We start from the raw sequence: 57671 nt of genomic DNA, 5'->3' as shown, positions 1-57671 counted from the left end.
GGCTCGAATCCTACCCGTCCGAACTCACTTACTCCGCTGCGAGGTTCCTTGCCGACGCCTACAAGATCGCGCGGATTCAGCACCCCCGTCTCCTCGTGAACTTCGACGCGTTCCGCGACGGGAACGACCTGTGCCTGGTGACCGAGCTGGTGGAGGCACCGACACTGAGCGAAGCGATGAGGGACCACCCGAACGGGTTCTCTGCGGACGACATCGCGCGCACCGGACGAGAACTGCTCTCCGCCCTTGAGGCCCTGCACGAGGAGGGTCTCGTGCACGGTCTGGTACGCGCCGAGAACGTCCTGCTCTCACCCGAGCGGGGGGTGCTGCTCTGCGACCCGGGGCTCCGGGTCCTGGATACGAGAGCCAAGCCCAAGCCCGAGGACGACCTCCTCGCTGTCGGGACCCTGCTGTACGACATGGCCCTGGCGTCCAACCCGGGCGCGGTACGCGCCGGACGACTGCCCACCGCCCTCAACACGGCGATCGCCCAGCTCCTGGACGAGTCCCCCGCTGTACGCCGCCGCGCCGCCGCCGCGCTCCTGGCCACCCCCGCCGGCGCCCGCCGCGTCTACCGTCTCCTCGGCCCGCCCGAGTCCTGGGTCAACGGCGTCCCGTCCCCCGGCGGCGACGGCCCGGAGCTGCGCATGTTGTGCGCGCTGGTGCTGGCGCGCGGGAACCGGGTGAGCGGTACCGAGCTGTGGGAGCCGGAGTGGACGGAGGACGTCCACGCCGTCGCCGCCCGCCTCGTACAGCAGGGCCATCCCGTCCAGGAGGGGCCCGACTCGACGTACCGCCTGCTGCTCCAGGGCATCGACGTGGACCTCTTCAGCGTCGAACAGCTCGTCTCCCAGGCCGAGACGGCCCAGCGCCAGGGCTACAACGCGCTTGCCCTGGAGCGGTACGAGACCGCGCTGGGGCTGTGGGCGGGCGAGCCGCTGGAGGAGATGTCCGGCGAGTGGGCGGCCCTGTGGCACGGGGAACTGACCGAGCTGCTGCGTACGGTCGTCGAGCGGCGGGACGTGCTGCGCAGCGCCGTGCCGCGCCCGATGGTGGTCATCGAGGTGACGTCGAGCGCCGACGGCAACACGGTCCCCGTCCCCGCCGCGCTGATCCGTACCGTCGAGGAGGTGTTCGGCGTCGCGGTCCAGGTCCAGGAGTCGTACGGTGCCAGCCACCTCCTCCTGCATCCCGACTGCACGGCACCGGCCGCGCTGGACCGGCTCGTGCGGTGGCTGCCCGACGCGCTGCTGGGCAACGTGCCGCGCGCCGAGCTCGCCTCGGTGCACCTGCGCGCCCTGGTGCAGCTCGACGCCGAGTTCATCCGGTCGAGGTACCTCATCGGCATCGCGCCTGCCCCCCGGGAGACGGCTCCCCCGGGCACGGTCGACGTCTGCGTACCGGACGCGCTCCACCGCATGCTCGACGAGCGCGACGCGGACGCGTACGAGCGGTTCGAGGGCGGCGGACTCGTCATCTGGTTCCGACGGGTCGAGGCCGCCGCACCCCACTCCACGGCCGTCCGTTTCCCCCTCCCCAGCACCTTCGACAGCCTCGCCTTCATCGCCGAGGCGGACGTCACCTGGCCGTCGAGCGCGGAAGCCGCCTCTCAGGTGGAGCGGGTCGCGCACTGGCTGAGCGACGAACTCGGCCCCGGGCTGCGCGGCTTCGGGCTCGCCCAGCTCGACGTGGCGCAGGCGTGGGTGGACGAGTATCTGGGCGATCCGGCGGCCTCGGGGCGCCGGCTCTCCCTCCGGGTCACCCTCCGACCCTCCCTCGACCCGCTGCGCGCCCTCCTGGACCCCGTACACAAGGTCCTCGTCGACCACGACGGCACGCTCTCGCGCGAGGCGATCCGTGCGCTCGTCGACTCCGGGCGTCAGGTCGTCGTCACCGGGGGTACGGAGGAGTCCGTACGTGATGCCCTCGGAACCGCTGGGATCGTCGCCGGGTCGCTGGTGATCGGGCGTATGCCGCACGCCGCGGCGACGGCCGTCCGGCTCGGGATCCCGTTCGTGGGGCTTGCCGACGATGCCGCCTCGGCGGCGGAGCTGCGGGCCGCTGGGGCCACTCTGGTGACCACGTCGCTGGGTGCGATCACGGACGCGCTCACTGACGCGTGAGTGGGTCAATTCGGGTGCGAACCGTGCGTGGCTGGACGCGCCCACGCGGCGGAGCCGCACAATGACACAGCCCCGCCCCCCTATAGGTGACCCGGGACCGAGTCGCGCGCCAGCCACCTACCCCTTGTCCCTCCCCTGCGCATCCCGCCCCCCATGCAGCCGCGACTTCACGTCGTCCGGCGGCAGGAAGCGGGACCAGCGCTCCGGGTACTCCGAGGGCATCCCGGGGTCGCCGGGGTCGAAGTCCTCCGGGTCGTCCGGGTACGCCGCCCGGGCCTGAGCCGCGCGGGCGACGATCTCCGCGGCCTGGGCCATCTTAACGCGTTCGTTGGCCGCGCGGGCCGCCGCCGTCGCGACCGACGGCCACACGCGGTCGATCGCCGCGTTGACGGCCGCGCCGACCAGGACCGCGAAGGCGGACACGCCGATCCACAGGAGGACGGCCACGGGCGCGGCCAGGGAGCCGTAGATCGTGGGGCCCTCGACCGTGTTGGTGAGGTAGATGCGGAGCAGGAACGAGCCGAGCACCCACATCGCGAGGGCCACCAGCGCGCCCGGCACGTCCTCGATCCACGGGGAGCGCACCGGCACCGAGACGTGGAACAACGTGGTCAGGAACGCCACCGAGAGCAGGATCATCACCGGCCAGTACAGGACGCTGATCAGCTCCGTTCCCCAGGGGACGAGCTCGACCACCCGGTCCGGGCCGACCACCGCCAGCGGCAGCACAAGCGCGCCGATCAGCAGGGCCGCGATGTAGAGCAGCAGCGAGAGCATCCGGGTGCGCACGATGCCCCGACGGCCGTCGAGCCCGTACATCACGGTGATCGTGTCGATGAAGACGTTCACCGCCCGTGAGCCCGACCAGAGCGCGAAGGCGAAGCCGAGGGAGACGATTTCCGGCCGTTTCCCCTTGGTGACGTCTTCGAGCAGCGGCTTGGCGAAATCGTTGACGCCCCGGTCGGAGAGGACCGACTGGGCGGCGGTGAGGATGTTGTCCTCGATGTTGGTGACGGTGTGCGTGTTGGTCCAGCCGTCCACGTATCCGAGCAGCGCGATAAGGCTGAGCAGCAGCGGGGGCAGCGAGAGCAGGGTGAAGAACGCCGCCTCGGCCGCGAGTCCGAGGATGCGGTACTCGATGCACGAATTGACGGTGTCCTTCAGGAGCAGCCAGGCCATCTTCCGCTTCGAGACGTTGCGGTAGAGGACACGGGCCCGGTGGAGTCGGCTCGGGGCCCGGTGGAGTCGGCCCGATGGCCGCTCGGGTGTTTCATTTGCTGGCTGCACCTCCTTACCGTATCGGCATGGCAGCCACCACCCACACAGTGACCAACCAGGCTCCGCCCCTGGTGGGATACGACGTCTTCTCGTCCGACCGCGCACTCGCCGAGGGGGTCGAACGGCATCTCGCGCCCGAACTCCGCGACGGCGCGCGCGACGAACTCAGCGCGCTCGGGCGCACGGCGGGTTCCGCGCAGGCCCAGGAGTGGGGGGTGCTGGCGAACGAGAACCCGCCGAAGCTGCGCACCCACGACCGGTACGGGAACCGGATCGACGAGGTCGACTTCCACCCCAGCTGGCACCGGCTCCTCGGGCACGCCGTCTCGGCGGGGCTCACGGACGCCTGGGGACGGCCCGGTGGGCATGTGCGCCGGGCGGCCGGGTTCCTGGTGTGGACGCAGGCGGAGGCGGGCCACGGGTGCCCCCTGTCGATGACGCACGCGGCCGTGCCGGCGCTGCGGGCCGACCCGGCGCTGGCCACCGAGTGGGAGCCCCGGCTCACCTCCCATGTGTACGAGGAGGGGCTGCGGCCCGCCTCGCAGAAGGGCGGGGTGCTCTTCGGGATGGGCATGACGGAGAAGCAGGGCGGCAGTGACGTCCGGGCCAACACCACCCAGGCCAAGCCGCTGGGCGACGGCGGGGAGTATCTGCTCACCGGGCACAAGTGGTTCTGCTCGGCGCCGATGTGCGACGGGTTCCTGGTGCTCGCGCAGGCGCCCGGCGGGCTCACCTGCTTCCTGGTGCCCCGCGTCCTGGAGGACGGCACCCGGAACACGTTCCGTATCCAGCGGCTCAAGGACAAGCTGGGCAACAGGTCCAACGCGTCCAGCGAGGTCGAGTTCGACGAGACCTGGGCGCGCCGGGTCGGCGACGAGGGGCGCGGGGTGCGCACCATCATCGAGATGGTGGCGGCGACCCGGCTCGACTGCGTGGTGGGCTCGGCGGCGCTGATGCGCCAGGGCGTGGCGCAGGCGATCCACCACGCGGCGTACCGCAGCGCGTTCGGCGGGCTGCTGATCGAGAAGCCGCTGATGAAGAACGTACTGGCCGACCTCGCCCTGGAGTCGGAGGCGGCGACCACGCTCGCGCTGCGGCTCGCGGCCGCCAACGACTCGGGGACGGAGGAGGAACGGGCGCTGCTACGGCTGGCGGTCCCGGCCGCCAAGTACTGGGTGACCAAGCGCTGTACGCCGGTCGTCGCCGAGGCGCTGGAGTGTCTGGGCGGCAACGGCTACGTCGAGGAGTCGGGGCTGCCCCGGCTGCTGCGCGAGTCCCCGCTCAACTCGATCTGGGAGGGCTCGGGCAACGTCCAGGCGCTGGACGTACTGCGGGCGCTCCAGCGCGAGCCGCAGGCGCTCGACGCGTTCCTCCAGGAGGTCGGAAAGGCGCGCGGCGCCGATCACCGCCTGGACGGGGCGATCAAGAACCTGCTGACGGAGCTCGCGGACCTGGACGGCATCGAGGCCCGGGCGCGCCGCCTGGTGGAGCGCATCGCGCTGGTGCTCCAGGGGTCGCTCCTGGTGCGCTGGGCGCCTTCCGAGGTCGCGGACGCGTTCTGCGCGTCCCGGCTCGGCGGCGACTGGGGCAGCGCCTTCGGGACGCTGCCGCACACGCTGAACCTGAGTTCGGTGGTGGAGCGCGCGCGGGCCCGGGTCTGAGCCGGGAGCCCACGAGAAGGACCGGAACGTCCGTCGGGGGTGGTGCTGCGCCGACACGGCACCACCCCCGCGCTCCCATGCGCCCTCGCGGGCCATGACGACCGGACGTCCGGTGTTCCACCACCTTCGTACACACGCACGCCTGTTCGCGAGAGTTGCAAAGGGTTGCAACCATGTGCGGCATATCGCCGCGCGCGAACGCCGGGGCGGGCACGATTAATGGGTGACACCCGCGTTCAACTCCCCCTCGGAACGCCGGTGTCGACAGGAGGACCCAGTGCCGGACACCACCGCCCTCGATCCCGCACGGCTGGCCGCCATGGACGTACGGGAGGCCACCCGGCTACTGAAGGGCATGCGGGCGGCCGCGCTCGCCGGGCGGCCCTCGAAAGTCGCGCCGCGCGCGGAGATAGACGCCTCGTGGCGCCGGGTCCTCGGCCACGGCGTCGACCCGGACGGCGGCCACCACGCCGGGCTGCTGCCCCTGGCGGAGGTGGAGCGGCGCCGCAACGCCTCGCCGCTCAAGGACGTGCTGCCGGTGCTGCGGGACGCGCTGGTGACGGTCGCGGACGCCGCGCAGCACATCATGGTCGTCAGCGACGCCGACGGAATGCTGCTGTGGCGCGAGGGTCACGCCTCCGTCCTCAAGAAGGCGGACGCGCTGGGTTTTGAAGTGGGCGCCGACTGGAGCGAGGGCGTCGTCGGGACGAACGGGGTGGGCACCCCGCTGATCACCCGCCGCCCGATGCAGGTGTACTCCGCCGAGCACTTCGTCTCCAGCCACCACGCCTGGACCTGCGCGGGCGCGCCCATCATCGACCCGCGCGACGGACGCCTCCTCGGCGTCGTGGACGTCAGCGGCCCGCTGTCGACGATGCACCCGGCGACCCTTTCGTTCGTCACCTCCGTCTCGCGCCTCGCCGAGGCCGAGCTGCGCACCCGGCATCTGTGCGCCGTGGAGCGGCTGCGGACGGTCGCGGCGCCGGTGCTCTGCCGGCTCGGCGGCCGCGCGCTCGCCGTGGACACCAACGGCTGGACGGCCGCGGTGACCGGTATGCCGCCGGTGGACCGGCTGCCGCTGCCCAAGTCGTTCCGGGCGGGCCGGATATGGCTGCCCTCGCTCGGCATGTGCGCGGTCGAGCCGCTGCCGGGCGGCTGGCTGGTGCAGGTGATGGGCGACGAGACGCACGCGGACGCGCTGCCCACCAAGGTGGTACTCGATCTGAGCCGCCCGCGCCGCTGGTCGGTGACGGTCACCGGGGACGCGGGCAGCTGGGCCCAGGAGCTGAGCCCGCGCCACGCCGAGCTCCTGTACGTACTGGCCCTGCACCGCACCGGCCGCACCGCCGCCCAGCTGGCCCAGGACATCTTCGAGGACCCGACGCGGACGGTGACGGTACGGGCCGAGATGTCCCGGCTGCGGCGCCATCTGGCCGAGGTGCTCGCCCATCGCCCGTACCGCTTCGCGGAGGACGTCGAGGTGGAGGTGATCCGCCCGCCCCACCCGGCGGCCCTGCTCCCCCACTCGACGGCCCCGGCGGTACGGGGCGCCCGCGACCACCCGCACTGACCTGCGCTTGAAGGTCGGCCTACGGCCATGATTCGGTGACGGCATGAACATCGCCGTCACCACCTGGTCCCTGGAGCAGACGTCCCCGGCCGACCTGCGCCCCGCCGCCGAGCCCACCGGCGACATCCGGATCGCCCGCGCCGAGGTGCCCTCACCGGAGTTCAGCCGCTTCCTCTATACGGCGGTCGGCGGCGACATCCGCTGGATCGACCGCCTGTCGTGGTCGTACGCGACGTGGCAGAAGTTCCTGTCCCGGCCGGGCGTGGAGACGTGGGTCGCGTACGAGAACGGCACGCCGGCGGGTTACGTAGAGCTGGAGGCGCAGGACGAGGGCGCGGTGGAGATCGTCTACTTCGGCCTGATCCCGTCGTTCCGCGGCCGCCGCATAGGCGGCCACCTCCTCTCGTACGGAATCGCCCGGGCCTGGGACCTCGCCGACCGCTGGCCGGACCGCCCGGCGACGAAGCGGGTGTGGGTGCACACGTGCTCGCTGGACGGGGAACACGCGATGGACAACTACCTGCGGCGGGGGTTCCGGCTGTTCGACACGAAGGTGGAGGACGAGGCGGAAGTGGATGCGCCGGGGCCTTGGCCGGGGGCGTACTAGGTCAGGTGCTCCTGTACGAAGCGGCGGAGTGGGGTGTTGGAGGCGTCGGCTCGACGGCTGGGGACGTTGACCCGCTCCCAGTCGGCGATGGGGATCACGTCCTGTTGGCAGAGCACGGCTGCGGCCCGTATGCGCAAGGGGGCCGGAAGCAGGCCGAGCATGCTCAGTTGGAACGGCGGGAGGCCCAGACGCAGCAGGTACGCCTCTGCCAACTGGGCCAGGTGGTCCGGCGAGGTCTGTCCAGGCGGTTCGTCCTCGGCTGCCGACTCCAGGAAGTGCCCTGCCGAGGGCCGCAGGATCTCCGCCTCCGGATCGATCCCCATCGCCGTCGCCAACGCCGGACAGCACGCCGCGATGCTCAGAGCGAAAGATGGCCCGCGGGAATCCACCAGGCTCAGCGCCGCGAGGATCCGCGGGTCCACCCGGACACCAGGAGGTGGGGTCCACTCACGCGCGATCTGCTCAGCGATGGCAGCCACGCAGGTGACCAGGCGGTCCCCGTTCCCCGTGGCGAAGGGCTTCCACACCCAGTGCCACTCCGGCGACATGCCGGAGCCATGGGCCATGGCCCGCAGCTCTTCCTCGATCTCCCGTTCCCGGAGCAGATCGGCAAGGTAGAAGGCGACTTCCACCGAGCGCGCATGCGGACCCGCCGCCAGCAGGAATCCCGCGAGTTCCACGGCCGCGCGCGGGGTGCGCACCCGCCACAGCAAGTGCGACGCCACCACCGGCTCCCCCCGGCGCATCGCCCGCCGCAGCGCCGGAACCGCCAAGTCCCCCATCCCCACCAGCGCCGACCCCGCCGCAGGCGTGGTCCGCAGCAACTCGGTGAGCCGGTCCGCCGCTCTCGCCAAATTGGTCGCACCCAGCGCCGCCACCGCCACGTCCCGGCGTTCAGGACGCCGTCCATCCGCGGCGAACACCGACAGCATCTCGAACACGGCCGCCCCCCGAGGCCGCCGGTCCCCCGCCACCACCCCGAACGCCCCGATCACCGCATCCCGGTCCGCCCCCGGCGCCTCCCGCCCCAGCCGCTCCCGGAACATCCCGACGATCTCATCGGCAAGCGCATCGTCCACGACTTGCGCATCCGCCAGACACTGGAACGCAAGCACCGGGTCACGCGCCAGCACCGCCCGTACGACCTCCGTGCAGTCACGCGGTTCCGCCCCGCACCACAGGCGTACCGTCTCGCGCCACGCCGTCGGGTCCCGGTGGTAGCGGTCGAGGAGGCCGGACGGGTCCGCCGCGAGGCGGGTCGCGGCCAAGTACTCCTGCAAGGTCAGATGCGCGAACTGGTACCGCTCCCCGTTGTCCACCGCCAGCAGCAACCCGCTCCGCTCGACGATCTCCTCCAGCACCTCCTGCGCCCGCTCGACCGGACGGCCCTGTTCCGCCAACGCCTCCCGTACGTGCGCGAGAACATCCCTCTCCGGCAGCGCCAGGCGGTCGTGGACATCCGACGGGATGTCCTGGGCCGCCAACGCCAGACGCTGCAGCACCGCCTTCTTGACCGGGTGCGAGAAGCGGGCGGCGCGCTGGCGGTCGCCGAGGAGGCTGTCCGTGACCTGTTTGTAGAAGTCGGCGCGGGTATGCGGAAGCACCTGGTCCGTGCCCGCGTACACATGGCTGTACAGGTACGCGATCATCGTCAGGAGCAGCGGGTTGCGGGCCAGCGGCATCAGCTGCGGGGTGTCGCGCAGGGCGCCGAGCAGCTGTTCCACGGTGTCGGGCGCCAGGTGTTCCGGCCAGGGCCAGCCGTGCAGGAAGCGGCGGATGAGGCGCTCGTCGAACTCCTGGACCCGCAGGGTGTGGTCGACGTCCTCGGTGAACTCGCCCCGGTACACCGCGATCCGGCAGGTGACCACCGCGCGGCAGCCGGAGTGGACGGTCATGAACTCGCGGATCGCGTCGGCCACTTCCGTGCGCTGGGCGGTGGCGACCTCGTCGAGGCCGTCGAAGTAGACCGCGAGGCGGCCGTCCGCGAGCGCCCGGTCGATCCACTTCCCCGCGCCCGGGAAGTCATGGTCCGCGAAGTGTTTGACCAGGTGGCCGCGCAGGTCCATGGCGGCCAGGTTCACCGTGTGCAGCTTCAGCAGGACCGGTACGTCGGTGAGCTCACCCAGTTCCACCCGGGGCGGGCGGTGGCGGCCGTACCAGGTCCGGCGCGGCGGGTCCTCGGGGCGGTAGCGCTCGCGGCACCAGGCGAGCACGGTGTGGCGCAGCAGCATCGTCTTGCCCGCGCCGGGGACGCCGAGCACGACCGCCCGGCGGGTTTCCCGCAATGTGGAAGCCGCCTCGCCCTGCTCGGCGCCCGCACCGAAGCCGGACGCGGTGCGCAGCGGCACGTACACCGAGGCCATGTCCATCGCCTGCGGGTCGTCCACCCGGAAGGAGACGGAGAAGCGCTGGTGGCGCTCGTACGTCCGGGCGGTGTAGCGGCGCAGGGCGGTGCGGGCGAGGAGCGCGCTGCCGGCGAGCCGGTTGTAGAGGAGGGCCGCCGCCTTGTCGACGAGTGTCTTGAACCAGTCCTTCAGCTTGAGGGCCAGCACACCCAGGACGAAGGTTCCCGACGCCAGGATCCATGACGGAAACTGTCTCCACATGAGCGTGCCCCCCTCGCCCCTGGCGCCTCCCCGGCACAGGCAGGATAGGAGCGGCACGGGTCCCGCGTCCGGCGGACGGCCGAGGTGACCCACAGCACACCGTCTCGCCCCTCGGGACATTGTTGTCCACATTATGGATAGTGGTGGACTGGCCCGAGATGCGCGTGACACGCTTCCGTCATGTCCGGAACTGGAATCGCCTTGGTGAGTCGACGACACGTCGATCTCGGCCGCATGTCCAGCGCCATCTGTCCGGCCCGCTGAGAGACCCAGCACCGCCGCCCCAGCTTTTCCCCACAGTTCTTGCGCACCGCCGCGCCCGCAGCGCGAGTGTGCAGGTCAGAGCCGCCCTCCTGCAGTCCCGAAGGACGTATCCCCATGGCCGCCACCCCCGAGAGTCCCACCCCCGCCACCGCCCGGCGCAAGCCCGGGCGCCACCGTGGTGAGGGCCAGTGGGCCGTCGGTCACTTCACGCCGCTGAACGGGAACGAGCAGTTCAAGAAGGATGACGACGGTCTCAATGTGCGGACACGTATTGAGACGATTTACTCCAAGCGTGGATTCGACTCCATCGACCCCAATGACCTGCGCGGACGTATGCGTTGGTGGGGTCTGTACACCCAGCGCAAGCCCGGGATCGACGGCGGCAAGACCGCGATCCTGGAGCCGGAGGAGCTGGACGACAAGTACTTCATGCTGCGCGTCCGCATCGACGGCGGCCGGCTGACCACGCAGCAGCTGCGGGTGATCGGCGAGATCTCGCAGGAGTTCGCGCGCGGCAGCGCGGACATCACCGACCGCCAGAACATCCAGCTGCACTGGATCCGCATCGAGGACGTCCCGGAGATCTGGAACCGGCTTGAGGCCGTCGGGCTTTCCACGACCGAGGCCTGCGGCGACTGCCCGCGTGTCGTCATCGGCTCGCCGGTCGCCGGGATCGCCGAGGACGAGATCATCGACGGCACCTGGGCCATCGACGAGATCCAGCGGCGGTACATCGGCAGCAAGGAGTTCTCCAACCTGCCGCGCAAGTTCAAGTCCGCGATCTCCGGCTCGCCGCTGCTCGACGTGGTGCACGAGATCAACGACATCGCCTTCGTCGGCGTCGAGCACCCCGAGCACGGCCCCGGTTTCGACCTGTGGGTCGGCGGCGGTCTGTCGACCAACCCGAAGATCGGCGTCCGGCTCGGCGCCTGGGTCCCGCTGGAGGAGGTCCCGGACGTCTGGGCGGGCGTGATCGGCATCTTCCGCGACTACGGCTACCGGCGGCTGCGCACCCGCGCCCGGCTGAAGTTCCTGGTCGCGGACTGGGGCCCGGAGAAGTTCCGTCGGATCCTGGAGGACGAGTACCTCAAGCGCGCCCTGGTCGACGGCCCCGCACCCGCCGAGCCCACCCAGCGCTGGCGCGACCACGTCGGTGTGCACCGGCAGCAGGGCGGCCGTTTCTACGTCGGGTTCGCCCCGCGCGTCGGCCGCGTCGACGGCGCCATGCTGACGAAGATCGCCGAGGTCGCGGAGGCCCATGGCTCGGGCCGGGTCCGTACCACGGTCGAGCAGAAGATGATCATCCTCGACATCGAGGAGGCGCAGGTCGACTCGCTGGTCGAGGCCCTGGAGGCGCTGGACCTGACCGCCAGGCCGTCCCCGTTCCGCCGGGGCACGATGGCCTGCACCGGCATCGAGTACTGCAAGCTGGCGATCGTCGAGACCAAGGCGCGCGGCGCCGCGCTCATCGACGAACTGGAACGCCGCATCCCGGACTTCGACGAGCCGATCACCATCAACCTCAACGGCTGCCCGAACGCCTGCGCCCGTATCCAGGTGGCGGACATCGGTCTCAAGGGCCAGCTGGTCCTGAACGACGAGGGCGAGCAGGTCGAGGGTTATCAGGTGCACCTGGGCGGCGCGCTCGGCCTGGAGGCGGGTTTCGGCCGCAAGGTCCGCGGTCTGAAGGTCACTTCGGCCGAGCTGCCCGACTACGTCGAGCGGGTCCTCAAGCGCTTCGAGGCGGAGCGCGAGGCCGGCGAGCGGTTCGCCACCTGGGCCGCGCGCGCCAGCGAGGAGGCCCTGTCGTGAGCGAGCGAGCAGCACCGTTCTTCTGCCCCTACTGCGGCGACGAGGACCTCCGTCCGTCCGAGGAAGGCCACGGGGCGTGGGAATGCGCGAGCTGCAACCGCGCATTCCAGTTGAAGTTCCTCGGGCTCCTCGCCCGGGGTCTTCGGCGCAACGACGGTGGAGGGGAAGAGATATGACGACCAGTCAGGCAAAGGCGGAGGAGCTGCCTGCCGATCCGGCCGGGCTGAAGGCGCTCGCCGAGCAGGCCGGGCGGGACCTCGAAGAGGCGTCCCCCCTGGAGATCCTGCGCTGGGCGGCCGACACCTTCGGCAAGCGCTTCTGCGTCACCTCCTCGATGGAGGACGCGGTCGTCGCGCATCTCGCCTCGCGCGCGCTGCCCGGCGTGGACGTGGTGTTCCTGGACACCGGCTACCACTTCCCGGAGACCATCGGCACCCGGGACGCGGTCGCCGCCGTCATGGACGTCAACGTCATCACACTGACGCCGCGTCAGACCGTGGCCGAGCAGGACGCCGAGTACGGCCCGAGGCTGCACGACCGCGACCCGGACCTGTGCTGCGCCCTGCGCAAGGTCAAGCCGCTCGAAGAGGGCCTGGCCTCGTACGCGGCGTGGGCGACCGGGCTGCGCCGCGACGAGTCCCCGTCCCGGGCGAACACCCCGGTGGTCGGCTGGGACGAGAAGCGGCAGAAGGTCAAGGTCTCCCCGATCGCCCGCTGGACGCAGGACGACGTGGACGCGTACATCGCGGAGCACGGCGTGATCACCAACCTGCTGCTCATGGACGGCTATCCGTCCATCGGCTGCGCGCCCTGCACCCGCCGTGTCGCCGAGGGCGAGGACGCGCGGGCCGGGCGCTGGGCCGGGCGCGACAAGACCGAGTGCGGGCTGCACGGATGACGAACACTCAGGAGAACCACGTGAGCGGGCACACCACCGGAGCCACCGTGTGGCTCACCGGGCTGCCCAGCGCGGGCAAGACCACCATCGCCTACGAACTGGCGGACCGGCTGCGTGCGGAGGGCCACCGGGTCGAGGTGCTGGACGGCGACGAGATCCGCGAGTTCCTCTCGGCGGGCCTCGGCTTCAGCCGCGAGGACCGGCACACCAATGTGCAGCGCATCGGCTTCGTCGCCGAGGTGCTGGCCTCGCACGGCGTCAAGGCGCTGGTGCCGGTGATCGCCCCGTACGCCGACAGCCGCGACGCCGTGCGCAAGCGTCACCAGAGCGAGGGCACGCCCTATCTGGAGGTGCATGTCGCCACGCCGGTGGAGGTCTGCTCCGTACGCGATGTGAAGGGTCTGTACGCCAAGCAGGCGGCCGGCGAGATCAGCGGGCTCACCGGGGTCGACGACCCCTATGAGGCGCCCGAGTCGCCCGACCTGCGGATCGAGTCGCACCTGCAGAGCGTCCCCGAGTCCGCCGCCGCGCTCCACGCGCTGCTCACCGAGAGGGGTCTCGCATGACGACGACCGCCGCTGCCCTGACCGAGGGCACCGACAGCCCGTACGCGCTCAGCCACCTGGACGCCCTGGAGTCCGAGGCGGTGCACATCTTCCGCGAGGTGGCGGGCGAGTTCGAGCGGCCGGTGATCCTCTTCTCCGGTGGCAAGGACTCGATCGTCATGCTGCATCTGGCGCTGAAGGCGTTCGCCCCCGCGGCGATCCCCTTCACGCTGCTGCATGTGGACACGGGACACAACTTCCCCGAGGTCCTTGAGTACCGCGACCGTGTGATCGCCGCACATGGGCTGCGCCTGCATGTGGCCTCCGTACAGGACTACATAGACCGCGGTGTGCTGCGCGAACGTCCCGACGGGACGCGCAATCCACTGCAGACCGTGCCGCTGACCGAGGCCATCCAGCAGCACCGCTTCGACGCCGTGTTCGGCGGCGGGCGGCGCGACGAGGAGAAGGCGCGCGCCAAGGAGCGGGTGTTCTCGCTGCGCGACGAGTTCTCCCAGTGGGACCCGCGCCGCCAGCGCCCCGAGCTGTGGCAGCTGTACAACGGCCGGCACGCGCCGGGCGAGCACGTCCGGGTCTTCCCGCTCTCCAACTGGACCGAGCTGGACGTGTGGCAGTACATCGCCCGCGAGGAGATCGAGCTGCCCGAGATCTACTTCGCGCACGAGCGCGAGGTGTTCCAGCGCTCCGGCATGTGGCTGACCGCCGGCGAGTGGGGCGGGCCCAAGTCCGGCGAGAGCGTCGTCAAGCGCCTGGTGCGCTACCGCACGGTCGGCGACATGTCCTGCACCGGCGCCGTCGACTCCGACGCGACGACGCTGGACGCCGTGATCGCCGAGATCGCCGCCTCCCGGCTCACCGAGCGCGGGGCGACGCGCGCCGACGACAAGATGTCCGAGGCCGCGATGGAAGACCGCAAGCGCGAGGGGTACTTCTAAATGACCAGCACCACCGAGCAGTTGGCCGACGTGTCGGCCACCACCCTGCTGCGCTTCGCGACCGCCGGGTCCGTCGACGACGGAAAGTCCACCCTGGTGGGCCGGCTCCTGCACGACTCCAAGTCGGTCCTCACCGACCAGTTGGAGGCCGTCGAGGCCGCCTCCGCCAAGCGCGGCCAGGACGCCCCCGACCTGGCGCTGCTCACCGACGGCCTGCGGGCCGAGCGCGAGCAGGGCATCACCATCGATGTGGCCTACCGCTACTTCGCCACGCCCCGGCGCCGGTTCATCCTGGCCGACACCCCCGGGCATGTGCAGTACACCCGGAACATGGTGACCGGCGCCTCCACCGCCGACCTCGCCCTGGTCCTGGTCGACGCCCGCAACGGCGTCGTCGAGCAGACCCGCCGCCACGCCGCGGTCGCCGCCCTGCTCCGCGTCCCGCACGTGGTGCTCGCGGTCAACAAGATGGACCTGGTCGACTACGAGGAGAAGGTCTTCGCGTCGATCGCCGAGGAGTTCACCGCGTACGCGGGCGAGCTGGGCGTCCCGGAGATCACCGCGATCCCGATCTCCGCGCTCGCCGGTGACAACGTGGTGGAGCCGTCCGCCCACATGGACTGGTACGGCGGCCCCACCGTCCTGGAGCACCTGGAGACGGTCCCGGTCAGCCATGACCTCACCGGCTGCCACGCCCGGCTGCCCGTGCAGTACGTGATCCGCCCGCAGACCGCCGAGCACCCCGACTACCGCGGTTACGCGGGCCAGATCGCGGCCGGTACGTTCCGCGTGGGCGAGTCCGTGACCGTACTGCCCTCGGGCCGTACGACCACGGTCTCCGGGATCGATCTGCTCGGCGAGTCCGTGGACGTCGCCTGGACCCCGCAGTCGGTGACGCTGCTGCTCGCGGACGACGTCGACATCTCGCGCGGCGATCTGATCGTGCCGAGCGGGGACGCGCCCGCGACCAGCCAGGACGTGGAGGCGACCGTCTGCCATGTGGCGGACCAGCCGCTCACGGTGGGCCAGCGCGTACTGCTCAAGCACACCACCCGTACGGTCAAGGCGATCGTCAAGGAGATCCCGTCCCGGCTCACCCTGGACGACCTCTCCCAGCACCCCGAGCCCGGTCTGCTCGTCGCCAACGACATCGGCCGGGTACGCATCCGCACCGCCGAGCCGGTGGCGCTCGACGCGTACGCCGACTCGCGCCGCACCGGCTCCTTCCTGCTGATCGACCCGGCGGACGGCACCACGCTGACGGCCGGCATGGCGGGCGAGTCCTTCGCGACGGCCAAGGCCACGGTCGCGGTGGACGAGGACGGGTGGGACTTCTGATGACCGACGTATACGCCACGTTCGCCAAGGAGGGCGGCCGCGTCGGTAGCGGCGCCCTCGGCAGCGGACAGGGCGGCGTCGGGCGATGTGCGTGATGACGTACGCGCACCGCTCGCGCGCCCAGCGGCTCCACCCGCACCGCCGTTCCAGACGAAGACGAAGACCTGCCGACCTCCCGGCCAATACCCTTGTCCCCAGGGTTAGTTGACCGCCGGGCCAACGAGAGGAACACCTCCCGTGCCTGCCATCCGCTCTCAGCTCCTACGCCGCGGCCTCGTCGCCGCCGCCGCTCTCCCCGTGCTCCTCGGCGCGCTCTCCGCGTGCAGCTACGGCTCCGAGAAGAAGTCCGACAGCCAGAACGCCGGTTCCGTCGCCGACGGCAAGAAGCTCTCGGCGGACAGCGTGAAGATCGGCTACTTCCCGAACATCACGCACGCCACCGCCCTCGTCGGCGTCCAGGAGGGCCTGTTCCAGAAGGAGCTGGGCGGCACCCAGCTGAAGACCTCCACCTTCAACGCGGGCCCCTCGGAGATCGAGGCGCTGAACGCCGGGGCGATCGACATCGGCTGGATCGGCCCCTCCCCCTCGATCAACGGCTACACCAAGTCCAAGGGCCAGAACCTGCGCATCATCGCCGGCTCCGCCTCGGGCGGCGTGAAGCTCGTGGTGAACCCGGACAAGATCAAGTCCCTGGACGACGTCAAGGGCAAGAAGATCGCCACCCCGCAGCTCGGCAACACACAGGACGTGGCCCTCCTCAACTGGATCGCGACCAAGGGCTGGAAGGTCGACGCACAGAGCGGCAAGGGTGACGTCTCCGTCGTCCGCACGGACAACAAGATCACCCCGGACGCCTACAAGTCCGGCTCCATCGACGGCGCCTGGGTGCCGGAGCCGACCGCGTCCAAGCTGGTCTCGCAGGGCGCCAAGGTGCTGCTCGACGAGGCGGACCTGTGGGCCGACAAGGAGTTCGTGATCACGAACGTCATCGTGTCGCAGAAGTTCCTCAAGGCCCACCCGGACGTCGTCGAGGCGGTGCTGCGCGGCTCGGTGAAGACCAACGAGTGGATCACGGCCAACCCGGACAAGGCCAAGGCCTCCGCCAACGCCGCCCTGAAGTCGCTCAGCGGCAAGGCGCTCCCGGCCAACGTCCTCGACCCGGCATGGAAGTCCATCAAGACCCTCGACGACCCACTGGCCGCCACCCTCGGCATCGAGGCCGACCACGCGGTCAAGGCCGGTCTGCTCAAGAAGCCCGACCTGGACGGCATCTACGACCTGGCCCCGCTCAACAAGGTCCTCAAGGCCCTGGGCCGACCCGAGGTCGCCGACGCCGGTTTCGGCCCCAAGTAAGCCCGCACCCGCACCAGTTCCCAGGAGGTGACGACCATGGCCACTGCCCTCGCCAAGGCCGAGGACCGCGAGACGGTGGAGTACGCGGCCCGGATCGGGCACGTATCGAAGTCCTTCTCCGGACCGGCCGGCCCGCAGCTCGTGCTCGACGACATCACGCTCGATGTGGCGCCGGGCGAGTTCGTCACCCTCCTGGGGGCCTCCGGGTGCGGCAAGTCGACGCTGCTCAACCTGGTCGCCGGGCTCGACAGGCCGACCTCCGGGTCGATCGAGACGCCGGGCGGCCGGCCCGCCCTGATGTTCCAGGAGCACGCGCTGTTCCCCTGGCTGACCGCGGGCAAGAACATCGAGCTGGCGCTGCGCCTGCGGGGCGTCGCCAAGACGGAGCGGCGCACCCGCGCCGAGGAGCTGCTCGAACTGGTGCGGCTGAACGGCGCGTACGGCAAGCGGGTGCACGAGCTGTCCGGCGGTATGCGCCAGCGGGTCGCGATGGCCCGCGCGATCGCCCAGGACAGCCAACTCCTCCTGATGGACGAGCCGTTCGCGGCGCTCGACGCGATCACCCGGGACGTGCTGCACGACGAGCTGACCCGCATCTGGCGCGAGACGAACCTGTCGGTCCTCTTCGTCACGCACAACGTGCGCGAGGCCGTCCGCCTCGCCCAGCGCGTGGTGCTCCTGTCGTCCCGGCCCGGCCGGGTGGCCCACCAGTGGACCGTGGACATTCCGCAGCCGCGCCGCATCGAGGACTCCGCCGTCGCGGAGCTCTCCGTAGAGATCACCGAACAACTGCGTGGGGAGATCCGCCGACATGGCCAGCACTGAGACCGGCACGGTCGAAGAATCCCCCGACGGGCACCGCGCCAAGAACACCGGGACCCGCGACGACCTCGCGGGTCTGGAGGCGGGCCTCGACGCCCTGGACGCCGTGCAGTCCCACCGCACGCCCGTACGCGAGGTGCTGCTCAAGAAGGTGCTGCCGCCGCTGACCGCGATCGCGCTGGTCCTGGTGGTCTGGCAGGGTCTGGTGTGGGCGAAGGTCGCCGACGACACCAAGCTGCCCTCGCCGTCCTCGGTCTTGTCGGGCCTGAAGGACCTGTGGCTCCAGGGCACCCTGTTCGACATCGTGTGGACCAGCGTCTCGCGCGGTCTGCTGGGCTTCCTGCTCGCGCTGGCGATCGGCACCCCGCTGGGTCTGATCGTGGCCCGGGTGAAGTTCATCCGCGCGGCGATCGGCCCGATCCTGTCCGGACTCCAGTCGCTGCCGTCGGTGGCGTGGGTGCCCCCGTCGGTGATCTGGCTGGGTCTGAACAACTCGATGATGTACGCGGTGATCCTGCTCGGCGCGGTGCCGTCGATCGCCAACGGCCTGGTCTCCGGGGTCGACCAGGTCCCGCCGCTCTTCCTGCGCGCGGGCCGCACGCTCGGCGCCACCGGCCTGCGCGGCACCTGGCACATCGTGATGCCCGCCGCCCTGCCCGGCTATCTGGCGGGTCTGAAGCAGGGCTGGGCGTTCTCCTGGCGCTCGCTGATGGCCGCCGAGATCATCGCCTCCTCCCCCGATCTCGGCCTGGGACTCGGCCAGTTGCTGGAGAACGGCCGCAACAACTCCGACATGCCGGGCGTCTTCCTCGCCATCTTCCTCATCCTGATCATCGGCATCGCCATCGACCTGCTGATCTTCAGCCCACTGGAGCGCTATGTGCTGCGCAGCCGCGGACTGCTGGTGAAGGGCTGATCCCGATGTCCGCCCCGGTCCTCCTCCTCGTCGCCCACGGCAGCCGCGATCCGCGGCACGCGGCGACCGTGCACGCCCTGGTACGGCGGGTGCGGTCGCTGCGCCCCGGGCTGCGCGTGGAGACCGGCTTCCTGGACTTCAACGCACCCGCCGTTCCCCAAGTCTTGGAACGGCTGGCCTTCGAAGGAGTACGGGACGTGGTGGCGCTGCCGCTGCTGCTGACCCGCGCCTTCCACGCCAAGGCCGACATCCCGGCCGTGCTCGCCCAGGCACCGGCGCGCCTGGACATCGCGCTCGCCGATGTCCTCGGCCCCTCGCCGCTGCTGCTCGCCACCCTGGAGCGGCGGCTGGACGAGGCCTTCCACCGGGCGGGGCTCGCCCCCGCCGACAAACGCTCGACCGGGCTCGTCCTGGCCTCGGCGGGCTCCACGGACCCGGAGGCGATCGCAGTGATCGCTGAAATCGCGCGGGAGCTGCGGCACACCGGTTGGTGCGCCGTGCGACCTGCGTTCGCCTCCGCTGCTCTACCCCGTACGGAGGACGCCGTACGGGAACTCCGGGCGCAGGGTGTACGACAGGTCGCCGTCGCCCCGTACGTCATCGCCCCCGGCTTCCTGCCGGACCGCATCGCCCGGGGCGCCGAGGACGCGGACGTCCTGGCCGAAGTCCTGGGCGCGGCACCGGAGTTGGCCCGGCTGCTGCTCGTACGGTACGACGAGGCGCGGGTGCGGGCGGGGCGGGCGCAGGTGCTGAGCGCCTGAGCAGGCGGCTGCGGGCGCGGGGCCCGGCTGGGGCAGCGCTGGACCGGCCGAACCACCGGCTCACCCTCTGACCAGTTCCTCCCCCAGCGCCGTGCGCGCGTACTCCACGCCCCGGCCGCGTCGGGCCCGGTGCAGCAGGCCCGCGTCGTACAGGACGGACAGGTGCTGGCTGACCGCGCCCGGGGTGACGTCGAGGCGCCGGGCGAGTTCCGTGGTGGTGGCCGGTTCGGCGAGCAGGGTCAGCAGGCGGGCCCGGGCCGGGCCGAGGAGGCGGACCAGGGCGCGGTCGCTGACCGGCGGCGGCATCTCGGAGAGCGTTCCCCGGCCGTGCGCCGGGTAGTTGAGCACCGGCGGCAGGGTGGCGTCGACGGTGGTCATGGCGCCGCGCGCGAACGTCGTCGGGATCAGCACCATGCCGCGTCCGGCCACCTGGATGTCGGCCGCGGGCCACTTGTCCGGGATCGGATGCCGGAGCCGCAGCACACCGGAGCGCCAGGTCAGCCGCTTGTCGAGGTCAGGGAAGAGCCCCACCGCACCCTGCTCGGCGAGCACCCGTGACTGATGCGCGAGATCGGCCTCCAGGACCGCCCTGGCCCTGGGCCACCAGTCGGGGGCGAGGCATTCGTGCCAGTACCGGTCGAAGGCGGAGGCGATCCGCTCCAGGAGAGCGGCCGGGTCGGCAAGGCCTTCGCGGATGACCGGCGGAAGATCCGCGTCGGGACCGAACGTACGACGGAAGTCGGGCTCGATGACTTCCAGCGGCGTGGCTCGCAACTGCGCCAACTGCTCGGCGAACGAGGGCCGTACGCGCTCCGGCCGGGGCGTGAGGAAGTCCGGGATGAAGCCGTGCGGGGCGATGAGCGCGGCGAACAGCTCGGTGTCCTGACGCTCGTACAACGGCCTCAGCCGACGCAGCCACGGCCGCTGATGCGGAAACCGGGAGACGTCCCACCAGCCCCACAGCGAGTAGACCGTCTCCTGGAAGGGCGAGTACGCGAACGACGTACTGGCCAGATCACCGACCCCGAACCTGAACTCGATCATTTCCGGCCGCCCCCCGCGTCCCATGCTTTTAGCCGGACACTAAATGACTGCCCCTGGCGTGTACACCACGGGTTGAGTGGACGTATGACCGCCACCACCCAGACCCGCCCCCGCTCGGCCAGATCCGCCGTCCTCCCCACCGAGCCGGTGCTGCGCCGCCTCGCCGTGATGACCGCCCTCAACTCCTTCGGCAACGGCCTCTTTTTCCCGGTCAGCGTGCTCTACTTCACCCGCATCTGCGGCATCGGCGCGACCCAGGTCGGCTTCGGCCTCACCATCGCCGGACTGTTCGGCGTCGCCGCCGGCATCCCGGCCGGGCGCGCCTCGGACCGCTGGGGCAGCCGCCGGGTGATCGCGGTGCTGTGGCTGGGCTGCGGAGTGGCGATGGCCGGATACTCCCTGGTCCATGGGTACGCGGGCTTCCTGCTGGCGGCCGTCTGCTTCGGCGCGCTCAACCAGGCGGGCTGGGGCGTCAAGGGCGCGCTCTTCGCGGACGTACTGCCCGCCGCGACCCGCGTCGAGGCGCGCGGCTATCTGCGGATGGTCACCAACGCGTCCATGGGCCTGGGCGGCGGGATCGGCGCGGTCGCGCTCCAGCTCGACACCCGGGGCGCCTATGTCGCCCTGATCCTCTTCGACGCGGCGACCTTCGCGATCCCCGCCCTTCTCGTCCGTTCGCTGCCGCTCAACGAGGCCGCCACGGCCGCGCGCGGGGCGGACGGCAAGACCGACACCCCGGCCGAGAGCCGCTGGCGCGCGGTCCGCGACCTGCCGTACCTGACGGTGACCATGCTCAACGCCGTGACGATGCTCCAGTTCAGCCTCCTTGAGGTCGGCATGCCGCTGTGGATCGCCCAGAACACCGACGCCCCGCGCTGGACGGTCGCGATGGTGATGATCGTCAACTGTGTACTGGTGGCCCTGCTCCAGGTACGCGCGACCCGGGGCGTCAAGGACGTGGCGGCATCGGTGCGGGCGATGAGCCGAGCGGGTCTGCTGCTCGGCGCGGCGTGCGTGGTCTTCGCCCTCTCCGCCGGGCTCTCCCCGATCTGGGCGGTGGCCGTGCTCGCGGCGGGCTCGGTGATCCAGGTGTTCGGCGAGGTCCTGTCCTCGGCAGGCGGCTGGACCCTCGGCTACGAACTCGCCGACTCCCGCGCCCACGGCGTCTACCAGGGCGTCTTCAGCTCGGGCGCGGCAGCAGCGATGATGGCGGGCCCGGCGCTGGTAACGGTGACGGCGGTAGGCCACGGCTTCGCAGGCTGGGCGTTCCTGGCCGCACTCTTCGCAGCAGCGGGCCTCGCCGTACGCCCGGCGGTGCGGTGGGCGCAGCGGGATGGGGAGTGGCGGGGGGAGAAGGCGTCGGCGTGAGGGGGACCGTGCCCCTTTAGGGGCGCGGGGAACTGCGCGAGCAACCCAGCACGGTCCGCAGACGAAAGGTCCGGGTAGCCCTTGAAGGGGCGCGGGGAACTGCGCGACCAGCCACGCACGGTCCGCAGCCAGAGGCCGCCGCCCTATCCGGCAGCCGTGGTGCCCGTAGCCGACACCCCCGGCCCAACCCCCGCCACCGTCACCGCAGCGATCGAGACCGTATAAGAGGTCCCCGGGTCCAACCCACCCAGCACCCGGAACATCCCCTTACCGGACGCCTGCGTGACCAGCACATCCCGCCCGCCGACGGCGACAACCCGCCCGTCCGAGACGGTGATCCGGTAACCGATCACCTTGGCATCCCCCGTGACCGCGGGCGGAGTCCAGGCAACCGTGGCCGCACGGGCGGCAGTCCGCAGCCGGGGACCGGTGGGCGCACCGGGCAGCACGGACGCGGCCGAGGGCGAGAGCGGCGCCGAGGCAAGCGAGGCCGCACTCTCACCGTTGGCGTTCCGCGCGGTCACGACCACCCGGAACGGCCCCTGACCAGCACCGAGTTGACCGACCCGTACGTAACCCAGCCGCTTGAACTCCGCCACATCAACACTCGCCCGCGCGGCCTCGGTCCCGTCCGCCCGCAGGGCATACGCGGTGTACCCCGTAACCGGAGACCCGCCCTCCACGAAGCTCGGATTGAAGGTCACGTACAACCCGTCCGCACCACCACTGCTCGTCCCCACCCGCGCGGGCGCTTCCGGCACGGCAGGCGCCTCGACCGCACGATCGAGGATCCCCCGGTACGCGGGCTCGATCCCGGCGTTGGCAAGAACATCCGCGGGCACATCGGAGAGCCCGGCCATGATGCGGTTCCCGCTGGTCACCAGCCCCTTGCTGGAACTGTCGGCCGTCCCCTCCTCCCACCAGTTGCCCTTGATCAGGGTCGGGTCGTTGTTGCCGAGCGCGTCGCGGTAGTCGGTGTGGCGGCTGGCGACATTGGCGTACGCAGCCCCGTACAGGACGTTGCCCTGAACCGTCTCGTACGTACAACCGTTGTCGGTGTACACGCTCTTGCCGAGACCCCACTGGTCGTGGATGACATTCCCGGTGACCTTCTCGCCATCACCCAGAGAAGTCCCGGTCAACCCCTGGGTGTAGACGCCGCCACCGTCGTCGAGCAGCTGCATGTAGTCGTGGATCAGGTTGTCCCGTACGACGTTGTCATGGCTCGGATTGGGCGTCGCGGGCGAGCCGATCTTGTCGGGCCAGCCGCCCCAGCCCAGGGAGATCGCGCTGTAGCCGAGGTGGTCGAGCTGGTTGTGGGCGATGGTGGTGTGCTGGGTGTAACCGTCGAGGATGCCGACGCCACCGTGGTACTCGCGAGGCAGCCCGTACAGATGATTGTCCGTCACTTCGACGCCGGATACGGCAGGTTGACCATCCACACCACCGATCTCCAGCCCGTTCCCGGAGATGTCGGTGAAGACGCTCCCGCGCACGCGGGCATCGCTGGTCCCCGCGCCGAGCTCCAGCCCGGCGGCACCCAGATGCGCGAAGACGCTGTCTTCGATGTCGATACGTTGGCCATACGTGAAGGACACGTTGCCCGGCATCTTCGTCCAGGACGCGAACGGGCAGGTGCCGCCGTCGACGAAGCCGCAGAGACCCTGGGTGGCCCAGCCGGTCGGACCGGTGATGGTGTAACCGGCCTGGATCTCGGAGAACCCCTCGGGCTTCGACGGGGTGAGCCAGGTGGCGTAGCCGAATTGGAGCCCTTGGAAGGCGACATCGTGCAGCGGCGCGGCCTGCGTGCCGCGCCCGTCGACCAGCTTCTCGGCGGCCGCCGCCTCGACATCGGCGCTGGTCAGGTCCTCGCCCGCGCGCGGCAGGTAGTAGACGGTGTGCGCGGACCGGTCGAGGTACCACTCGCCGGGCTGGTCGAGGAGTTCATACGCGTTCTCGATGTACGACGCCTTGCCGTTGTTGGTGAGCCGCCCGGGGCCGACCATGCTGACGGTCCGGCCGGGACGGTCGGGGAACTCCACTCGCTTGGTGGAGTTGTCCCAGCACGGCTGGGCCATGGTGATCGTGGTGCCCTGCGCGGCGGCGATCCGGCAGCGCGGCTCGGTCCACTGCCCGAGACCATTGCGCTCGACGTTCCAGAGGGGTTCGCCGCCGGTGTAGACGAACTCGGCGTCGGCCGGATGCCGCCAGCGCGCGATCGTGTCGGCGGTGGCGGTGTAGCCGGTCGCCGTCACACTCAGCCCTACCGGCACCTCACCCCGGGCACGCTGTGCGCGTACGCCGTCCACGTACAACTGCCGCGTGTCGTCCAGCCCTTGGGGCGCCGGAGCGGACCAGAGCCCGGGACGCCCGGGTGTGGGCCGCCACCCGTCGACCTTGCGGCCGCCGCTGATGAGCGTGGAGTCGGCCCCGACCCCCTGCCACACGATCCGATGCCCACCCTGCCCGGAGTCCCGTCCGTCGAGCACGAGCGGCCCGGCCATCCGGTACGTACCGGACGCGAGGTGAACGGCCTGGTCCCCGTCAGAGCGCGCCGCCCGGCTCCGCGCCAGATCGCGGGCGCGGGTGAGGGTACGGACGGGATGCGCCCCCGTGCCGTCGGCGGCGTCCTGCCCGACCGGGGAGACGTAGACGTCGGCCGCACCGGGCGCCGGGCGGGCCCCGGCCCCAGCGGACGTAACCAGGCCGGGCCCACCGATCACGAGGGCGGCGAGCGCAGCGATCAGCGCGGATCTGACGGGCATGTTCCCTCCCAGGGGATCAGCCACATGAGTCCCGGGAAACATAGGAGCATTGACGCGCTACGGTCAACAGGTCGGTCGCGAACTCCTAGGAAAGGCCCGCGAGTTGGGTCAGTCATCGGATCACTGACGTTACGGGCTGCCGCCGATCACCTAGGGGCGCGGGGAACTGCGCGACAAGCCCCCACCGGCCCGCAGACTCAGTCGAAGTTCAAAGCCCCGGTCCGCGTCCGCTTCAGCTCAAAGAAGTCCGGGTACCCAGCGATGACCCGGAAGCTGTCAAAGAGACGAGCAGCCTCCTCGCCGCGCGGGATGGAGCTCAGTACAGGCCCAAAATAGACGGTCCCATCCAGATGCATCGTCGGCGTTCCGACATACCCGTCCGCCTCCGGGTCCTTACCCGCGTCATGGCTGAGCCGCACCGCCTCGTCGAACGACGAGTCATACGCGGCGTCGGCCAGCTCGGCAGGCAGTCCCAGCTCGGCGAGGGATTCGGCGATGACCGCGTCGAAGTCCTTGTTCTTCTGCTGGTGGATCCGCGTACCGAACGCGGTGTAGAGGTCCCGCAGCACCCCGTCCCCGTGCGCCTGCGCGGCCGCGATCGCCACCCGGACCGGCCGTATCGAGTTGTCGACCAACTCCCGGTACCAGTCCGGGAGTTCATTGCCGATGTTGTGCAGATACAGGCTCATCACCCGGAACCGAAGGTCGATGTTCCGCTGCGGCTCGACCTCCAGCATCCAACGGGAGGTGATCCAGGCGAACGGGCAGGCGGGGTCGAAGTAGAAGTCGACGGTGGTGGGAGCGGTGTTCTCAGCGGTGTTCATGAGACGACCGTAGCCACTTATTGGCACGGATGTACGGGCCATTCACGCATCGCCCGACTGGGCCACTTCGGGATCCTGCTCCTCCGGTTCGCGCTGACCGTACGGCGTCGCCTGATGGAAGTAGAGCAACCACCCCACATCCGTGTGCCGCCACAGGGAACTCCGGTGGGCCAGCCGCCCGTTGTACTCGGTGTCAAAGGTCAGATGCACCAGGTCGGGGGCGAGCTGTACCCCGGTCATATGGGAGGTGGTGACAGGACGGACCCAGTTGGCGACCTCACTCGCGGGCACGGCGAGGATCGATGCCCGGTCCCACCGCCGCCCGGACGCGCCGAACTCGGTGAACTCCGGATGCAGATACGACCCCATCAGCTCGGGCGAGGAGCGGACATCGGGGTCGAGCAGCCGCAGCTCACTCTCGATGGCGGCCTCGACGGCCGGGGTGAACCCGTCGGCGTGGACGGGTTCGGGCTCGGGCTGGGCAGACGGCGTGGATTCGGCGGACGGCGTCGGTTCCGACTCCGACCCCGCGCCAGGCGTGCGCTCAGTCACGGGTCATCTCCACGAGCGCCTTCAGGGTGTTCCAGTTACGGGACGTGGCGTCGATGCCCTTGAGCCGGGAGGGCTTCGACAGCGCCTCCGCCAGCTTGGACCTGCCGAGGCCGTCGGGCGCGTAAAGGTAGAGGACCTGATCGCCCAGGCGGAACTCCTCCGGTGCGAACGCCTTCGGGTCGATCGCCTCGAAGCGGTCCGGCTCGGCCGGGCCGGAGAAGAACGTGACGTGCAGCTGCTTGCCCTCCAGCTCCTCGGCGGGGAAGGGGCAGGCGTCGAGCACGGCCTTCAGATAGCTGCCGGTGCGCACTATGCAGGCGACCTCGAAGCCGAAGTGCTTCGCGATGGCCCGCTCCAGGTCTGCGGCGAGCGCGTCCGTATCGTCGGACTCGCTGCTGAAGACGGCGTTCCCGCTGTTCAGATACGTGCGTACGGCCCCGTGGCCCAGCTCGCCCAGAAGCGCTCTGAGCTCCGCCATCGGGACCTTCTTGGCGCCGCCCACATTGATACCGCGCAGCAGTGCGGCGTACATCGTCGTCATGCGCACACGATAGGACGGCCCCCGTGCCTCGTGGGGGATGGCACGGGGACCGCCGGTCACGTCTGCTGAGGGACGGTTACTCGACGATCTTCAGCAGCTTGTTCGGGGTGCCCGCGCCCGGGTTGGAGATCTTGTCCGGGGTGGCTCCACCGGTGAGCGCCGCCGAGACCTGGGCCGGGGTGGCGTCCTTGTGGCCCGCGAGGTAGACGGCTGCGGCGCCGACGACGTGCGGGGTGGCCATGGACGTGCCCGAGATGGTCTTGGTGGCGTTGTCGTCGGTGTTCCAGTCGGAGGTGATGTCCGAGCCGGGGGCGTAGAGGTCGACGACGGAGCCGAAGTTGGAGAAGTCGGACTGCTTGTCGTCCTTGGTGGAGGAGGCCACGGTGATCGCCTCCGGCACCCGGGCCGGCGAGCCGTTGCCCGCATCGGTGGACTCGTTGCCCGCCGCCACGGCGAAGGTGACGCCGGAGGCGATCGCCTTCTGCACGGCCGCGTCGAGCGCCGGGTCGGCGGAGCCGCCGAGGCTCATGTTGGCGACCGAGGGGCCCTTGTGGTTCTTGGTGACCCAGTCGATGCCCGCGACGACCTGCTCGGTACTCCCGGAGCCCTGGTTGTCGAGCACGCGAACGGCGACGATCTTCGCCTTCTTCGCGACACCGTGCGCGGTTCCGGCGATGGTCCCGGCGACATGCGTGCCGTGGCCGTTGCCGTCGTCGGCGTTGTTGTCGTTGTTGACCGCGTCGAAGCCGTACGAGGCACGGCCGCCGAAGTCCTTGTGGCTGATGCGGACGCCCGTGTCGATGACATACGCGGTGACACCGTCGCCCGCGCTGTCCGGGTAGGTGTACTTGCCGTCACCGGCGGTCTCGGCCTGGTCGATCCGGTCAAGACCCCAGGACGGCGGGTTGGCCTGCGTGGCCTCGATGTGGAACTTCTTGTTCTGGACGACCTTGCCGACGGCCGGGTCGGCGGCCAGCTGCTTGGCCTCCTTCTCCGAAAGCCCGCTGGCCGAGAAGCCGTTGACGGCCGAGTAGTCGCGCTGAAGCTTGCCACCGTACTCATCGGCGAGCTTCTTCTTGGCGTCCGAGGACGCCTGCCCGTCCATGAGGACGATGTAGCTGCCGTCGATGGTGCCCTTGGCGTCGAGCCCGTAGACCGTGCCCTCGGCCGGCGCCGCGCCGGCGAACTCGGAGGTCATGAGCGTTACTCCGGCCGCGGCTGCTACGGCGGTTATCGCGGCAGTGAGCTTAAGACGGCTTTTGCGCTTGTGAGTTGCCATGAAGAGGGCTCTCCTCGTCATTCTTTGTGGGGGGTTTGCATACCGGACGGAAAGTTTCCGGGGCTGCTTCGAAACCTTTGCCGATTGATGAGCACAGATCAAGGGCTCCACGCAGCTGTGACTTAGGCAACAAGGCTTCGTAATAAAAAACCGGCCAGGCTCGGGCAACTCGGACTTTGTGCAGGCTTGGTGGATACTCTGTGTTGACACGGAACCGGAACTTCCCCCTCAATCCCCTTTACGTGTAAGGGGCTTGAATCCGACTTCTAGGGGATGCCCCCACATCGCAGGGAGTAGATACCGGACCACCGGTTCACCGAGAAGCACGACGAGACGGCCGGATAGTGCCCCTAACGTCGTAGTGGGATGGCGGCGCGAGGCTGCCACCGCTCAACCAGGGGGCTTACTCGTCATGGTCAATGGGGTCACAAGGGTGCGTGGCGTAGCCGCGCGAGCCGGCGGCTGGAGTGCCCGGCACCGCTGGGCGGCGGTGGTGATCTGGGTGCTCTTCGTCGTCCTCGCCATGGGCATCGGCTCGGCGACCGGACGGGTCAACGTCAAGGACAACCAGCTCCCCGGCGAGGTCGGCCAGGCGCAGAAGATCATCGATGACGCGGGCTTGAAAGAGCCGGCAGGCGAAACCGTCTTCATCCAGGCCAACGACAGCACCACCAAGGCCACCGACCCAGCTTTCCGTTCCGCCGTCGACGCCGTGATGAAGGCGGTCGACAGCACCGGCCAGGTGACCAAGGTGACCTCGCCGTATACGGCGAAGACTCTCTCCAAGGACGGCCGCAGCGCACTGGTCCAGTTCGATGTGCGCGGCGACGCCGACACCGCGCCCGATCGAATAGCTCCCGTGCTCGACGCGGTGAAGAAGGTGCAGGGCGAACACCAGGGGCTGCGGATCGAGGAGATCGGCAGCGCCAGCATGGGCAAGACGTTCAAGGACGCATTCGGTGACGACTTCAAGAAGGCCGAGTACTCGGCGGTCCCCGTCGCCCTCGGCATCCTCCTCATCGCCTTCGGCGCCCTGGTCGCGGCTCTGCTCCCGGTCGCCCTGGCACTCACCGCGATCATCGCCACCATGGGCCTGATGGCGATCGTCAGCCACCTCCAGCCGATGAGCGACACCGCCAACTCGGTGATGCTCCTGGTCGGTCTCGCCGTCGGCGTCGACTACTGCCTCTTCTATCTGCGCCGCGAACGCGAGGAGCGCGCCGCCGGACGCGACGCCCAGACGGCGCTGCGCATCGCGGCCGCGACCAGCGGACGCGCGATCATCGTCTCCGGTGTGACGGTCTGCGTCGCCATGGCGGGCATGCTCTTCACCGGGCTCGCCGAGTTCGAGGCGATGGGTCTGGCCTCCCTGATGGTGGTCGCGGTGGCGATGGTCGGCTCCGTGACGGTGCTGCCCGCCCTGCTGTCACTCCTCGGCGAGCGCGTCGAGAAGGGCCGGCTGCCGTTCCTCAACCGCATCAAGCGTCGCAAGGGCAACCACAACCGCAACCGCAACGGCGAGAGCCGGATCTGGCGCGCGGTCCTCGGCGTCGTGCTCCGCCGCCCCAAGGCAGCCCTCGTGATCGCCGCCGGCGCGCTCATCGCGATCGCCGTTCCGGCGCTCGGCATGCACACCCAGAACCTCACGCTGGACCAGGAGTTCGGCAACTCGCTGCCCATCGTCGGCACCTATGACCGCGTCAACCAGACCTTCCCCGGCGGCGCCAGCCCGGCCAATGTGGTGATCAAGGCCGCCGACATCAACGCCCCGGAAGTGAAGCAGGCCATCGCGGACTTCCGTACGCAGGCGATCAGCCGAGGCGCCTCGGACGGCCCGGTGAAGGTCACCGTGCACGACGCCGAGAACGTCGCCGTCGTCGATGTCCCGCTGATCGGCGGCTCCGACCAGAAGAAGGCGGAGAAGAGCCTGAACCTGCTCCGCGACCATGTCCGCCCGGACACCCTGGGCAAGGTGCACGGCCTGGACGCGCCGATCACTGGTCAGGTCGCCGGATCCAAGGACTTCAACGCCAAGATCGTCGGCGCGGTGACCCCGGTCTTCGCCTTCGTCGTGGTCTTCGCCTTCCTGCTGATGCTGCTCTGCTTCCGCTCGCTGACGATCGCGATCACCTCGATCGTGCTCAACCTCCTCTCGGTGGGCGCCGCTTACGGCATCCTGACCGCTGTCTTCCAGCACGGCTGGGGCGCCTCGCTGGTGGGCGCCGCAGGCGTCGGCGCGATCGTGTCCTGGCTGCCTCTCTTCCTCTTCGTGATCCTGTTCGGCCTGTCGATGGACTACCACGTGTTCGTGGTGTCGCGGATCCGCGAGGCCAAGCTCCAGGGCCGCTCGACCCGCGACGCGATCCAGCACGGTGTGGTGACGACGGCGGGCGTGGTGACGAGCGCCGCGATCATCATGGTGGCGGTGTTCGCGATCTTCGGCACACTGTCGATGCAGTCCATGAAGCAGATGGGCGTGGGCCTCGCCACCGCCGTACTGATCGACGCCACGATCATCCGGGGTGTACTACTCCCGGCGGTCATGGCCCTGCTGGACGAGCGCAACTGGTACCTGCCGAAGTGGCTGCACTGGCTGCCGGACATGACCCACGACGAGTCGGTCACGGTGCCGCCGTCGACCGCCCCCTACGGTGACGAGGACCGGGACCGGGTGGTCCACGTCTGACCGATCGGGGTGTTACGGACAGGGGCTCGGGGGCAACATTCCCCGGGCCCTTGCCCGTTGGAGTGCGCGGGTGGGTTGCCGCAGGGTCCTTGCCCGCTGGGGTGCGCCAGCAGGTGTCCCCTAGGCCTTCGCCAGTTGGGGACGCGCCACCATGTCACCGTGCCCCGGCCGCCGGCCCCCGTCAGTCGTGGAGCGCCGCCTCGATCAGGTCCGCCGCCTGGTGGGTGCCGCCCTCGCCGGCCATCGCCCGGCGCACCGCCTCGGCCCGCTCGGCCACCTCCGGGTCGTCGACCAAAGCCAGGACCGCCGTACGCAGGGTCTCCGCCGTGGCCTCCTCCATCGGTATGTGGCGGGCGACTCCGAGCGACTGGAGCATGTCCGCGTTACCGAACTGGTCGACGGCCTGCGGGACCGCCACCATCGGCGTCGCGGTGGCCAGCCCCTCCTGGCTGCCGCCCGCGCCCGCGTGGGTGATGAACGCGTCGGCCTGGCGCAGGACCGCCAGCTGCGGCACCCAGTGGTGCACCTCCACATTCGCGGGTATCTCACCGATCTCGGAAACGTCGACGAACTTGCCTATCTGCAGCACCGCATGCCACCCGGGCAGATCCCCGAAGGCCTTCACACACTCCCGGTAGAAGCCCGGCTGCTTGGTGAACGTGGACCCCAGGGAGACCAGGAGCACCTTCTCGGCCCCGGCCGGCCGCTGCCACTCCCCCTGTTCGGCCCGGTCGCCCTGGCAGGCGCCGACGAAGGTGTAGACGGACTCGTCGACCCGGTCTGCGTGCGGCTGGAGCACGCGGGGGATCAGGACGAGCGACCGGCTGGGGCGGCCGACGAGCCGGTCGGGGTCGGTGTGGTCCATCCCGTGCTCGTCCAACCAGGCCCGGTACCGGGCGTAGTAGGCCTTGCCCCGCTCGGAGGCGCGCAGCTCGGCGAACAGCGGGTCCGCCACCTCCTCCTCGTATCCCTCCCACGCCACCAGGTTGGGTGAGAGCTGGAGATAGGGGACGCCCCAGCGGTGGGCGAGCACCGGGGCCGGGTATGAGGTGATGTCGCTGATGACGACGTCGGGCCGGTCGTCGTCGAATGCCTCTATGAACTGCGGCAGCGCCTGGATCGCATCGTTGAGGAACGGCTCGATGTTGTCGATCAGTTCGGTCCCCCACTCCTCGGGGTGCTCCTCCGTGGGCAGTGTCGATCGGTAGATCACCGGCTCGGCGCCGGTCTCGGCGACCTTGTCGGCAAAGGACGCGGGGATCGCGTAACTCACGCGGTGCCCACGGGAGACGAGTTCCCGGATGACCTCAAGGCTCGGGTTCACGTGCCCGTGGGCAGCGATGGAGAACATGGCGATGTGGGCACGCTTCGATTCGCTCATACATCGACGGTAAACAAGACGAGACGTCTCGTGCAAGCTTTTTTAGCTCGCTCGTTCGAGCGAACGTTCTGACGACGTGTCGGCGTCGGTCAGCGCTGGTAGCGGGCCAGCACCAAGTTCCCGTCGCCGACCAGGCGTTGACGCAGCTCCTCGACCCCGATCGCGCCGCTGTAGTACTCCTGGAAGGCGGGGGTCGCGACCTTGTCCTTCCACTCCGGGTACCCACGCACGGGCTGCGCGGGCGCAGGCCGCAGATACCGCGCCAGCGCGGCTCCGGTGGCCCAGCCGTACTTCGCGGTGTGCAGCGCCGGGGCCGCCAGCGCCCGGGTCCCCGTCGGCAGCATCCAGTCGCCCTCGGCGAGCCGGACCATGTTCGGCGCCCGCAGCAGGAAGCCGATGAACTCGGCGGCCTCCTTCTTGTGCGTGCTGTCCCGGGCGACCGACAGCGTCTGCGGGCTGACACCTTGCGCGAGGCTTGCGCCGCCTACCGGAGCGGGCAACACCGTCCACTCGAAGCCTGCCGGGGCCTGCTGGACTATCTGCTGACGGTACGAGAACCCGAGCGGGACCATCGCGTACTTGCCGCCGAAGAAGCCGGGCAGGGTGTCGGAGCCACCCATCCCGAGCGTGGTCCGCGCGGCGCTCTTGTCGATGTTCACCTGGTCGTGGACGGTCCCCGGGACCACCGCGTCGCCCGGCGCGAACGCCACCCGCACCTTGCCGTCCGCTCCCCGACGGAACAGCTGCCCGCCGGTGGAGAGCCCGAGGTTCAGTGTGATCGACACGGGCTCCTTCAGCGGCCAGGCGACGCCGTACCGACCGCCGCCGCTCAGCCGCTTCGTCACATCCCGGAACTCGCCCCAGGACCAGGGACGTTCGGGCGTCGGTATCCGTATGCCGGACGCCTTCAGGATCTTCGGGTTGGCGATCAGAACCCTGGGCTCCTGGAGGAACGGCACCCCGTACACCCCGTTCCCGAAGGTCGCGGTCTCCCAACTCTGCTGCGGAATGTCCTCCTTGAGCCCGTCGGGCAGCAGCCCGCGCAGATCGGCGAGATAGCCGCCGTACGCGAAGTCGGCCAGGTCGTCGGAGGCGTCATGGATGAGGTCCGGTGCCTCGCCGCCCTCGAACGCGGTCAGCAGCTGGTCGTGGACCGTGTCCCAACTGCCCTGTACGTACTGGACCCGGATATCCGGATGTTCGGCATTCCACTCCTTCACCAGCTCTTTGGTGGCTGCCACCGACTCCTTCTGCCAGGCCAGCGACTGGAACCGGAGCGTGACCCTTCCGGCCGCGCCATTGCGGTCGCCAGTGTCATTGTTCGACCCCTTTGTCAGGACTGCCGAATGACCCCCGTCATCGTGCTGACGGTGTGTCGGTACGTCAAGACAACCTGCCTCCTCACTGCGGCAACCTGCGTGAATGCGAGACTTGACCGGTACGGAACGATCACCGGGAGAGAACAGTGGACGAGGCACGGGCGCGCGAGGTGCTGGCCGCGGCGGGGCTCGGCACGGCGGCAGCGGGCAGGGTGACAACCGGCCCGGCGGCCGCCGGCGGCGACTCCGCGGAGCTGCTGGCGCTCGGCGAGAACGCGGTCTTCGCAGTGGGCGACCTGGTGGTCAAGGTCGGCCGGGACGCCACCCACCACCCCGAGCTCCTCGCGCGCGCGGAGCGCGAAGTGGCCATCGCGGGCTGGCTGGCGGGGTGCGGAATCCCGGCCGTACGGGCCGCCGAGACCGCGCCCCGATTCGTGGCCGGACACCCGGTGACGGTCTGGCACCGTCTGCCCGCCGCGCTCCGCCCCGCCGGGCCGCGCGACCTCGCCGAACTGCTGCGGCTCGTCCACTCCCTCCCGTCGCCCCCGTTCACCCTGCCCCGCCGTGAACTGCTCGGCGGGGTCGAGCGCTGGCTGCGCCTCGCCGGGGACGCCATCGACCCCGCCGACGCGGCCTATCTGCGGGCCCGGCGGGACGGCTTCGCCGACGCGGCCGCCGCCCTGACCCCCCACCTTTCCCCCGGCCCGATCCACGGCGACGCGCTGCCCCGCAACGTCCACATCGGCCCCGACGGTCCGGTGCTGGTCGACCTGGAGACCTTCTCCGCCGACTTCCGCGAGCACGACCTGGTGGTCATGGCCCTCTCCCGGGACCGCTACGGGATGCCGGCAGAGCAGTACGACGCGTTCGCCGAGGCATACGGCTGGGACGTACGGGAGTGGGACGGGTGCGCGGTGCTGCGCGGCGCCCGGGAGACAGCCAGCTGCGCCTGGGTCGCCCAGCACGCCCCGGCCAACCCCAAGGCCCTCGAAGAGTTCCGCCGCCGGGTCGCCTCGCTGCGGGACGGGGACGCCGAGGTGCGCTGGTACCCGTTCTGAGCGTTGCGCGGCTGCTCGTTGCAGGGTTCGCCCAGCGACGTGCCGATGCCCGCGTCAGGCCCGAGCCGAAGCCGACTGCTGCCCGCGTCAGCCCCTGGCCGGGGCCAACTCCCGTATGGGCCAGGCCGGGTCGACCGCCGCGTCCGGTGTGCCCTTCCTGCGCAGGAACCGCTGGAAGTCGGCGGCCCACTCCGCGTACCACTGGACCTGCCGGTCGTGCAGCTCCGCCGGGGGCAGCCCGGCCACCTGCGGGTGGCGGTCGGCTATCGCCACGGCCACCCGGACCGCCGCCAGAGCGTCCGCGCCCGCCTCATGGGCGCCGTCGAGCACCACGCCGTACTCGACGCAGACCGCCTCCAGCGTCCGCTTGCCCTTGCGGTAACGATCGACCGCGCGGTCTATCGTGTACGGGTCGACGACCGGGCCCGGCCCCGCGCCGCCGAGGCGGTCGGTGAGCGACGGCAGCCCGTGCCGCTGGAGCTCGGCGGCGAGCAGCGTGAGGTCGAAGGCCGCGTTGTACGCCACGATCGGCACGCCCTGCGCCCAGTACCCCGTGATGGTCTCGGCTATCTCGTCGGCCACCTCGCGCACCGGGCGGCCCTCCGCCGTCGCCCGCTCGTTGCTGATGCCGTGGATGGCCGAGGCCTGGGCCGGGATGCGGATCCCGGGATCGGCCAGCCAGCTGCGCTGCCGGACTGCCTCGCCCTCACGGACGCCGACGATCGCCGCCGTCACGATCCGCGCTTCCAGCGGGTCCGTCCCGGTCGTCTCCAGATCGAATCCGACCAGCGGTGCATGGTGCCACCCCATGTTGGCCCTCCCTTGTGGTGCTTTCCCCCAGTTGACGACCAGCCTCGCACGCACCACTGACATCGGGGCCCCGGACCGCCCGACCACTGCTCAGGAGACGGGCCGGGAGTCGGCCCACACCGACTCGAACTCCTCGCGGTATGTCTCGAAAAGCCCGTTTTCGTCATCCTGGTCCGGGCGCACGACACCGCGCCGCGCGCCCCCGCGCAACACCAGTACCGGTGCCTCCATCCCGCGCGCCCGCCGCAAGTACGACTGGACGACGGCGAGTCCGTCCGTGCCGTCCCCGTCGACCAGATACGCCGTGAAGCGCGGTGTCTCGTCGAAGACCTGGATCTCGAAGGCCCCGGGGTCGCGCAGCCGGGCGCGCACCCGCCGCATATGGAGGATGTTCATCTCGACCGAACGGCTCAGCTCGCCCTTCTTCAGGCCCAGTTCGCGCTCGCGCCGCTTGACCGCGCTGCTCGCCGGGTTGAGGAAGAGCAGCCGGACGCGGCAGCCCGACTCGGCGAGCCGGACCAGCCGACGGCCCGAGTAGTTCTGGACCAGCAGGTTGAGGCCGATACCTATCGCGTCGAGGCGGCGCGCGTTGCTGAACAAGTCCTCGGCCGGAAGCTGGCGCTGCAGCCGCACCCGGTCGGAGTGGACCGAAACGACGTCCGCGTACCGGTCGCCGACCAGGTCCTCGACCGCGTCGATGGGCAGCCGGTGCGCGGCGGGCGCCCCGGATCCGCCGCCCAGGACGTCGAGGAGACGCGCGGAGGCCCGCTCGGCCTGGGCCAGGACCGCCTCGTTGAGCGCACGGTTGCGGGAGACGACGTTCCGCGCGACCTCCAGCTCGTCCAGGGCGAGTTCGACATCGCGCCGGTCGTCCACGTACGGCTCGAAGCACGGCCAGTGCTGCACCATCAGCTCGCGCAGCTGCGGCAGCGTGAGGAAGCTCAGCACGTTGTCGTCGGCCGGGTCGAGCAGATAGCCCTTGCGGCGCGAGACCTCCCGTACGGCGACGGCGCGCTGCACCCACTCCTGCCCGGCCGGGCCCGCCGCCGCGACCACCCAGTCGTCGCCGTGGACCGGTTCGTAGATGGGCCGGAGCACCGCGGCCACCACGGCCCGCAGTCGCTGCTCGACCAGATTCAGCCAGATGTAGGCACGTCCGGCCCGCTGCGCGCGCGTACGCACCTCGCTCCAGGCGTCCGCGCCCCAGTCCAGTTCCGCCCCGATCTCCACCGGTCGTGCCAGGGAGACCGCCCCGGGCGGGATGTCGCCGGACTCCCCCTCGTGACCGGCGTCACCAGGGGGAAGCTCCAGCCCTCCCGAGCTCACCCACGCACCGCCTTCCGGTCCCCCTCCAACGATCAAGGAAGACTACTCCGGGAGCGGGAGGCGGTGCAGCCGGATGGAGAGGCTGGTTTCCCAACTCCTTTGTTGACCCGACGCGTTCCGTGGGACGGGTTCGGGAGGAGTGAGCGGATTCATAGCGGTTCCACCAGGGCCGGGACCGCCGCCGCACCCGCCCGATGGCCGGATCCGGCCGCGAATGCCGTCCGGATCACCCCGGGTGCCGCAGCCCCCGACCTGGGGTTCCCGCGCCCGGATCACCCTCCGGAGCACTCCGGCGTCCTTTGGGACGGCCGTCTTTTCCGGAAGGATCTGCTTCAAGTGCCCCTCAGTACCCGGATCAGAAGTGGAAGAGTCTTGCCCATGCAGGTGTGGCCGGGACAGGCGTACCCACTCGGCGCCACGTACGACGGCGCCGGGACCAACTTCGCGGTCTTCTCGGAGGCCGCCCGCCGGATCGAGTTGTGCCTGCTGCACGACGACGGCTCGGAGACGGCGGTGGAGCTGCGAGAGAGCGACGCGTTCGTACGCCATGCGTATCTGCCCGGAGTGATGCCCGGTCAGCGCTACGGCTTCCGTGTGCACGGCCCGTACGAGCCGCACAAGGGCCACCGCTGCAACTCGGCGAAGCTGCTTCTCGACCCCTACGCGCGCGCGGTCAGCGGCAGCATCGACTGGGGCGAGGCGGTGTACGGCTACTACTTCGACCGTCCCGAGGCCCGCAACGACATGGACTCGGCGCCGCACACCATGACGTCGGTCGTGGTCAACCCGTACTTCGACTGGGGGGACGACCGCCCGCCGCGCACCGAGTACCACCGCACCGTGCTCTACGAGGCCCATGTGAAGGGCCTGACGATGCTCCATCCGGCGCTGCCCCAGGAGATGCGCGGCACCTACGCGGCGCTGGCACACCCGGCCGTCATCGGACATCTGACGGAACTGGGCGTCACCGCCCTGGAGTTGATGCCGGTGCACCAGTTCGTCAACGACCACCGGCTGGCGGACGAGGGGATGTCCAACTACTGGGGTTACAACACGATCGGATTCTTCGCCCCGCACAACGCCTATGCCTCATGGGGCGACCGGGGCCAGCAGGTCCTGGAGTTCAAGCAGGCCGTACGGGCGCTGCACCAGGCGGGCATCGAGGTCATCCTCGACGTCGTCTACAACCACACGGCGGAAGGCAACCACCTGGGCCCCACGCTTTCTTTCCGGGGCCTGGACAACGCGCAGTACTACCGGCTGGCCGACGACCCGCGCTACTACGAGGACACCACCGGCACCGGGAACTCGCTCCTGATGCGCTCGCCGCACGTCCTCCAGCTGATCATGGACTCGCTGCGGTACTGGGTCACCGAGATGCATGTGGACGGCTTCCGCTTCGACCTCGCGGCGACGCTGGCCCGGCAGTTCCACGAGGTGGACCGGCTGTCCTCGTTCTTCGACCTGGTGCAGCAGGACCCGGTGGTGAGCCAGGTCAAGCTGATCGCCGAGCCCTGGGACGTCGGCGAGGGCGGCTACCAGGTGGGCAACTTCCCACCGCTGTGGACCGAGTGGAACGGCAAGTTCCGTGACACCGTACGGGACTTGTGGCGCGGCGAGCCGCGCACGCTCGCCGAGTTCGCCGGGCGGCTCACCGGCTCCTCCGACCTGTACCAGGACGACGGACGCCGACCGCTGGCCTCCATCAACTTCCACACCTGTCACGACGGCTTCACCCTGCACGACCTCGTCGCGTACAACGACAAGCACAACGAGGCCAACAAGGAGGGCAACCGGGACGGCGAGAGCCACAACCGGTCGTGGAACTGCGGCGCCGAGGGCGACACGGACGACGAGGAGGTCCTGGAGCTGCGCGAGCGCCAGATGCGCAACTTCATCGCCACCCTGATGCTGTCGCAGGGCGTGCCGATGCTCAGCCACGGCGACGAGTTCGCCCGCACCCAGCACGGCAACAACAACGCCTACTGCCAGGACAACGAGCTGACCTGGGTGAAATGGCCCGACGCGGGCGGCGACCCGGAAGGGACATTGCTGGCCTTCACCCGGACGATGGTGTGGCTGCGGCGCGACCACCCGGTCTTCCGCCGCCGCCGCTTCTTCCACGGCCGGCCGGTGCAGGGCACGCACGACGAGCTCTCCGACATCGCCTGGTTCACTCCGGAGGGTGAGGAGATGACGCAGCAGGACTGGCAGGCGGCGAGCGCCAAGGCCCTCACGGTCTTCCTCAACGGCAACGCGATCTCCGAACCGGGCCCGCGCGGCGAGCGGATCGCTGACGACTCCTTTCTGTTGATGTTCAATGCGAGCGCCGAGGTCATCGACTTCCTGGTCCCGGTCAACCACGGCAGGCAGTGGCAGGTGGTGGTGGACACCGGCCGCCCGGAAGGAGTGCCGCCGGGCGACGGCCCGAAGGTGACGGCCGGCGAGCGGATCACCCTCGTGGGACGGAGCCTGGCGGTACTGCGGCGCCCGGCGTGAGTGGGTGTGGTTGCGGTTGCGCGGCAACGGGTGTCGGGGGGGCGGCCCGGCGTACGCCACTCCGAGAACGACCACCACCCCGTACAGAGTTCCCAGCGAGCCCACGAAAAGCAGCCCCCGCGAGTCCTGCGGTGGCCAGGCTGCCGCTGGTCTCGGCGACCAGGAGCACGCCGCCCAGCCGGCGCATGGCCGTCGGCAGCCTGCCGAGGAAGGAGACAAAGGGAAGTACGGGCCCGGTGAGGGCGATGACCTTGCGACAGGTGTGCGACGCTCCGGACATCAGGCGAAGCTGACGCGGCAGACGGGTGCGGACGCATGGGCCGAAGGCACAGAAGCCGCCCGGCGGGGTACTTACGTTCGCATGACACCCACCGCGACCTACCGGCTGCAGCTCCAGCCGGATTTCCCGTTCCGTGCCGCCGAGCGCGCCGTGCCCTATGTCGCCTCGCTCGGGGTGTCCCATCTGCATCTCTCACCGGTCCTCGAAGCGGTGCCGGGGTCGACGCACGGCTACGACGTCGTCGACCACGCGCGCGTACGTGCGGAGCTGGGCGGCGAGGAGGGGCTGCGGCGGCTCGCCCGCACCGCGCGGGCGGCCGGGCTCGGCCTGGTGCTCGACATCGTCCCGAACCACATGGCGGCGGTGCCGCGCCACAACCGGCAACTGTGGGAAGTGCTGCGCGACGGCCCCGACTCGCCGTACGCCAAGTGGTTCGACATCGACTGGGCGGCGGGCGACGGCAAAGTGCTGCTGCCGGTGCTGGCCGGGCCCATCGGGAGCGAGCTGGACCGGCTCACGGTGGACCGGCGGGACGGGGTGTTGGCGTACGGGGAGGCGCACGAGTTCCCTCTGCGCGCCGGCACGGAGGGGCTGGCGCTGCCCGAGCTGCTCGATGCCCAGTGGTACCGGCTCGGCTGGTGGCGGCTGGCCCGTACCGAGCTCAACTACCGGCGCTTCTTCACGATTTCGGAGCTCATCGGCGTTCGTGTGGAGCACGACGAGGTCTTCGCCGCCACGCACGCCAAGGTGCTTGAGCTGATCCGCGACGGGGTGGTGGACGGGCTGCGGGTGGACCACCCGGACGGGCTGGCCGACCCCGAAACGTATCTGCGACGGCTGAGCGAGGCGACGGACGGCTGCTGGACGGTGGTCGAGAAGATCCTCGCGCGCGTGGAGCCGCTCCCGGCGGGATGGGCGGTCGCCGGCACGACCGGCTACGACGCGCTCTGCCGGATCGACGGCCTCTTCACCGACCCGGCCGGGCACGCGGAACTAATCGCCCTTTACCGGGAGTTCATTGATCAGGCCGACGACCGGGGCGGGCTCTGGCAGCCGACCGCGCGCCGCGCCGCCTACGAAGTGGTCACACATGAACTGGCCGCCGAAGTGGACCACCTCACGCGCGCGGCGGCGCGACTGTGCGCCCGCGAGCCCGCGCTGCGCGACCACGCGCCCTGGGCCCTGCGGCTCGCCCTGCGTGAGCTCCTGGTGCGGATCCCGGTCTACCGGCCGTACGGGCTCGGCGCCGAGGACGTGCTGACCCCGGACATGGCACGCCGGGCGAGGCAGGCGTTCACCGTGCCGGAGGAGGCCGCCGCGGTCGATGCCGTACGTGATTTGGCGCTCGGGCGGTACGGCGACGGCGACGGGCACCGCGCGTTCCGGGTCCGCTTCGCGCAGACGGCCTCGGCGCTGCGGGCCAAGTCCCTCGAAGACACGGCGTTCTACCGCTACGTGCCGCTGCTCTCGGCCAATGAGGTGGGCGGCGCCCCCGACCGGCCCGCCGTCGCCCCGGAGGAGTTCCACGCCTTCTGCGCCCGCATCGCCCGCGACTGGCCGGCCACCGGGACCGTACTGTCCACGCACGACACCAAGCGCAGCGCGGACGTACGGGCTCGGATCGCGGCGCTGTCCGAGTGCCCGGGGCGGTGGGCGGCCCTCCTCGACCGGCTCACCACCGCGCGCGTGCCCGATGGCCCCGCGCCCGATCCGCATCTGGCGTGGACGGCCTGGCAGACGGCGGTCGGCCTGGGCGGCACCGGCGTCACGGAGGAGCGGCTGGGCGGCGCCCTGCTCAAGTCCGCGCGCGAGGCTCGGCTGCGCACCGGCTGGACCGAACAGGATCCGGTGTACGAGCGCGCGCTGGCCCAGTTCGTCGCAGCGGGGCCTGCCGGGCCGCTGTCGGCCGAGATTGAGGAGTTCTCTCGCGGCCTGACCGCCGCCACGCGCGCGAACGTGCTGGGTGCCGCGCTGGTGCATCTGACGATGCCGGGGGTGCCGGACGTCTATCAGGGCACGGAGTCCGAGTACCTGGCGCTCGTCGACCCCGACAACCGGCGGCCGGTGGACTTCCCCGAGGCCGCGCTGGATTCCGAGCCGGATTCCGCCCCCGACGAGAAGTGGAAGGTCTCGATCGAGGCACTTCGCCTGCGCCGGGAACTTCCGCAGGTGTTCGGAGAGTTGGGTACATACGAGCCACTGACCGCCACCGGGCCGTCGGCCGCTCACTGCCTCGCGTTCTGCCGCTCCGGCGAGGTGGTGACGGCGGTGACCCGGCTGTCGCTGCGGCTGGCCGAGTCGGGCGGCTGGGGCACGACAGAGCTGCCGCTGCCGCAGGGCGTATGGGCCGATGTCCTGTGCGTCGGGCGGGAGTTCACGGGGGCGGTGGGGCTGGGCACCCTGTTCGCCGACCGTCCCGTCGCGCTGCTCCGGCGGGTCGCGGAGGCGGGGCTCTAACAACCGGTCACGGGTGACTCGCCCTTGCCTCCGTACGGCGCCGACCTGCGCAGCAGATCGGCGAAGGCGGCCGCGGCTCCGGTCAGCTCCACGCGGGAGAAGACCGCCAGGGCCCGGCTCCAGGGCGGGTCGACCGGCAGCACCACACAGTCCTCCCCGAGCCCGCCCCGTACGACGTGTGAGGGGGCCGCGACGATGCCGACGCCCGCCGCGGCCATCCGTACCGCCGTCGAGGTGTGCTCGGTGCGCAGGGCGGTGCGGGGCGCGAAGCCCGCCCGGCCGCAGGCCAGATCGAGGAACGGCATCCCGTCGACGACCGGCTCCATCGCGCACCGCACCCAGTTGTGGTCGGCCAGTTCCTCCAGCCGCACCGACGAGCGGCCGGCGAGCGGGTCGTCGAAGGGGACGATCAGCGCGATCTCCTCCTCGCCGACCTCGACGACGGGTCCGTCCCAGCGGCGTGGCCGGGGCCCCACGGCGAGGTCGGCGGTGCCGCGTTCGAGCTCTTCCTCCAGGGCCTCGGTGGACGCGTACTCGTGCAGGACGAGCCCCACCCCGGGATGTTCGCGGCGCCACCGCGCGAAGACGTCGGGCAGTATCCCCACAGCGACCGAGTGCACCGACGCGATGTGCAGCTCGCCCCCCGCCGCCCCAGCGCTCGCGCGGGCGGCCCGCTGAGCCCGCGCGGCGCTGCGCACGGCGAGCTGGGCGTGCGGCAGGAAGGCGCGGCCCATGGGCGTGAGGCGCACCCCGCGCGGAAGCCGTTCGAGCAGGTCGCCGCCGACGGACTTCTCCAGCGCCTTTATCTGGTGCGAGAGTGCGGGCTGGGTGACATGCAACAGCTCGGCCGCGCGCGTGAAGGAGGACTCCTCGACGACCGCCACGAAGTACTCCATCTGCCGCAGGCTCACATCGATCCCCGCCCCTCCCATATGCGTTGTGCATCGACCCCACAAGAACATTGCCTTGGACTCATGGCAAGGTCCGGCCGGAAGCTGGACCCATGACCGAGAACCCTGTGAACCCTGTGGCCGAGGACAACCGAGTGGCCGATGTGATCGTGATCGGGGGCGGCACCGGTGGGTACTCCACCGCCCTGCGGGCCGCCGCCCTCGGCCTGACCGTCGTCCTCGCCGAGCGCGACAAGGTCGGCGGCACCTGCCTGCACCGCGGCTGCATCCCGAGCAAGGCGATGCTGCACGCAGCCGAACTCGTCGACGGCATCGCCGAGGCGCGCGAGCGCTGGGGCGTGAAGGCCACGCTCGACTCGGTGGACTGGTCCGCCCTGGTGGCCACCCGCGACGACATCGTCTCGCGCAACCACAAGGGCGTGGAGAGCCACCTCTCGCACGCGCGGGTCCAAGTAGTCCGGGGCAGCGCCCGGTTGACCGGCAAGCGGACTGTGAGCGTCGACGGGCACGGCGCGTTCACCGCCCGGCGCGGCATCGTCCTCGCCACCGGCTCCCGGCCCCGGATGCTGCCGGGCCTGGAGGCCGACGGGCGGCGCGTGGTCACCAGCGACGACGCGCTCTTCGCCCCCGGACTGCCGCAGTCCGTCCTCGTCCTCGGTGGCGGCGCGATCGGGGTCGAGTACGCCTCCTTCCACCGCTCGATGGGCGCCGACGTCACCCTGGTCGAGGCCGCCGCCCGGCTCGTCCCGCTCGAAGACACCGATGTGAGCCGCCACTTGGCCCGTGGCCTGAAGAAGCGCGGCATCGATGTGCAGACGGGCGCCCGCTTCCTGTCCGCCGAGCTCCTGGAGAAGGGCATACGGGCGACCGTGCGCACCTCACGCGGCGAGACCCGGACCATCGAGGCCGAGCGGCTGCTGGTGGCCGTGGGCCGCGCCCCGGTGACCGACGGCCTCGGCCTGGCGGCGGCCGGACTGACCACCGACGAGCAGGGGTTCGTGGCCCCCGCCGACTGGGCGCGCCTGGAAACCCCGGTCCCCGGAATCCACGTCGTCGGCGATCTGCTGCCTCCTCCTTCCCTCGGTCTGGCCCACGCCTCGTTCGCCGAGGGCCTGCTCGTGGCCGAGACCCTCGCCGGTCTGACGTCACCGCCGGTCGACTACGCGGCGGTGCCCCGTGTCACGTACTCCTCCCCGCAGACCGCTTCGGTCGGGCTGACCGAGGCGGACGCCCGCAACCGCGGGCACGACGTCGTCGTCAACACGATGCCCCTGACGGCCGTCGCCAAGGGGATGGTGCACGGCCAGGGCGGTGTGGTGAAGGTCGTCGCCGAGCGCGACGGCCAGGTCCTCGGCGTCCATCTCGTCGGCCCGAACGTCTCCGAGATGATCGCCGAGTCCCAGTTGATCGTCGGCTGGGACGCCGAACCGTCCGATGTGGCCCGCCACATTCACGCCCACCCGACCCTGTCGGAAGCGGTCGGCGAGACGTTCCTGACCCTGGCGGGACGCGGCCTCCACCAGCAGTGAGGCCGCGCGAGGGGGCCGGTCGCAGGGCTCAGCCGCCGTTCGGCTCCAAGGTCCCCGCTACGCCTCCAGGCCCGCGGGCAGGGCGTAGCGGATCTTCTCGCGGCCGGTCGCGCCTATTCGGTCGTAGAACCGGCGCGCCCCTTCGTTCCAGACCGGCGTCTGCCACTGCACCTCAGTGATGCCGAGCGCCCGTGCCTCGGCCTTCACCGCGTCGATCAGCAGCGCGCCGAGGCCGAGGCCCCGGTGGCCGTCGCGGAGGAAGAGGCAGTCCATGTGCAGGTACTCACGCGCCTGCCAGGTGGAGAACTCGGGCGCGCAGCTCGCGTATCCGACCACCTCGCCGTCCGGGGTCTCCGCGACCAGACAGCGCACCCGGGGAGTCTCCGGGCCGAAGAGCAGGGCTCCGAGCCGCTCCGCGAGGTCGGGCGCGGGCGGCGCGGCCTTCTCGTACACCGCGTGCTCCGCGGCGAGTTCGGCCAGGCGCGGCAGATCGGCGGGGCGGGCGTGCCGCACACGGGGCTGCTGGTCGTCGTTCATACCCGCCATGATGAGGGGCACCACTGACAACGGCCTCTGCGGGGGCGTTTGCGCAGCTCAGGCTCCCTGCTCAGGCTCCCTGCTCAGGTTCCGGCTCGGGATCCCAGCCCAGGTCTTCGTGGCTCAGTGCGTGGCGAGCCGGAAGCTCATCCGCCCGAAGCTCACCTGGTCCCCGTCATTGACGACCACCGCACCGGTCACGCGGCGCCCGTTGACGCTGGTGCCGTTGGTGGAGCCGAGGTCCCGCAGCACCCACACGCCGGACTGGTGGGTCAGCTCCGCGTGCACCCGGGACACCGTCTCGTGGCTGAGCCGCAGCCCGTTGTGCGGATCACGGCCGATACGCAGCGGGTAGGGGCCCGGCACGGGGAACAGCAGCTTCGGCAGCCGCTCGGACTGCCAGGCCCGGCGCATGGCGACGGTGAACCCGGAAACGCGGCTCACGGCGCCGTACAGCGCACGCGACCAGCGGCTCTCCGACTCCAGATCGGCGGTGAGCGCGGCCAGCTCCTCGGACTGACGCGCGGAAAGGGCCAGTTCCATCCGCCGCAGGAAGGTGTCGTGCGAAAGCTTGCCCTGGGCGGCGCCCTCTCTGAGCACGTCGAGCACACGGTCGCGCTCGGCGTCGGAGAGCCGCGCGGGATACGTGTGGAACTCGAAGGACGACGTCACAGCAGCGATTGTCGGGCCGACGGCCTCGGCGTGTCCAGCAGAGCCGCAGTTTGCCGACTCACGCCGCCATCCCCACTGACCTGCGCCTAATCCCCTTGCCCGGCACCCGGGCACCGTTGTTAGGTTCTGCCGACCGTTACACCTCTGAGGGGAACTCCTTGACGACATCCGCGTCGGACATCATTTTCCGTCCGCTCGCCGGGCCCGAGGAACTCGGGCTCTTCCAGCAGCTTTCCTATGTGCTCGACCACGAGGTCGAAGACGATCTGGCCACCGGGCGCCGCCGTCCCGAGTGGATGTGGGTGGCCCTGCGCGAGGACCGCGTGCAGGCCCGCCTCTCCTGGTGGACACCGCCGGACCACGAGGCCCCGTACACCCTCGACTTCTTCGACGTCGACGACAGCCTGCCGCCCGGTGAGCGGCATGCCGTCGGGCTGCGGCTCCTGGAGACCGCCACCGCCGCGGTGATCCCGGCCGGCGCACCGCGTCCCGAGTACGGGCGTTTCGCTCCCGGCGACTGGCGCGAGGACCCGCACGCGCGCGAGGTCGTCGAGACGCGGATGAACATCCTGGCCGAGACCGGCGCGCGCGTACTCGTGGAGCGGCTGCGCCTGGAGTGGCGCCCGGGAACCCCGGTCCCCGCGCCGTCCACCCGCCTCACCTTCCGCCCGGCGACGGACCGCGAGGAACTGCTCTCGCTGATGACGCTGATCCTGGAGGGCACGCTCGACGAGCACAGCCGTGCGGAACTGCTCACCATGACGCCGCGCGAGTCGGCCGAGCTGATGTACGAGGAGGAGTTCGCCACCTTCAGGACGCCCCGGGAGTGGTGGCGGATAGCCGAACTCCCGGACGGTGGCGGCCCGGTGGGCTTCGTCATCGCAGCCCGCAACAATTACCACCCGATCATCGCGTACGTCGGCGTGCTGCCCGCCCACCGGGGTCAGGGCTACATCGACGACATCCTGGCCGAGGGCACCCGTGTCCTGGCCGCTGAGGACGTTCCGCGCATCCGTGCCGCGACGGACCTCGGCAACGTCCCGATGGCGAACGCCTTCGCGCGCGCGGGTTTCGTGACCTTCGAGCGGGCGATCAACATGGTCTGGTCAGAGCAATAGGTGAACCTCACATCAGTGCCGCGACAGTGACCCTCACGGGCTTACTGCGCGGCGCGCTGGGTGCGGATCATGTCCCGGTACCACCGGTAGGAGTCCTTCGGGGTTCGCCGCAGCGTCTCGTAGTCGACGTGGACGAGCCCGAAGCGCTGTGAGGCACCTTCGATCCACTCGATGTTGTCGGTGAGCGACCAGACGAAGTAGCCACGCACGTCGACGCCTTCGGCGATGGCCGTGTGCAGGGCGCGCAGATGGCCGTCGAGATAGCGGATCCGGCCTGCGTCCGCGATTTCGTCGTAGGAGCAGCCGTTCTCGGTGATGTATACCGGCGGCAGGCGGTCCCCGTACCGTTCCTTCAGCTGTACGAGCATCTCGCGCAGGCCGTCGGGGACGACCGGCCACCCGAAGGCGGTGGTCTCGTATCCCTCGATCTCCCTGATGCCGAAGGGCAGTTCGGCGGGCATCCGGAAGCCCGCGAAGGAGTCGACAGCCTCGGGCGTGGGCGCGCCCACGCGCGTGGGGTTGTAGTAGTTCACCCCGTACCAGTCGAGGGGCGTCGAGATGATGGCGAGGTCGTCGGCGACCGGGCCCGGCATCAGAGAGGCGAAGCCGTCGTCGGGGTAGCGGCCGGTCAGGATGGGGTCGGCGAACATCCAGTTGCTGATGGTGTCGTACAGATCCGCGCCGAAACGATCCTCTTCGCTCTCATCGGCCGCCCAGACCGGAGTGTGCGAGACCGCGATCCCTATGTTGTCGGCGCCCGCCGAGCGCAGCGCCCCGACGGCGAGGCCGTGCGCCAGCAGCTGGTGGTGGGCGGCGGGCAGCGCGTCGAAGAGCAGCTTCTTGCCGGGGGCGTGCTCACCGAGCGCGTAGCCGAGCAGGGTGACCTCGGCCGGCTCGTTGATGGTGATCCACATGGGGACGCGGTCGGCGAGTCTGTCGGCCACTACGCGCGCGTAGTCGGCGAAGCGGTATGCGGTGTCGCGGTCGAGCCAGCCGCCCCGCTCCTCCAGCTCCAGCGGGGTGTCCCAGTGGTAGAGCGTCGGCGCGGGGGCGATGCCCCGGGCACACAGTTCGTCGACGAGCCGGTCGTAGAAGTCGAGCCCGGAGACGTTGACCGGGCCGGCGCCGCCCGGGACGACACGCGGCCAGCTGATGGAGAAGCGGAAGGCTCCGGCGCCGAGGCCCGCGAGCAGGGCGACATCCTCGCGGTAGCGGGCGTGGAAGCCGGTGGCCCGGGAGGCGTCGGAGCCGTCCTTGATCCGCCCCGGCTCGGCGGCGAAGGCGTCCCAGCCGGAGGGGCCCTTGCCCTCGGCTGCGGCGGCTCCCTCGGTCTGGAAGGCTGAGGCGGAGGCTCCCCAGAGGAAGCCGTGCGGGAACGGCGGCAGGGTCATGGATCCGGACCTTAATGGCGAGTAACCACAACCTCTAGCCCTTGATCCCGCCTTCCGCCGACTATTGGATGCCCTGTTCCACGATTGACGGTACGCGGGCAACGGAAGGTATGGAGCATGTTGTTCGAGGTGTGGGCACCGCAGGCGGACCGGGTCGCCCTCCAGCTGGGGGGCGCGCGTCATGACATGGAGCCGCATCCGGTCCGGCCGGGGTGGTGGCTGGCCGAGGCCGAGGCGCGGGACGGCGACCGCTACGGATACGCCGTCGACGGCGGCCCGACGCTGCCCGATCCCCGCTCGCGCCGCCAGCCGGACGGGCCCGACGGCCTCAGCGCCGTCGTCGACCACGAGCTCTTCACCTGGCAGAAGCCCTGGCAGGGCCGTCGGCTGCCCACAGCCGTCCTCTACGAGCTGCACATCGGCACGTACACCGAGGAGGGCACCTTCGACGCGGCGGCCGCCCGCCTCGCCCATTTGGCGGAACTGGGGGTCACGCATGTCGAGCTCATGCCGGTGTGCCCCTTCCCGGGCCGGCACGGCTGGGGCTACGACGGCGTGTCGCCCTGGGCCGTGCACGAGCCGTACGGCGGCCCCGAGGGGCTGAAACGATTTGTCGACGCGGCGCACGAACACGGCCTCGGGGTCGTCCTCGATGTCGTGCACAACCACCTCGGCCCGTCCGGCAACCACCTCCCCGCCTTCGGCCCGTACTTCACCGACACCCACCACACGCCCTGGGGCACCGCCGTCAACCTGGACGCCCCCGGGTCGGACGAGGTGCGGGCGTACTTCCTGGAGAGCGCGCTCGCCTGGCTGCGCGACTACCGGCTCGACGGACTGCGTCTGGACGCCGTGCACGCGCTCGTCGACACGCGCGCGTTGCCGTTCCTAGAAGAGCTCTCCACGGCCGTCGACGTGCTCTCCGTCCAGCTGGGCCGCCCGCTCTTCCTCATCGCCGAGTCCGACCGGTGCGACCCGCGTACGACCGCCCCGCGCGCGGAGGCCGGGCTCGGGTTGCACGCCCAGTGGAACGACGACTTCCACCACGCCCTGCACACCGCGCTCACCGGCGAGTCGCAGGGCTATTACGCGGACTTCGCGCGCGCCCCGCTCGCCGCCCTCGCCAAGACGCTCACCCGCGTCTTCTTCCACGACGGCACGTATTCGAGCTTCCGGGGCCGCACCCACGGCCGCCGCGTCGACCGCGCGAGAACCCCCGCCCACCGCTTCCTCGGCTACTCCCAGACCCATGACCAGATCGGCAACAGGGCGCTGGGGGACCGGCTCTCGGCCACCCTCTCCCCCGGGCTGCTGGCCTGCGCCGCCGCGCTGGTGCTCACCGGGCCGTACCCCCCGATGCTCTTCATGGGCGAGGAGTGGGGCGCCAGCACGCCCTGGCAGTACTTCACCGACCACCCCGATCCGGAGCTCGCCGAGGCCGTACGCAGCGGCAGGCGGCGGGAGTTCACGGCGCACGGGTGGGCCGAAGGGGACATCCCCGACCCACAGGACCCGGCCACCAGGGCGCGCTCCTGTCTGGACTGGAGCGAGCTCGCGAGCGAGCCCCACGCGCGCGTGCTCGCCTGGTACCGCGAGCTGATCGCGCTGCGGCGCTCGCGGCCCGACTTCACCGACCCGGACATCGCCGCCGTCAAGGTCGTCCACGACGAGGAGGCGCGCTGGCTCACCTTCCGGCGCGGCGACCTCAGAACCGTGGTCAACCTCGCCAAGGAGCCCGCCGTGATCCCCCTCGGCAGGAACAACTGCCAGGTGCTCGCCGCGTGGGAGCCGGTGCAACCGCCGCGCCCGGACGGCGAGTTCCTGCTGCCGCCCGAGAGCTGCGCGGTGCTCGGCCCCGCGATCGGTTGACTATTCGACGACTGCCATCTCGCGCGCGGTGTTGTTGAAACTGCGGCCGCCGTCCTCGGTGACCGTGACGATGTCCTCGATGCGCACGCCGAAGCGGCCCGGCAGATAGATGCCCGGCTCGATGGAGAAGCACATGCCGGGCACCAGCGGCTGTTCCTCGCCCTCGATCATGTAGGGCGGCTCATGGGTGGTGACACCGATGCCGTGGCCGGTGCGGTGGATGAAGTACTCGCCGTATCCGGCCTCCTCGATCACCGCGCGCGCCGCCCGGTCGACGTCCTGGCAGGCCGCGCCCGGCCGCACCGCCTCGAACCCCGCCCGCTGGGCCTCGCGGACGACGTCGTGGACGCGCTGTTCGTCGGCGCTGGGCTCGCCGACGTGGACGCTACGGGTGGTGTCCGAGCCGTAGCCGTGCTTGAGGCCGCCGAAGTCGAGCACGACCATGTCGCCGTGCGCGATGGTCCGGTCGCCCGCCTCGTGGTGCGGATTGGCGCCGTTGGGCCCCGAACCGACGACGGTGAAGTCCACTTGCGAGTGGCCGTACTTGATGAGCAGAGCGGCCAGGTCCGCCGCGACGTCCGTCTCCTTGCGGCCCGCGAACCGGACCTTCAGGATCTCTGTGTACGCCTCGTCGGCCGCCGCTCCGGCCGCTTCGAGCCGCGCCAGCTCATGCTCGTCCTTGACCGCCCGCAGCATCGGCAGCGCCTCGGTGAGCGCCGCAAAAGAAGTCTCCGGAAGCCGCTGCTGCAAGCCGAGCAGGTGCAACGCCCAGGCGTTGTCGCTGACCCCGAAACGCTGTGGGGAACCGGCGTTCCCAGAGGGCGCCAGGAGGGGCGCGGTCAGGGCGTACGGGTCGACGGCGTCGGTCCAGTCCCGCAGGGTGAGCGCGGCGGCCCCGGGGGCGTGCTCCGCGTCGGACGCCTCCAGCTTCGGCACGACGAGGACCGGCTCCTGTCCGGCTGCGAGTACCAGGACGGTCAGCCGCTCGGTGATCGCGGTCGGCTGATAGCCGGTCAGATAGACCAGGTCGGGCCCGGGCGCGACGAGCAGACCGGACAGTCCGGCAGCGGCGGCGGACTCGGTGGCGCGCGCCATGCGTGCGCGGTAGTCGTCGGCGGTGAAGGGCGCGGGTGCGGGTGTGAGCGACATGGCCTCATCCTGCCCTCGCGCCGTGGCGAACGCGATCGGGATTTCGCATCCGGAAGCAGGGGCTGCGAGGGGCGGCAGACGTCGGCTCAGGCGCCTTCCTGGCTGTCCCCCACCAGCCGCTCCAGAAGCTCCTGGAAGTCGTCGCCGACGAGGATCCGCAGCCCGTCCCCGTGGTCCTCTCGATCGCTGAGCTGGGTCAACGTACCGTCGCGCCACCAGTAGACGAACGGGCTGATGGAGCCGGGGGTGTCCTCAAAGCCGGACGCGGCGAACGACGCCATGGCGTTGAGGGCGGGGATCATTCCGGAGTCGCGGATGACGTGGAACGCGAGCTGGTGGCGGAACGGCATGGCGACGAGGGCGCCGTCCTTCGTCAGTTCGCGGCCGGTGAGCTTCGGCACCAGGGCGTCGAGCGCCAGCACCCGGCTGGCCGTGTAGAACGAGTCGCCGACGACGACCTCGAACCGCATGCCGTCCTCACCCTTGACGGTCTCGTGCGACTCGACGGGCAGATTCCGCAGGTTGCTCAGGGCCTGGGCGCGCAGTTCGGGGATCGGGCCCAGCGGCTCCAGCGCCTCGTCGGTGAGCATCATGACGCTCTCCGGGAGGTCGAGGGCGAGGATCTCGTACAGGCCGGGAGCGATACCGCGCGCGTAGCTGAAGGTCTGCGGGTCGAGGCTCGCCTGGCTGATCACGCGCGGGTAGAGCTGCGCGCGGATCTGCTCGGGCGAGAGGATGTCGAGCGCGGAGGGTCCGTCCATGGTGCGGAGCACCATGCCGACATGGCGACGAATCAGTTCCGGCCACACACGCGGTCCACGGCGGTCGTTGTGGCAGACCGCGGCGAGGTTTCCGAGGCCGAACTGGCGGCCGCCGCTGTCCTTCACGAAGTCGGCGTAGACGGTCACCTCCAGGCCCTGCTCGGCGAACGCCTCGCGTGCCTGGGCACGGAACCGCGAGCCCTCGTCGGCCGAGAAATAGCCGAACTCCGCGTCCCGGGGCGTGTCGCTCCGGTCCCGCTTCGGCCCTCGTCGGAATATCCCCACGTCAGCTGCCTTCCGTCACACGGGTCACACGGTAGCCCCGTGGTAGATCCCTACGCCGTTCCCACGCCCGGTGAAGGCCGAGCCTACCCAGCCCCTACGGTGCTCACGACAAGATCCGCACGGTCCCGGCCACCGGCCACTACGCGCGCGTTGGCCTCGTCCGACTCCCTGACCCACCGTTCGGCGTACGAGCGGGCCTTCCCGAACCGGACATGCCGCTCGACGAGCCTGCGCACCCGTTCCTCCCCGTCGATGTCCAGGTACCAGACTTCGTCGAGCAGGCCTCTGACCGGGGCCCACGCGTCTTGATCATGCAGCAGGTAGTTGCCCTCGGTCACCACGAGCGGCACTTCAGGGCCGACCGGGAGGCTCCCGGCGACCGGCTCCTCCAGCGCACGGTCGAAGGCGGGCGCGTACACCACCGTGCCGGGCTCGGGGGTGCGCAGCCGGGTGAGCAGGGCAGCGTATCCGGCGGCGTCGAAGGTGTCCGGTGCGCCCTTGCGGCCTTCGCGTCCGAGGCGGATCAGTTCGGCCTGGGCGAGATGGAAGCCGTCCATGGGGACGAGCACGGCCTGCCCTCCCAGCCGTTCGACCAGCCGCTCGGCCAGGGTGGACTTCCCGGCTCCGGGCGGCCCGGCGATACCGAGCAGACACCGGCGGCCGGGCGCGGCGAGCAGCCGGGCGCGCTCGACGAGACGATCGAGGTGGACGGGCTCCATGCGCGGCATTGTTCCAGTACCGAACAGGCTCCGGATTCTGGCACCGAGCGAGCTCCAGTTCGTGGCGGCTTGGCCAGGCCAGAGTCATACGTATAACCTCGCCCCATGTCCCACATCGCGCTCATCGCCCTCGTCGTCCGCAACTACGACGAGGCCATCGCCTTCTACACCGACGCACTCGGCTTCGAACTGGTCGAGGACACCGACCGTGGCGACGGCTCCCGCTGGGTGGTGGTCCGGCCGCGCGGCACCGGCACCGCGTCGTTGCTACTGGCCCGCGCCAAGAACGAGGCCGAGCGCGCGAGCATCGGCGCGCAGACCGGCGGCCGGGTCGGCTTCTTCCTCCACACCGAGGACTTCGCGGTCGACCACGCCCGGATGACGGCGGCGGGCGTGCGGTTCCTGGAGGAGCCCCGGCACGAGGCGTACGGCTCGGTCGCGGTCTTCGAGGACCTGTACGGCAACCGCTGGGACCTGCTCCAGCCCGTGTAGAACCCCACCGACCGCAGCCCGGGAACCTGTGGAAAACCTCTGCTCCAGCCCTGCCACCTGCGCAGACTCCTCCGCGAAACGAGCCCGGGCGACGGCTGCGCAACGGCGTTGTCAGTGGGGGCTGTTACGTTCTGTGACATGACCGATCACGCACTCGACCTGCTGCGACAGCGACCCGACCTGGCCGAACTGGCCGCGTACCCCTTCAACTTCGACCTGGACCGGGCCGATCATGTCGAAGCGGTGCGGCTGGCCTCGGGGGGCTCGCTGGTGCCGATAGCGGGCGACGACACCGGCGGCACGTTCTTCGTGTGCGGCGGCGGGCGCGTGCTGTACGCGTCGTCGGAGGGCCAGGCCGGGCTGATCGGCGACAGCGTCACCGAGGCGCTGGAGGTGATCATCGGGCTGCCGTCCTGGCACGACTGCGTCTCGCTGACCCCGGCGGACGATCCCGACGGCGAACAGCGGATCCGGGACGACCTGGCCGAGCTGGAGGAGGAGGTCCTTGAGTACGTCCCGGAACTGGCCACGTTCCGGGCCGACTTGCGCACCGGGCTCGGGCTGCCCGACCGCTCCCCCACCGAGCTGGTCGCCCGGCTGTACGACGCCCTGATCCGTACCGAGCCCGAATATCTGCTGCTCAACGCCGAGGAACTGCTCGCCTACGAGCCATTGGACCGGCATCCCCGTCCGCCGCTGTGGCAGACCGTGCTCGGTCCGGGCCGCGCGGACCTGGCGCTGCTGCGCGCCGACCCCGCCGCCTGGGAGGACGTGGCCGGGGACGACACCCGCCGGGCGGTGGTGCTGCGGGCGGCGCAGTACGACCGCCGGGAAGAGGATCTGCCGTTCCTGCGCCTGCTGATGAAGCGCGAGGCGGACCAGGCCGGAATGAGCGACGAACTGCGCCTCGCCGTCGTCCTGGTGGGGCTGCGCGGACTGCCGGAGGATCTGCCGCTGCTGCGCGAGGTCCATGAGACGACGTACGACACGTGGTGCGGCCTCGGTGGCATGCCGCAGGATGCGGCGGCGCTGGGACGCTGGGCACGGGACCTCGACGAGTCCGAGTACGGCACGGACCCTGCCGACGAGGGCGAGCTCACCTGGATCGCACTTGCCCACTCGCAGGGTCTCACCGAGCACGCCCGGGCCGCGCTCATACGGATGCTGGACGACACCGGGCCGGACGCCGAGATACTGCGCGCCCTGCGCTCGGGGCACAAGCCCGGGCCGTACTCGGGCGCCGACCGGCCCCGACTCCGCACCCTCAGCCACGAATTGGAGCTGATCGGCGACCTGGCCCAGGCAGCCCGCGCCCAGCGGCTCTACGTCTCGCTCCAGGACACGGCGTGGAACAGGGCGTCGGAGGGATGCACGCTCGCCCGGCTGGAGCGGGAGCGGGAGGCACTGGAATCGGCTGCGGCGGCGCTGCGCGGGGTGGTGACCGCGCTCGGGGCGGGTGATCCGGAGACGGCTCTGGGATCGGCGGCGGGGTCGGACGCGGTACAGACGGCGCTCGACATCCCCATACCGAAAGCCGGTCCGGACGCGGCCGAGGACACGAGTGCCGAGGGCTGGCACAACTACGGACTGGGGATGAGCGTCGTCGGGGAGCACTTCCGGCTGGCGATAGCGGCCGGCGAGGCGGGAATGCCCGCCCACGCCTCCGCCGCCTATGCCACCGGGGAGCAGCTGTTCCGGCGGCTGACTCCGGCGGGCCGTGCGGGCTGCGCCGAGCTGGCGAAGGAGGCGGAGGCCGCGGTGACGGCGGTGAGCGCCTCTGTGCCCGAGGCTCCCGGCGCCGCCACCTGACAGAACTCCCGCTCCGCAGCTGCCCGATCCCGATCGCTAGAGGAGGACCGACGGTCTAAGCGACGTAGTCACGGAGGTGACGCGCAGTCAAAGTATCCGCATCCGCGATCAGTTCGGCCGGGGTGCCGGTGAAGACGACCTGGCCGCCGTCGTGGCCGGCTCCGGGGCCGAGGTCCACGATCCAGTCGGCGTGGGCCATCACCGCCTGGTGGTGCTCGATGGCGATGACGGTGTTGCCGGAGTCGACCAGCCGGTCGAGCAGGGCCAGCAGTTGGTCGACGTCGGCGAGGTGGAGGCCGGTGGTCGGCTCGTCCAGGACGTACACCGAGCGGTCCTCCGCCATGTGGATCGCGAGCTTGAGCCGCTGGCGCTCACCGCCGGAGAGGGTGTTCAACGGCTGGCCGAGGCGCAGATAGCCGAGGCCGACGTCCGCCAGGCGGGAGACGATGGCGTGCGCCTGACCGGAGGGGAAGAAGTCGACCGCCTCCTCCACGGGCATGCCCAGCACCTCGCTGATGTTCTTGCCGTTCAGGGTGTACGTCAGCACCTCGGGCGTGAACCGGAGGCCCTCGCACTGCTCGCACACCGAGGCGACCTGGCCCATCATCGCGACATCGGTGAAGATCAGACCGAGGCCGTTGCAAGTCGGGCAGGCACCCTCGGAGTTGGCGCTGAACAGGGCGGCCTTGACGCCGTTGGCCTTCGCGAAGGCGTTGCGGACCGGATTCAGGAGTCCGGTGTACGTGGCCGGGTTGCTGCGCCGGGAGCCGCGGATGGGTGACTGGTCGGCGACGACCACGCCGTCGCGGCCGGCCAGATTGCCGTGGATCAGCGAGCTCTTGCCGGAGCCCGCGACACCGGTGACGACGGTCAGCACGCCGAGCGGGATCTCCACGTCGACGTCGCGGAGGTTGTGCTGGGCCGCGCCCTTGATGGAGAGGTGACCGCTCGGCTTGCGGAACGTCTCGCGCAGCCGTGCCCGGTGGTCGAGGTGCCGGCCGGTCAGCGTGTCGGACGCGCGCAGCCCGGCGACGTCGCCGTAGTAGCAGATCTCGCCGCCATGCTGGCCCGCGCCCGGCCCGAGGTCGACCACGTGGTCGGCGATCTCGATGACCTCGGGCTTGTGCTCGACCACGAGCACCGTGTTGCCCTTGTCCCGCAGCCGGATCAGCAGATCGTTCATCCGGGCGATGTCGTGCGGGTGGAGGCCGGTGGTCGGCTCGTCGAACACGTACGTCACATCGGTCAGGCTGGAGCCCAAGTGCCGCACCATCTTGACGCGTTGGGCCTCGCCACCGGAGAGGGTGCCGGTGCTCCGGTCGAGGCTGAGGTAGCCGAGTCCGATCTCGACGAGGGAGTCAAGGAGGCCGATGAGGTTGACGAGCAACGGGGCGACGGACGGCTCGTCGAGTCCCCGCACGAACGCGGCGAGGTCGCTGATCTGCATGGCCGCGCACTCGGCGATGTTCACGCCGTTGATACGGGAGCCGAGAGCCGCCTGGCTGAGGCGGCTGCCGCCGCAGTCGGGGCAGTCCGCGAAGGACACGGCCCGGTCGGCGAAGGCGCGGATGTGCGGCTGCATGGCCTCGCGGTCCTTGTTGAGATAGACCCGCTGGATCTTCACGACCAGGCCCTCGTAGTTGAAGCTCTTGGTGCCGATCTTCACCTTGGTCGCCGGCTTGTAGAGGAAGTCCTCCCACTCGGCGTCGGTGTAGTTCTTGAGCTTCTTGTCCGGGTCGAACAGCCCGGTGCTGGCGAAGGTCTCCCAGTTGTAGGTGCCGACGCCCATGTTGGGGACGGTGATCGCGTCCTCGTTGAGGGACTTCTCCCGGTCGACGAGCTGGTCGGGGTCCACGGCGGTGACCTCGCCCATCCCCTCGCAGCGCGGGCACATGCCTTCGGGGGTGTTGAAGCTGAAGGCGCTCGACGTTCCCACATACGGGTCGCCGAGACGGCTGAAGACGATCCGGAGCATGGTGAACGCGTCGGTGGCGGTGCCTACGGTGGAGCGCGAATTGACACCCATCCGCTCCTGGTCCAGCACGATCGCCGTGGTCAGGTTGTGCATGGCGTCGACGTCCGGGCGGGCAGCGCTCGTCATGAAGGACTGTACGAAGGCGGTGTACGTCTCGTTGATCAGTCGCTGTGACTCGGCGGCGATGGTGCCGAAGACCAGCGAGGACTTGCCGGAGCCCGATACGCCGGTAAAGACGGTTAACCGCCGCTTCGGGATGTCTATGTCGACGCCTTTGAGGTTGTTCTCCCGTGCTCCTCGCACTTGGATCTCGTGGTGACCGTCTGCCGCGTGCTGCGTCATTCTCGGGGCTCCTCGCTCGTACGGCACGATGGGGCCCCAGGCTAGACGGGTGGCGGCCGTCGATGATGCCAGAACGCAGAAAAGCCCCGTACCGGATCCCGGTACGGGGCTTTTCTCAAAATTTGTTCGGCGGCGTCCTACTCTCCCACAGGGTCCCCCCTGCAGTACCATCGGCGCTGAAAGGCTTAGCTTCCGGGTTCGGAATGTAACCGGGCGTTTCCCTAACGCTATGACCACCGAAACACTATGAAATTTGAACGCTGGCATTGACACAGCTGTTCGTTATTTCAGAACTAACACAGTGGACGCGAGCAACTGAGGACAAGCCCTCGGCCTATTAGTACCAGTCAGCTCCACCCCTTACGAGGCTTCCACATCTGGCCTATCAACCCAGTCGTCTACTGGGAGCCTTA

The 57671-nt window shown here is 70.4% G+C and carries 45 protein-coding genes and 2 rRNA genes (1 of these 47 running past the window's edge); 25 read left to right on the top strand and 22 right to left on the bottom strand.

The features are described 5' to 3' along the window. Positions 1–2123, top strand: the 3' portion of a protein-coding gene (locus tag BG418_RS38310) for an SAV_2336 N-terminal domain-related protein (protein ID WP_188278706.1). Its footprint begins 1699 nt before the window's first position; the window shows 2123 of its 3822 coding nt (coding positions 1700–3822); its start codon lies beyond the left edge, outside the window; it ends in the stop codon at positions 2121–2123. Positions 2124–2240: 117 nt separating this feature from the next. Here the strand turns inward: BG418_RS38310 and BG418_RS38305 are convergent, their stop codons facing one another. Beyond that, positions 2241–3410, bottom strand: coding sequence for a YihY/virulence factor BrkB family protein (locus BG418_RS38305; protein WP_188278705.1), 1170 nt, complete (start codon positions 3408–3410; stop codon positions 2241–2243). Positions 3411–3427: 17 nt separating this feature from the next. Between BG418_RS38305 and BG418_RS38300 the strand changes: the two genes are divergently transcribed. The 3 genes from BG418_RS38300 to BG418_RS38290 all read left to right on the top strand — a co-directional run bounded on the left by BG418_RS38300 (position 3428) and on the right by BG418_RS38290 (position 7239). After that, positions 3428–5062, top strand: a complete 1635-nt coding sequence (locus BG418_RS38300) for an acyl-CoA dehydrogenase family protein (RefSeq protein ID WP_188278704.1) — start codon at positions 3428–3430, stop codon at positions 5060–5062. 319 nt (positions 5063–5381) lie between these two features. Continuing rightward, positions 5382–6632, top strand: coding sequence for a helix-turn-helix domain-containing protein (locus BG418_RS38295; protein ID WP_188278896.1), 1251 nt, complete (start codon positions 5382–5384; stop codon positions 6630–6632). A gap of 43 nt (positions 6633–6675) precedes the next feature. After that, positions 6676–7239, top strand: coding sequence for a GNAT family N-acetyltransferase (locus tag BG418_RS38290; protein WP_188278703.1), 564 nt, complete (start codon positions 6676–6678; stop codon positions 7237–7239). On the opposite strand, the gene BG418_RS38285 is transcribed toward BG418_RS38290, so the two are convergent. Continuing rightward, positions 7236–9845, bottom strand: a complete 2610-nt coding sequence (locus BG418_RS38285) for an NACHT domain-containing NTPase (protein ID WP_188278702.1) — start codon at positions 9843–9845, stop codon at positions 7236–7238. The genes BG418_RS38290 and BG418_RS38285 overlap by 4 nt on opposite strands. Positions 9846–10025: 180 nt before the next feature. Between BG418_RS38285 and BG418_RS41050 the strand changes: the two genes are divergently transcribed. The 11 genes from BG418_RS41050 to BG418_RS38235 all read left to right on the top strand — a co-directional run bounded on the left by BG418_RS41050 (position 10026) and on the right by BG418_RS38235 (position 19510). Next, positions 10026–10109 (top strand): putative leader peptide, encoded by an 84-nt coding sequence (locus BG418_RS41050; RefSeq protein ID WP_310591794.1) that lies wholly within the window; start codon positions 10026–10028, stop codon positions 10107–10109. Positions 10110–10223: 114 nt separating this feature from the next. Next, positions 10224–11921, top strand: coding sequence for a nitrite/sulfite reductase (locus tag BG418_RS38280; protein ID WP_188278701.1), 1698 nt, complete (start codon positions 10224–10226; stop codon positions 11919–11921). Next, the gene (locus tag BG418_RS38275; protein WP_188278700.1) at positions 11918–12097 is read left to right on the top strand and encodes a hypothetical protein; all 180 of its coding nucleotides are present in this window, start codon (positions 11918–11920) and stop codon (positions 12095–12097) included. Before BG418_RS38280 ends, BG418_RS38275 begins: the two co-directional genes overlap by 4 nt. Further along, positions 12094–12819 (top strand): phosphoadenylyl-sulfate reductase, encoded by a 726-nt coding sequence (locus BG418_RS38270; RefSeq protein WP_188278699.1) that lies wholly within the window; start codon positions 12094–12096, stop codon positions 12817–12819. Before BG418_RS38275 ends, BG418_RS38270 begins: the two co-directional genes overlap by 4 nt. Then, the gene (cysC, locus tag BG418_RS38265) at positions 12816–13385 is read left to right on the top strand and encodes an adenylyl-sulfate kinase (RefSeq protein ID WP_188278698.1); all 570 of its coding nucleotides are present in this window, start codon (positions 12816–12818) and stop codon (positions 13383–13385) included. The genes BG418_RS38270 and cysC overlap by 4 nt, the downstream gene beginning before the upstream one ends. Further along, positions 13382–14320 (top strand): sulfate adenylyltransferase subunit CysD, encoded by a 939-nt coding sequence (gene cysD / locus BG418_RS38260; protein WP_188278697.1) that lies wholly within the window; start codon positions 13382–13384, stop codon positions 14318–14320. The genes cysC and cysD overlap by 4 nt, the downstream gene beginning before the upstream one ends. Further along, the gene (locus tag BG418_RS38255; protein WP_188278696.1) at positions 14321–15658 is read left to right on the top strand and encodes a sulfate adenylyltransferase subunit 1; all 1338 of its coding nucleotides are present in this window, start codon (positions 14321–14323) and stop codon (positions 15656–15658) included. Between the two features lie 237 nt (positions 15659–15895). Continuing rightward, positions 15896–17011: an aliphatic sulfonate ABC transporter substrate-binding protein gene (locus BG418_RS38250; protein WP_188278695.1), complete on the top strand. Its 1116-nt coding sequence runs from the start codon at positions 15896–15898 to the stop codon at positions 17009–17011. 36 nt (positions 17012–17047) lie between these two features. Next, a complete protein-coding gene (locus BG418_RS38245; protein WP_188278694.1) occupies positions 17048–17836 on the top strand; it encodes an ABC transporter ATP-binding protein in 789 nt (262 codons plus the stop codon). Continuing rightward, positions 17823–18749, top strand: coding sequence for an ABC transporter permease (locus tag BG418_RS38240; protein WP_188278693.1), 927 nt, complete (start codon positions 17823–17825; stop codon positions 18747–18749). Before BG418_RS38245 ends, BG418_RS38240 begins: the two co-directional genes overlap by 14 nt. 5 nt (positions 18750–18754) lie before the next feature. Beyond that, the gene (locus BG418_RS38235) at positions 18755–19510 is read left to right on the top strand and encodes a sirohydrochlorin chelatase (protein WP_188278692.1); all 756 of its coding nucleotides are present in this window, start codon (positions 18755–18757) and stop codon (positions 19508–19510) included. A 60-nt stretch (positions 19511–19570) separates the two neighbouring features. On the opposite strand, the gene BG418_RS38230 is transcribed toward BG418_RS38235, so the two are convergent. Then, positions 19571–20554 carry a helix-turn-helix domain-containing protein gene (locus BG418_RS38230; protein WP_223186044.1) on the bottom strand — a complete coding sequence of 328 codons (984 nt, stop codon included), beginning with the start codon at positions 20552–20554 and terminating at the stop codon, positions 19571–19573. A gap of 84 nt (positions 20555–20638) precedes the next feature. Between BG418_RS38230 and BG418_RS38225 the strand changes: the two genes are divergently transcribed. Continuing rightward, a complete protein-coding gene (locus BG418_RS38225; RefSeq protein WP_188278691.1) occupies positions 20639–21922 on the top strand; it encodes an MFS transporter in 1284 nt (427 codons plus the stop codon). Between the two features lie 143 nt (positions 21923–22065). On the opposite strand, the gene BG418_RS38220 is transcribed toward BG418_RS38225, so the two are convergent. The 5 genes from BG418_RS38220 to BG418_RS38200 all read right to left on the bottom strand — a co-directional run bounded on the left by BG418_RS38220 (position 22066) and on the right by BG418_RS38200 (position 27883). After that, on the bottom strand, positions 22066–24687 hold the full coding sequence (locus BG418_RS38220) for a fibronectin type III domain-containing protein (RefSeq protein WP_188278690.1): 2622 nt from the start codon (positions 24685–24687) through the stop codon (positions 22066–22068). Positions 24688–24884: 197 nt separating this feature from the next. Then, positions 24885–25511 carry a DsbA family protein gene (locus BG418_RS38215; RefSeq protein WP_188278689.1) on the bottom strand — a complete coding sequence of 209 codons (627 nt, stop codon included), beginning with the start codon at positions 25509–25511 and terminating at the stop codon, positions 24885–24887. Between the two features lie 42 nt (positions 25512–25553). After that, the gene (locus tag BG418_RS38210; protein ID WP_188278688.1) at positions 25554–26063 is read right to left on the bottom strand and encodes a DUF4440 domain-containing protein; all 510 of its coding nucleotides are present in this window, start codon (positions 26061–26063) and stop codon (positions 25554–25556) included. Continuing rightward, entirely contained in the window at positions 26056–26604 is a 549-nt protein-coding gene (locus BG418_RS38205; RefSeq protein ID WP_188278687.1) for a DUF1697 domain-containing protein, read from the bottom strand. The genes BG418_RS38210 and BG418_RS38205 overlap by 8 nt, the downstream gene beginning before the upstream one ends. A gap of 76 nt (positions 26605–26680) precedes the next feature. Next, the gene (locus tag BG418_RS38200) at positions 26681–27883 is read right to left on the bottom strand and encodes a S8 family peptidase (RefSeq protein ID WP_188278686.1); all 1203 of its coding nucleotides are present in this window, start codon (positions 27881–27883) and stop codon (positions 26681–26683) included. A 412-nt stretch (positions 27884–28295) separates the two neighbouring features. On the opposite strand from BG418_RS38200, the gene BG418_RS38195 reads away from it, so the two are divergent. Continuing rightward, complete coding sequence (locus BG418_RS38195) at positions 28296–30569, top strand: MMPL family transporter (RefSeq protein ID WP_188278685.1); 2274 nt, start codon at positions 28296–28298, stop codon at positions 30567–30569. A gap of 181 nt (positions 30570–30750) precedes the next feature. On the opposite strand, the gene mgt is transcribed toward BG418_RS38195, so the two are convergent. Together mgt and BG418_RS38185 are read right to left on the bottom strand one after the other, a co-directional pair. Next, a complete protein-coding gene (gene mgt / locus BG418_RS38190) occupies positions 30751–31950 on the bottom strand; it encodes a macrolide-inactivating glycosyltransferase (protein ID WP_188278684.1) in 1200 nt (399 codons plus the stop codon). Between the two features lie 89 nt (positions 31951–32039). Continuing rightward, positions 32040–33287 (bottom strand): ABC transporter substrate-binding protein, encoded by a 1248-nt coding sequence (locus BG418_RS38185; RefSeq protein ID WP_188278894.1) that lies wholly within the window; start codon positions 33285–33287, stop codon positions 32040–32042. Between the two features lie 128 nt (positions 33288–33415). Here BG418_RS38185 and BG418_RS38180 point away from each other — a divergent pair, with 128 nt between their 5' ends. Continuing rightward, positions 33416–34327: a phosphotransferase enzyme family protein gene (locus tag BG418_RS38180; RefSeq protein WP_188278683.1), complete on the top strand. Its 912-nt coding sequence runs from the start codon at positions 33416–33418 to the stop codon at positions 34325–34327. Between the two features lie 87 nt (positions 34328–34414). Here the strand turns inward: BG418_RS38180 and BG418_RS38175 are convergent, their stop codons facing one another. Then, entirely contained in the window at positions 34415–35137 is a 723-nt protein-coding gene (locus tag BG418_RS38175; RefSeq protein ID WP_188278682.1) for a 3'-5' exonuclease, read from the bottom strand. Between the two features lie 90 nt (positions 35138–35227). Next, a complete protein-coding gene (locus tag BG418_RS38170; protein WP_188278681.1) occupies positions 35228–36463 on the bottom strand; it encodes an SAV2148 family HEPN domain-containing protein in 1236 nt (411 codons plus the stop codon). A 378-nt stretch (positions 36464–36841) separates the two neighbouring features. Between BG418_RS38170 and glgX the strand changes: the two genes are divergently transcribed. Together glgX and treY are read left to right on the top strand one after the other, a co-directional pair. Continuing rightward, positions 36842–38962, top strand: coding sequence for a glycogen debranching protein GlgX (gene glgX, locus BG418_RS38165; RefSeq protein ID WP_188278680.1), 2121 nt, complete (start codon positions 36842–36844; stop codon positions 38960–38962). Between the two features lie 361 nt (positions 38963–39323). Continuing rightward, positions 39324–41699 carry a malto-oligosyltrehalose synthase gene (gene treY, locus BG418_RS38160; protein ID WP_188278679.1) on the top strand — a complete coding sequence of 792 codons (2376 nt, stop codon included), beginning with the start codon at positions 39324–39326 and terminating at the stop codon, positions 41697–41699. Here treY and BG418_RS38155 read toward each other — a convergent pair. Further along, positions 41696–42595: a LysR family transcriptional regulator gene (locus tag BG418_RS38155; protein ID WP_188278893.1), complete on the bottom strand. Its 900-nt coding sequence runs from the start codon at positions 42593–42595 to the stop codon at positions 41696–41698. The two genes, treY and BG418_RS38155, sit on opposite strands and share 4 nt — an antisense overlap. 107 nt (positions 42596–42702) lie before the next feature. On the opposite strand from BG418_RS38155, the gene lpdA reads away from it, so the two are divergent. Beyond that, complete coding sequence (gene lpdA, locus BG418_RS38150; RefSeq protein WP_188278678.1) at positions 42703–44139, top strand: dihydrolipoyl dehydrogenase; 1437 nt, start codon at positions 42703–42705, stop codon at positions 44137–44139. Positions 44140–44196: 57 nt separating this feature from the next. Here the strand turns inward: lpdA and BG418_RS38145 are convergent, their stop codons facing one another. Together BG418_RS38145 and BG418_RS38140 are read right to left on the bottom strand one after the other, a co-directional pair. Next, the gene (locus tag BG418_RS38145) at positions 44197–44676 is read right to left on the bottom strand and encodes a GNAT family N-acetyltransferase (protein WP_188278677.1); all 480 of its coding nucleotides are present in this window, start codon (positions 44674–44676) and stop codon (positions 44197–44199) included. 123 nt (positions 44677–44799) lie between these two features. Continuing rightward, positions 44800–45348, bottom strand: coding sequence for an FHA domain-containing protein (locus tag BG418_RS38140; RefSeq protein WP_188278676.1), 549 nt, complete (start codon positions 45346–45348; stop codon positions 44800–44802). Between the two features lie 158 nt (positions 45349–45506). Here BG418_RS38140 and BG418_RS38135 point away from each other — a divergent pair, with 158 nt between their 5' ends. Beyond that, complete coding sequence (locus tag BG418_RS38135; protein WP_188278675.1) at positions 45507–46466, top strand: GNAT family N-acetyltransferase; 960 nt, start codon at positions 45507–45509, stop codon at positions 46464–46466. A gap of 41 nt (positions 46467–46507) precedes the next feature. On the opposite strand, the gene BG418_RS38130 is transcribed toward BG418_RS38135, so the two are convergent. Beyond that, positions 46508–47857 (bottom strand): GH1 family beta-glucosidase, encoded by a 1350-nt coding sequence (locus BG418_RS38130; protein WP_188278674.1) that lies wholly within the window; start codon positions 47855–47857, stop codon positions 46508–46510. Between the two features lie 117 nt (positions 47858–47974). On the opposite strand from BG418_RS38130, the gene treZ reads away from it, so the two are divergent. After that, positions 47975–49726 (top strand): malto-oligosyltrehalose trehalohydrolase, encoded by a 1752-nt coding sequence (gene treZ, locus BG418_RS38125; RefSeq protein WP_188278673.1) that lies wholly within the window; start codon positions 47975–47977, stop codon positions 49724–49726. On the opposite strand, the gene BG418_RS38120 is transcribed toward treZ, so the two are convergent. The 3 genes from BG418_RS38120 to BG418_RS38110 form a co-directional block, all read right to left on the bottom strand. Further along, positions 49727–50875: an aminopeptidase P family protein gene (locus tag BG418_RS38120; protein WP_188278672.1), complete on the bottom strand. Its 1149-nt coding sequence runs from the start codon at positions 50873–50875 to the stop codon at positions 49727–49729. An 86-nt stretch (positions 50876–50961) separates the two neighbouring features. Beyond that, the gene (locus BG418_RS38115) at positions 50962–51921 is read right to left on the bottom strand and encodes a hypothetical protein (RefSeq protein ID WP_188278671.1); all 960 of its coding nucleotides are present in this window, start codon (positions 51919–51921) and stop codon (positions 50962–50964) included. An 83-nt stretch (positions 51922–52004) separates the two neighbouring features. Then, positions 52005–52640 carry a nucleoside/nucleotide kinase family protein gene (locus BG418_RS38110; protein ID WP_223186042.1) on the bottom strand — a complete coding sequence of 212 codons (636 nt, stop codon included), beginning with the start codon at positions 52638–52640 and terminating at the stop codon, positions 52005–52007. A 105-nt stretch (positions 52641–52745) separates the two neighbouring features. Between BG418_RS38110 and BG418_RS38105 the strand changes: the two genes are divergently transcribed. Together BG418_RS38105 and BG418_RS38100 are read left to right on the top strand one after the other, a co-directional pair. After that, positions 52746–53132 (top strand): VOC family protein, encoded by a 387-nt coding sequence (locus tag BG418_RS38105; RefSeq protein WP_188278669.1) that lies wholly within the window; start codon positions 52746–52748, stop codon positions 53130–53132. Positions 53133–53270: 138 nt separating this feature from the next. Further along, the gene (locus tag BG418_RS38100) at positions 53271–54941 is read left to right on the top strand and encodes a hypothetical protein (RefSeq protein ID WP_188278668.1); all 1671 of its coding nucleotides are present in this window, start codon (positions 53271–53273) and stop codon (positions 54939–54941) included. Between the two features lie 55 nt (positions 54942–54996). On the opposite strand, the gene BG418_RS38095 is transcribed toward BG418_RS38100, so the two are convergent. The 3 genes from BG418_RS38095 to BG418_RS38085 all read right to left on the bottom strand — a co-directional run. Further along, on the bottom strand, positions 54997–57258 hold the full coding sequence (locus BG418_RS38095; protein ID WP_188278667.1) for an excinuclease ABC subunit UvrA: 2262 nt from the start codon (positions 57256–57258) through the stop codon (positions 54997–54999). A gap of 124 nt (positions 57259–57382) precedes the next feature. After that, a 5S ribosomal RNA gene (gene rrf / locus BG418_RS38090) occupies positions 57383–57499 on the bottom strand. A gap of 76 nt (positions 57500–57575) precedes the next feature. Then, a 23S ribosomal RNA gene (locus BG418_RS38085) occupies positions 57576–57671 on the bottom strand; the annotation flags it as partial.

The sequence above is a fragment of the Streptomyces sp. CBMA152 genome (genome assembly GCF_014596475.1).
Taxonomy (GTDB): Bacteria; Actinomycetota; Actinomycetes; order Streptomycetales; family Streptomycetaceae; genus Streptomyces.
This window is presented reverse-complemented; position numbering and strand designations above follow the sequence as displayed.

What these genes read in the sequence shown, in the direction of transcription:
- BG418_RS38300 (WP_188278704.1), top strand. Translation starts at nt 3,428, where the DNA reads ATGGCAGCCACCACCCACACAGTGACCAACCAGGCTCCGCCCCTGGTG.
- BG418_RS38295 (WP_188278896.1), top strand. Translation starts at nt 5,382, where the DNA reads ATGGACGTACGGGAGGCCACCCGGCTACTGAAGGGCATGCGGGCGGCC.
- BG418_RS38290 (WP_188278703.1), top strand. Translation starts at nt 6,676, where the DNA reads ATGAACATCGCCGTCACCACCTGGTCCCTGGAGCAGACGTCCCCGGCC.
- BG418_RS38285 (WP_188278702.1), bottom strand. Translation starts at nt 9,845, where the DNA reads ATGTGGAGACAGTTTCCGTCATGGATCCTGGCGTCGGGAACCTTCGTC.
- BG418_RS41050 (WP_310591794.1), top strand. Translation starts at nt 10,026, where the DNA reads ATGTCCGGAACTGGAATCGCCTTGGTGAGTCGACGACACGTCGATCTC.
- BG418_RS38280 (WP_188278701.1), top strand. Translation starts at nt 10,224, where the DNA reads ATGGCCGCCACCCCCGAGAGTCCCACCCCCGCCACCGCCCGGCGCAAG.
- BG418_RS38270 (WP_188278699.1), top strand. Translation starts at nt 12,094, where the DNA reads ATGACGACCAGTCAGGCAAAGGCGGAGGAGCTGCCTGCCGATCCGGCC.
- cysC (WP_188278698.1), top strand. Translation starts at nt 12,816, where the DNA reads ATGACGAACACTCAGGAGAACCACGTGAGCGGGCACACCACCGGAGCC.
- cysD (WP_188278697.1), top strand. Translation starts at nt 13,382, where the DNA reads ATGACGACGACCGCCGCTGCCCTGACCGAGGGCACCGACAGCCCGTAC.
- BG418_RS38255 (WP_188278696.1), top strand. Translation starts at nt 14,321, where the DNA reads ATGACCAGCACCACCGAGCAGTTGGCCGACGTGTCGGCCACCACCCTG.
- BG418_RS38245 (WP_188278694.1), top strand. Translation starts at nt 17,048, where the DNA reads ATGGCCACTGCCCTCGCCAAGGCCGAGGACCGCGAGACGGTGGAGTAC.
- BG418_RS38240 (WP_188278693.1), top strand. Translation starts at nt 17,823, where the DNA reads ATGGCCAGCACTGAGACCGGCACGGTCGAAGAATCCCCCGACGGGCAC.
- BG418_RS38235 (WP_188278692.1), top strand. Translation starts at nt 18,755, where the DNA reads ATGTCCGCCCCGGTCCTCCTCCTCGTCGCCCACGGCAGCCGCGATCCG.
- BG418_RS38230 (WP_223186044.1), bottom strand. Translation starts at nt 20,554, where the DNA reads ATGATCGAGTTCAGGTTCGGGGTCGGTGATCTGGCCAGTACGTCGTTC.
- BG418_RS38225 (WP_188278691.1), top strand. Translation starts at nt 20,639, where the DNA reads ATGACCGCCACCACCCAGACCCGCCCCCGCTCGGCCAGATCCGCCGTC.
- BG418_RS38220 (WP_188278690.1), bottom strand. Translation starts at nt 24,687, where the DNA reads ATGCCCGTCAGATCCGCGCTGATCGCTGCGCTCGCCGCCCTCGTGATC.
- BG418_RS38215 (WP_188278689.1), bottom strand. Translation starts at nt 25,511, where the DNA reads ATGAACACCGCTGAGAACACCGCTCCCACCACCGTCGACTTCTACTTC.
- BG418_RS38205 (WP_188278687.1), bottom strand. Translation starts at nt 26,604, where the DNA reads ATGACGACGATGTACGCCGCACTGCTGCGCGGTATCAATGTGGGCGGC.
- BG418_RS38200 (WP_188278686.1), bottom strand. Translation starts at nt 27,883, where the DNA reads ATGGCAACTCACAAGCGCAAAAGCCGTCTTAAGCTCACTGCCGCGATA.
- BG418_RS38195 (WP_188278685.1), top strand. Translation starts at nt 28,296, where the DNA reads ATGGTCAATGGGGTCACAAGGGTGCGTGGCGTAGCCGCGCGAGCCGGC.
- mgt (WP_188278684.1), bottom strand. Translation starts at nt 31,950, where the DNA reads ATGAGCGAATCGAAGCGTGCCCACATCGCCATGTTCTCCATCGCTGCC.
- BG418_RS38175 (WP_188278682.1), bottom strand. Translation starts at nt 35,137, where the DNA reads ATGGGGTGGCACCATGCACCGCTGGTCGGATTCGATCTGGAGACGACC.
- glgX (WP_188278680.1), top strand. Translation starts at nt 36,842, where the DNA reads ATGCAGGTGTGGCCGGGACAGGCGTACCCACTCGGCGCCACGTACGAC.
- treY (WP_188278679.1), top strand. Translation starts at nt 39,324, where the DNA reads ATGACACCCACCGCGACCTACCGGCTGCAGCTCCAGCCGGATTTCCCG.
- BG418_RS38155 (WP_188278893.1), bottom strand. Translation starts at nt 42,595, where the DNA reads ATGGAGTACTTCGTGGCGGTCGTCGAGGAGTCCTCCTTCACGCGCGCG.
- lpdA (WP_188278678.1), top strand. Translation starts at nt 42,703, where the DNA reads ATGACCGAGAACCCTGTGAACCCTGTGGCCGAGGACAACCGAGTGGCC.
- BG418_RS38145 (WP_188278677.1), bottom strand. Translation starts at nt 44,676, where the DNA reads ATGAACGACGACCAGCAGCCCCGTGTGCGGCACGCCCGCCCCGCCGAT.
- BG418_RS38130 (WP_188278674.1), bottom strand. Translation starts at nt 47,857, where the DNA reads ATGACCCTGCCGCCGTTCCCGCACGGCTTCCTCTGGGGAGCCTCCGCC.
- treZ (WP_188278673.1), top strand. Translation starts at nt 47,975, where the DNA reads ATGTTGTTCGAGGTGTGGGCACCGCAGGCGGACCGGGTCGCCCTCCAG.
- BG418_RS38120 (WP_188278672.1), bottom strand. Translation starts at nt 50,875, where the DNA reads ATGTCGCTCACACCCGCACCCGCGCCCTTCACCGCCGACGACTACCGC.
- BG418_RS38110 (WP_223186042.1), bottom strand. Translation starts at nt 52,640, where the DNA reads ATGGAGCCCGTCCACCTCGATCGTCTCGTCGAGCGCGCCCGGCTGCTC.
- BG418_RS38105 (WP_188278669.1), top strand. Translation starts at nt 52,746, where the DNA reads ATGTCCCACATCGCGCTCATCGCCCTCGTCGTCCGCAACTACGACGAG.
- BG418_RS38100 (WP_188278668.1), top strand. Translation starts at nt 53,271, where the DNA reads ATGACCGATCACGCACTCGACCTGCTGCGACAGCGACCCGACCTGGCC.
- BG418_RS38095 (WP_188278667.1), bottom strand. Translation starts at nt 57,258, where the DNA reads ATGACGCAGCACGCGGCAGACGGTCACCACGAGATCCAAGTGCGAGGA.